This is a genomic window from Streptomyces sp. NPDC051662, from assembly GCF_040681655.1.
Lineage (GTDB): Bacteria > Actinomycetota > Actinomycetes > Streptomycetales > Streptomycetaceae > Streptomyces.
In genome coordinates, this window is sequence record NZ_JBFAZD010000031.1 from 1 (window position 1) to 57,671 (window position 57,671).

Here is a 57,671-nt window from a genome sequence, read left to right on the forward strand (position 1 = left end):
CACAAAAACAAAAACTCCTACCGGGGGGGGTGCTTGCCGCGGCCCCCCCCCACCCCCGCCCCCGCGGGCCCCTCCAACCCCCCCCCCCGCGGCTCCGTCGTGGAAATACGCTCTGATGTCCCGGAAGTCTCAGACCGTCCCGGGAAGTGCTCAGACCGTCTCGGGCAGCTCGTCGAGCCCTTCGGCGACCAGCTTCGCCAGCCGGTCCAGGGCGACGTCGGCGCCCTCCGCCTCGGACGCGAGCACGACCTCCTCGCCACCCTGCGCGCCCAGGCCGAGCACCGCGAGCATCGACGCGGCGTTGACGGGGTTGCCGTCGGCCTTCGCGATCGTCACCGGGACGCCGGCGGCCGTGGCGGCGCGGACGAAGATGGAGGCGGGACGGGCGTGCAGGCCCTCGGCCCAGCCGACATTGACGCGGCGCTCAGCCATGGTGTTGCCCTTCAAGTCTCAAAAACGATGTCTAGACCAGCGTCTCATGTGCCACGAATTGCTCCGGTGCCGACCCCGGACGGACCTCGGATACGCCCCGGTCACCGCCCCCGGACCCCGGGCCGTGGAGCCGTACGCGCCGTAGGCTTTGCCCATGGAGACGCCGTCGGACCATGCGTACCCCGATCACTGGGAAGCGGACGTGGTGCTGCGCGACGGAGGCACCGCGCGGATCAGGCCCATCACCACCGCCGACGCGGAACGGCTGGTCAGCTTCTACGAACAGGTCTCCGACGAGTCGAAGTACTACCGGTTCTTCGCCCCCTACCCACGCCTCTCCGACCGGGACGTGCACCGCTTCACCCACCACGACTACGTGGACCGGGTGGGGCTCGCCGTGACGGTGGGCGGCGAGTTCATCGCGACCGTACGGTACGACCGCATCGACGAGCGGGGACTCCCGGCGACCGCGCCCGCCGACGAGGCCGAGGTCGCCTTCCTGGTCCAGGACGCGCACCAGGGACGTGGTGTCGCCTCGGCCCTGCTGGAACACATCGCGGCGGTCGCCCGCGAACGAGGCATCCGGCGCTTCGCCGCTGAGGTGCTGCCCGCCAACAACAAGATGATCAAGGTGTTCCGGGACGCCGGCTACACACAGAAGCGCAGTTTCGAGGACGGCTCCGTACGCCTCACCCTGGACCTCGAACCTACCGCCGAATCCCTCGCCGTGCAGCGTGGCCGCGAGCAGCGCGCAGAGGCGCGCTCGGTGCAGCGCCTGCTCACGCCGGGCTCGGTCGCCGTCGTCGGCACCGGACGCGTACCCGGCGGTGTCGGCCGCACCGTACTGCGCAATCTCCTCGAAGCGGGCTTCACCGGACGCGTGTACGCGGTGAACCACGCCTTCGCCGAGGACCTGGACGAGCTGGACGGCGTCCCCGCCTTCCGGTCGGTCGCGGCGATCGGTGACCCGGTCGACCTCGCGGTCCTCGCCGTACCGGCGGAGCGGGTGCCGGAAGCGGTCGCGGACTGCGGCCGGCACGGCGTCCGTGGCCTGGTCGTCCTCTCCGCCGGTTATGCCGAGAGCGGCGCCGAGGGCCTGGAGCGCCAGCGCGAACTGGTGCGGCACGCCCGCTCGTACGGGATGCGCATCATCGGCCCCAACGCGTTCGGGATCATCAACACCGCCGGGGCGGTCCGGCTGAACGCCTCGCTCGCGCCCGAGCCGCCCGAGCGGGGCCGTATCGGACTGTTCACCCAGTCGGGAGCCATCGGTATCGCCCTGCTCTCCGGGCTCCATCGGCGCGGCGCGGGCCTGTCGTCCTTCATCTCCGCGGGCAACCGCGCGGACGTCTCCGGCAACGACATCCTCCAGTACTGGTACGAGGACCCGGACACCGATGTCGCCCTCCTCTACCTCGAATCGATCGGCAACCCGCGGAAGTTCACCCGGCTCGCCCGGCGTACGGCGGCGCTGAAGCCGGTCGTGGTCGTCAAGGGCGCGCGCCACAGCGGCAGCGCGCCGCCCGGCCACGCGGTCCCGGTCACCCGTATCCCGGACACGACCGTCTCGGCGCTGCTGCGGCAGGCCGGGGTGATCCGGGTCGACACGGTCACCGAACTGGTCGACGCCGGGCTCCTGCTGGCCTCCCAGCCCCTGCCCGCCGGACCGCGCGTCGCGATCCTCGGCAACTCCGAATCCCTCGGTCTGCTCACCTACGACGCCTGTCTGACGGAGGGCCTGCGCCCCTCGCCGCCACGCGATCTCACCACCGCCGCGACCCCGGAGGACTTCCGCGCCGCCCTCACGACGGCCCTGTCCGACCCGGCCTTCGACGCGGTCGTGGTGACCGCGATCCCGCACGTGGGGGAGACCGGCACGGCGGACCCCGCCAACGGCGGCGCCGTGGGCACCGCGCTGCGCGAGGCCGTGGCGAGCGCCCCGGGGAAGCCGGTCGCGGTGGTCCATGTGGAGATCGGCGGTCTGGCCGAGGCGCTGGCGGCGGTGGAGGGCAGCGCGCGGGGCCCGGCCGCGGACGCTCCCGGGACCACGGCCCCGCCCCCGCGACCGGCCGGCGAGGCCGCCACCCTCGCCGGCCCGCCCGCCCCCGCGCCGGCCGCCTCCGGCCGGATCCCCGCCTACCCCGCCGCGGAACGCGCCGTCCGCGCGCTCGCCGAAGCCGTCCGCTACGCGCAGTGGCGACGGCAGAGCGCCGAGCCCGGCAAGGTGCCCGAATCCCTCGACGACACCATCGACCAGAGCGCCGCCGCCCTGCTCATCGAGCGGCTGCTCGGTGAGACCCCCGACCGCCACGGCGTATCGCTCGACGCCGCCGGCACACGGGAACTCCTCGGGCTGTACGGCATCCCCGTACGCCCCACCCTCCCCGCGCCCGGCCCCGATGACGCCGTCGCCGCGGCGAACAGGCTCGGCTACCCCGTCGCGCTGAAGACCACCGCACCCCATCTGCGCCACCGCTCCGACCTCGGGGGCGTACGACTCGACCTCGCCGACGAGGCACAACTGCGCCTCGCCCACCGCGAGCTGACCGAGACGCTCGGCGGCCCCGCCGAGCTGCGGCCCGTCGTCCAGGCCATGGCCCCGCGCGGTGTGGACACCGTCGTACGGGCCGCCATCGACGCCGCCGCCGGAGCCGTGCTCTCCTTCGGGCTCGCCGGAGCGCCCTCCGAACTGCTCGGCGATCTCGCCCACCGGCTCGTACCTGCCACCGACCGCGATGTCGCCGAGCAGATCAGATCCATCCGTTCGGCGCCCCTCCTGTTCGGCTGGCGCGGCTCCACACCGGTCGACACCCCCGCCCTGGAGGAACTGCTCCTGAGGGTCTCCCGGCTGGTCGACGACCACCCCGAGATCGTCTCCGTCACCCTGGAGCCCGTGGTGGTCGCCACCCGGGGACTCACCGTCCTCGGCGCGAACGTCCGGCTCGCACCGCCGCCCGCCCGTGACGACCTCGGCCCGCGCCGGCTTCCCAGCTACTGATCGGCCGCCGGTCGAAACCTGGCGGTTCCGGCCGGATGAGGCCCGTACGGAGCGTCTCCGGCAGCCATCCGGCCACCGTAGGATGGAGCCCATGGCGAAGACCGGTACGACGACCCAGGGGCTGCGCACGGCGATCGAGCGCAGCGGCTACTACCCGGCTCTCGTGGCCGAGGCGGTGGAGGCCGCCGTCGGTGGCGAGCCGATCGCGTCGTACGTGGTGCATCAGGAGACCACCTTCGACGCCAATGAGGTACGCAGGCATGTCACCGTCCTCGTGCTGACGGCCCACCGCTTCATCGTGAGCCACACCGACGAGCAGACCGCCGACGCCAGCTCCCCGACCCCGTACGCCACCACCTCCACCGAGTCGGTCAAGCTCGACCGCATCTCGTCGGTCGTGGTCAGCCGTGTCGTCGCCAACCCGGAGTCGTACACCCCCGGCACCCCGCCGCGTGAAGTGGTCCTCACCATCGGCTGGGGCGCCGTCTCCCGGATCGATCTGGAGCCCGCCGCCTGCGGCGACCCCAACTGCGAGGCGGACCACGGCTACACCGGCAGCTCCACCGCCGACGATCTGAGCCTGCGGGTCAGCGAGGCCGGTGACGGCCCCGACACCGTCCGCCAGACGCTCGCGTTCGCCCAGGCCCTCTCCGAAGCCACCGCCGCCGGCACGGCGCCCGGCCGCTGATGGCCGCCGAAGCCCTCTGGCAGGACCCCGTTCCGCTCGCGCTCGACTCCGCGCCGCTGCCCGAGTACGGCAGCGGCTCGCTCGCCGATCTGCTGCCCACGCTCGCGGCTGGCCAGGGCGTACCGAACCTGACCGCGGCCCTCGCCGAACTGACCCCCGCCGACCGGAACTGCGTCTTTCTGATCGATGGCCTCGGCTGGGAACAGATCACGGCACACCCGGACGAAGCGCCCTATCTGACCTCGCTGCTCGGCAGCTCACGCGGCAACACGGGACGCCCGCTCACCGCGGGCTTCCCGGCCACCACCGCGACCTCACTCGCCTCCGTCGGTACGGGGCTGCCGCCCGCCGTCCACGGCCTGCCCGGCTACACGGTCCGCGACCCCGCGACCGGCGCGCTGATGAACCAGCTCCGCTGGAAGCCCTGGACCGATCCGCACGTCTGGCAGCCGTACCCCACCGTCTTCCAGCTCGCCGACGCCGCGGGTGTCCACACCGCCCAGGTCTCGTCGCCGACGTTCGCCCACACCCCGCTCACCAAGGTCGCGCTCAGCGGTGGGACCTTCCTCGGCCGGCTCTCCGGCGAGGAGCGGATGGATCTGGCCGCCGAGCAACTCGGCGCGGGGGACCGGTCGCTGGTCTACACGTACTACAGCGAGGTCGACGGCAAGGGGCATCGCTTCGGCGTCGACTCCGACGCCTGGCGCGGTCAGTTGATGTATGTCGACCGGCTCGTCCAGCGCCTCGCCGAGCAACTGCCGCCCCGGGCCGCCCTCTATGTGACCGCCGACCACGGCATGATCGACATCCCCTTCGACGAGGAGTCGCGCATCGACTTCGACGAGGACTGGGAGCTGCGCGCCGGAGTGGCGCTGCTCGGCGGCGAGGGCCGGGCCCGCCATGTCTACGCCGTACCGGGCGCCGAGTCCGATGTGCTCACCGTCTGGCGCGAGGTGCTCGGCGAGCGCTTCTGGGTGGCGAGCCGGGACGAGGCGATCGCGGCGGGCTGGTTCGGACCGCCCGGCGCGATGGACGAGCGGGTGTACGGCCGGATCGGCGATGTCGTCGCGGCGGCCCACGACGATGTGGTGATCACCGCCTCCGTACAGGAGCCGCACGAGTCGGCGATGGTCGGGATGCATGGTTCGATGACCCCCGTCGAACAGCTGGTCCCGCTTCTCGAAGTACGCTCTTAGGGCCTGTCCCGCGAAGATCCGCCGACAGGCCCCAGCGCCTGAAGGACCGCTCCTCGCGGCTTCCAGGCACTCCTCCTGTCACCGAAAGGCCGTCACCCCCTCATGCCAGAGCTGGTGTTCTTCTCCGGAACGATGGACTGCGGAAAGAGCACCCTCGCTCTTCAGATCGAGCACAACCGTTCCGCGCGCGGGCTCCAGGGCATGATCTTCACCCGCGACGACCGCGCGGGCGAGGGCAAGCTCTCCTCCCGGCTGGGCCTGGTGACCGATGCCGTCGAGGCCGCCGAGGGCTTCGACTTCTACGCGTATCTGGTGGACCGGCTCTCCAGGGGCGGCCGGTGCGACTATGTCATCGCCGACGAGGCCCAGTTCCTCGCCCCCGAGCAGGTCGACCAGCTCGCGCGGGTGGTGGACGATCTGGAACTGGACGTCTTCGCCTTCGGTATCACCACCGACTTCCGCTCCAAGCTCTTCCCCGGATCGCAGCGGCTGGTGGAGCTGGCCGACCGGGTCGAGGTCCTTCAGGTCGAGGCGCTCTGCTGGTGCGGCGCGCGGGCCACGCACAACGCGCGGACGGTCGGCGGCGTCATGGTCGTCGAGGGAGCGCAGGTCGTGGTCGGGGATGTTCACCAGAACGGGAACGAGGTCGGGTACGAGGTGCTGTGCCGGCGCCATCACCGCCGCCGGATGACCGCGGCCGGCGCGCGGGCCGCCACCCTCTCCCCGGACGTACTCCCGGTCTGACCTCGGACGTCCCGGGTCCGAGCCGCCGCTTCCGTGCCCGGCCGCTCACGCCATTGGGAGCCGCCGGTTGCCACGGGTCAGTGCGTGGCCGACCGTACGATCGTGAAGACCGCGCCCTCCGGGTCCGCGACGGTCGCGAGCCGCCCGTACGCGCCCTCGCTCGGTGGCGTGATCACCCGCCCGCCCAGTTCGGTCACCAGCGCCGCCGCGGCGTCCGTGTCGTCCACCTCGAAGTACGTCATCCAGTGCGAGCCCAGATCGCGGCTGAGCGACCGGCCGACGCCGTGCAGCGAGGCGACGGGCCGGCCCTCCAGACGCAGCGTCAGGAAGTCGAAGTCGGCGGAGACGACCGACTCCACGTCATAAGCGAAGAGCGCTTCGTAGAACTTTCCGACCGTGGATGTCTCACGCGTGATCAGTTCGTTCCAGATCGGTGTGCCATGGGCCCCGGCCACGGCCGTGCCGATATGCGCCGCCGCCTGCCAGATCCCGAAAACCGCCCCCGACGGGTCCGAGGCTATGGCCATCCGGCCGGCCTCGGCCGCGTCCAGTGGTCCGACACCGACGGTGCCGCCGCAGCTCCTGATCGACTCGGCCGTCAGATCCGCGTCGTCCGTGGCCAGATAGGTCATCCAGGCGATGGGAAGCTGCCGGTCCGGCGGAAGCTGGCCGATGCCCGCGATCTCCTTGCCGTCGAGCAGTCCGCGGACATACGGTCCCAGCTGCTGCGGCCCCGGCTGGAACTCCCAGCCGAACAGCGCTCCGTAGAACTCCTCGGTCGCGGCAAGGCCGTGCACCATCAGACTCACCCAGCAGGGCGTGCCGGGTGTGCGCCGGATCGCTGCCTCGGTCATCGTCACTCTCTCCTCGGACCTTCGTGGTGGCGGCCCCGTGCCGAACGCGAGCCGCCGTGTCATGGCCGTACGGCCGTGGAGATGCTGTCACCCACCCGCATCCCGCGCCGGATGGCCGCGCCGCATTTGGCGGGATCTCGATTCGCTGTTTACCCCCCGTTTCTTCACCGTTACGAGCGGCTCGGATCGTGCGGGAGGATGGCGCCCATGACAGCCATCATCACCGCAGCAGAACTCGCCTGCGAGTCGGCCGGGCCGCGCCCGCCCGTCCTGCTCGACACCCGCTGGCAGCTCGGCGGTCCGCCCGGACGCGGGCAGTACGAGGCCGGGCATCTGCCGGGCGCCGTCCATATCGACCTCGACCAGGAGCTGGCCGGCCCGCCGGGTCCGGCCGGCCGGCACCCGCTGCCCGAGGTCGCGGCCTTCGGCGCGGCGATGCGCCGGGCCGGAGTCTCGCAGGACAGGCCGGTCGTGGTGTACGACGGCGGGCAGTCCTGGGCGGCGGCCCGCGCCTGGTGGCTGCTGCGCTGGGCGGGCCATCCGGACGTCCGTGTCCTGGACGGCGGACTGGCCGGCTGGACCGGCCCCGTGACCACCGAGATCCCCGCACCGGAGGAGGGCGACTTCACCCCGGCGCCCGGCGCGCTCGGGCTGCTGGACGCGGACGCCGCGGCGGCCCTGGCCCGTGAGGGGCTGCTGCTGGACGCGCGGGCGGCCGAGCGCTACCGCGGTGACGTCGAGCCGATCGACCGCGTCGGCGGCCATATCCCCGGCGCGCTGTCGGCGCCGACCACAGAGAATGTGGCTGAAAGCGGTGGGTTCCTCCCGGCTCAGGACCTCGCCGCACGCTTCGCGGCGCTGGGGGTCACCGGTGATTCGAAGGTCGGCGTCTACTGCGGCTCGGGTGTTTCGGCCGCCCATGAGGTGCTGGCCCTGGAGATCGCGGGTATCCCGGCGGCGCTGTACGCGGGTTCGTGGTCCGAGTGGTCCGCCGACACGTCACGCCCGGTCGCCAAGGGGCCGGATCCCCAGTGAGCGGGATCCCCGGTGGACCGCGGTAGCTCCCGAGCGCGCCGAAGGGGCCGGTGCTCACCACCGCTGGTGAGCACCGGCCCCTTCCGCTCCCGCTGTACGTACGTGCTAATCCTGCTTCTTGCGGCGGGTACCGAACACGATCTCGTCCCAGCTCGGCACCGCGGCCCGCCGGCCCGGACGTACGCCGTCCGCCTCCGCCTGGCGGTCCGTCGTACCTGTGAGCCGGTCCCGGTGACCGGCCACCGAACGCGGCATCAGCACATCCGCGTACGCCGATCCGGCACCGGCGGAGGCGGCGGGCGCCACCGGCTCCTCGGCGTCCGGCTCCTCCTCCTGGTCCGCGGCCGGGCCCACGGGCTGCTCGGGCACCACCATGTCGCCGCGGAAGCTCGGCACCGCCTCCAGCAGGCTGGTCAGCGAGTCGCGCTCACTCGTGTCCTCCGGCTCGGGCGCGACCGGCCGCTCCAGCTGCCGGTCGAGGGAACGATCCAGCGGCCGGTCGCGCGGCAGCCGCGCGATCCGGGGCACGAACGGGAAGCTCGGCTCCTTCGCGGCGACCGTGTCGTCGGTGTCACCGATCAGCGCGCGCGCCTCGTCGTCCACGGCCTGTACGAGCCGCCGGGGCGGGTCGTACGTCCAGCTCGCGGAGTGCGGTTCGCCCGCGACCAGATAGACCAGCAGGACTTCCCAGGTGCCGTCGTCGCGGCGCCAGGAGTCCCACTGCACGGTCTCCTTGTCGGCGCCGCGCAGCGTCAACCGCTCCTGCACGGCCTCACCGAGCTGGGGCCCGGTGTTCTCGCCGGGCCGGCGCACGGCCGTCTTCCTGGCCCGCTCCGCCATGAAGGCGCGCTCGGCGAGCACCGGTCCCTCGAAGCGGCGGACCCGGTCCACCGGGATTCCGGCGTGCTGCGCGACCTCCTCGGCGGAGGCACCTGCTCGTATCCGCGCCTGGATGTCACGCGGTCTGAGGTGGCTCTCCACCTCGATCTCGATCTGGCCGAGACGGGCGCGGTCATTGCGCACGGCGGCGCGCAGCCGCTCATCAATCGGAAGCGTGTATTCCGTGCTGTCGGCAGCTTTGAGCACCAGTCGTGTGCCGTCGTTGGAGACGGCCACGACACGCAGTTCGGGCATGGGGACCTCCCGGGTGGTGCCTGCCGACGTCACGTGCGTCGCTGCTTCCGCTAGTCGAGTGTGGCCTGCCCGGGTGCAGCCTGCCACAACCTTTCCGTGCTGCTGCCCGGCGTGTCGGGCATGGGTCCTGGATCGCCGATGGCACGGTTACCTGTTTGCGACGCAGAGTGACGTACTGGGTCACTCTCTGCAGCAGGTGCCCGTACGGTGCCACGGCTCCGCCGGATCGAGTGCCACGTTCGGCCCCCTTCCCGTAGGTCCCGGACGCCCATGAGGGAGTCCGGCCCCAGGGCTCGCCACAGTACTCCATTCGGGCCACGGGGGTGGACCGGCGCGCCGCCCAAGTTCTCCCAGGGTAGGGGAGTTGGGTCTCGGTGACGATCCCGAACGGGTGTCCTGCTTCACAGAATCCCCAAAATCGGAACTATCCGTTTCGCCCAGTTGTCCTTTCCTGGTGCAAGGTGGGACAGATGGGCGATCAGGGACGGTAGATGGATCAGCGGTCGGGCAGCGGTACGCGACAGGACGAGAGCGAGGTATCCGGTAACGGGCGGGAACAGCGGCTCGATCTGAGCGTCGCGCAGGTCGCCGGGAGCACGCTCGCGACGGTCGCGGCGGCCGTGCTCGCCTCCCGGCTGGGTGTGTACGGGACGATCGCCGGCGCCGGTGTGGTCAGTCTGATCGCCACCTGCGGAGGCCCGGTCTTCCAGCATCTGTTCCGGCGCACCGGCGAGCAGCTGCGCGAGGTCACCGTCCAGGCGAAACCGGGAGGCCGGCAGGTGCCGGTACGGGACGATCCCGGCGATCCGCCGGTGCCGGACGGGGAGTTCGGGGAGGCCACGACCCATGGCACCCGGGTACGGGGCTGGAAGCGACCGCTCCGCGCGGCCGTTGTCGTCTTCGTGGTGGCCATGGTCGGCATCACCGGGTTCGAACTGGCCGCCGGGCGGGATCTGAACGGAGGCGAGGGGACGACCGTCGGATATGTCGTACGCGGCGGTGGCGGCGATTCCACCCCGTCGAAGGACCCCGCCAACTCCCCCGGCCCCGGCGGGGATCCGAGCGGGACACCGGACGAACGGTCGTCGGGCGGCACCGGAGGTACGGACCCGAGCGGCTCGCCCGGCACCGGACCGAGCGCGGATACGGGTTCGGGTACGGGCACGGGACAGGGCGGCAGTACGGATCCGTCACCCACCCCGACCACCACGCCCTCCACCGCTCCCTCCGGTTCCGGCACCTTCAGTCCGGCGCCGACCCCCTCCCACGGCACCGGCGGTACCGGAACGAGTGACCCCGGAACGGGCGACCCCGGCACGCCCTAACCCCCGAGGACCCGCCGCAGATGGTCGTTCCCGAACAGCCGGTCCGGATCCAGCCGGTCCCGTACCGCCGAGAACTCACCGAAGCGCGGATATACCCCGGACAGATAGGCCGCGTCCCTGGTGTGGATCTTCCCCCAGTGCGGCCGGCCGCCATGCGCGGTCATGATCCGTTCCACCGCCGTGAAGTAGGAGCGGTACGGCGTGCCCCGGTACAGATGCACCGCTATGTACGCGCTCTCCCGGCCCGACGCCGTCGAGAGCGCGATGTCGTCCGCCGGAGCCGTCCGTATCTCCACCGGGAAACTCACCCGCAGCGGCGAACGCTCGATCATCGCCTTGACCTCGCGCAGCGCCCCGATCGCGGCCTCGCGCGGCAGCGCGTATTCCATCTCCACGAAGCGCACCCGGCGCGGGGAAGTGAAGACCTTGTAAGGGATGTCCGTGTACGAACGGGCGGAGAGGGCGCGGCTGGAGATCTTGGCGAGGGCGGGGATGGTCGCGGGAACGGCCCGGCCGAGCGAACAGGCCACCTGGAAGGCCCCGTTGGAGAGGAGTTCGTCGTCGATCCAGCCGCTGAGCCGACCGGGCGGCGCCGCGTGACCCGCGCTCCGGTTGTTGCGCTTGGTGTTGCAGTTGCCGGTGTGCGGGAACCAATAGAACTCGAAGTGCTCGTTCTCCGCGACATGCTGGTCGAACTCGGCCGTGACCCGGTCGAAGGTCATCGGCTCCTCACGGGCCGTCAGCAGGAAGACCGGCTCCACCGCCAGGGTGACCGCGGTGACCACTCCCAGCGCGCCGAGCCCGATCCGGGCGGCGGCGAAGACCTCCGGGTTCTCGTCGGCCGAGCAGCGCAGCAGCGAGCCGTCGGCCGTGACGAGTTCCAGCGCCCGGATCTGGGTGGCTATGGAGGCCGAGTCGCGGCCGGTGCCGTGGGTGCCGGTGGAGGTGGCGCCCGCGACGGTCTGCTCCATGATGTCGCCCATATTGGTGAGCGACAGTCCCTCCCTGGCCAGCGCCGTGTTGAGCCGTTTCAGCGGGGTGCCGGCCGCCACGGTGACGGTGCCTGCCGTCCGGTCGATCTCCCGGATGCCGGTGAGCAGATCGGGGCGGATCAGCACCCCGTCGGTGGCGGCGACCGCGGTGAAGGAGTGGCCCGTACCGACGGCCTTGACCCTGAGCCCCTCCGCCGCCGCCCGGCGTACGATCCCGGTCACCTCCTCGACGGAGGCCGGGGACACCACGCGGGCCGGACGGGCCGTAACGGTCCCCGCCCAGTTACGCCACACTCTTGTGGCCGTCGTACGGTTCCTGGTCATCCGCCCCGTGCCCTCCCCGACTCGGTACCGGCCCGCGCAGCCGGCGATACCCCAGGAACGCCACCACGGCCGCGGCCGCGCCCGCCGCGACGGGCACCCCGTACCCCGCCTCGGCCCCGGCCGCGTCGACCACCCAGCCGGCGGCCGACGAGCCGAGCGCCACGCCGACCGCGAGCCCGGTACTGGTCCAGGTCATGCCCTCGGTCAGTTTGGTGCGCGGTACGTGCGCTTCGACGAGGGCCATGGTCGTCACCATCGTCGGTGCGACGGAGAGGCCCGCGACAAAGAGCGCCACGGCCAGAAACGGCAGGTTCCCGGCCAGTTGGAGGGGGATCATACTCAAGGCCATCGCGCAGATACCCACCAGCCACCGACGGGCCGGGGGCCCGGTGAGATGCAGCAGCCCGAACACCACTCCGGCGAGACAGGATCCGAGCGCGTACACGGCCAGCACCAGACTCGCGGCCGTCTTGTGCCCCTGTTCCTCCGCGAAGGCGACCGTCACCACATCGACCGCGCCGAAGATCGTCCCGGTCGCGACGAAGGTCGCCACCAGGACGCGCAGCCCGGGGGAGCGGAGCGCCGACCCCCCGGTGTGCTGCTCGCGTGGCCCCGGTACGGGCTCGGTGGCGCGCTGCGCGGTCAGCCAGCTGACACCGATGACCAGGAAGACGGCCGCGAGCAGCGGACCCGCCTCCGGGAACCAGGCGGTCGAGAGCCCGATCGAGACGATCGGTCCGACGATGAAGCAGACCTCGTCGATGATCGACTCCCACGCGTACGCGGTGTGCAGCTCGCGCGGTGAGCCACGGTAGAGCGCGGCCCAGCGCGCCCGCACCATCGCCCCGAGGCTCGGCACACAGCCCGCGCCCGCGGCGAAGACGAACAGGGTCCAGTCGGGGGCGGACTGCTGGGCGCAGACGAGCAGCCCCGCCACGGATGTCACCGCGACCAGTGTCGCGGGGCGCAGGATCCGCCCCTGGCCGTGCCGGTCGACGAGCCGGGAGATCTGCGGACCGAGCAGCGCGGCGGACATCGCCAGCGTCGCGGAGAGCGCCCCCGCCAGCCCGTAATGCCCGGTGAGCTGGGAGACCATCGTCACGATGCCGATGCCCATCATGGCCAGCGGCAATCTGCCGATCAGACCGGCCGCACTGAATCCCTTGGTACCGGGAGCGGCGAATATCGCATGGTAGGAACTGGGCAACGGACGCTCCGGTAAGCAATGAATCTGGCGATACAGCTTACGGTCGCGGGCCCGTCGTACGCGCCCCGATTTTCGGACCGGCGATACGGGGCGACATCGGCCGACGCCGGGCGGGGCGCGGTTGCCGGGCGCGGAGAGCCGGGTGGGAGGATCGGACACATGCCAGAACAGCTCGCGACTTCCCCCTACGACGCTCTCCTGCTGCTGTCCTTCGGCGGTCCCGAGGGCCCGGACGATGTGGTTCCGTTCCTGGCGAACGTGACCCGGGGCCGTGGCATCCCCGAGGAACGGCTGAAGGAAGTGGGCAAGCATTACTTCCTGTTCGGCGGGGTCAGCCCGATCAATGAACAGAACCGTGCCCTGCTGGACGCCCTGCGCAAGGACTTCGCCGAGCACGGCGTGAACGTGCCGGTCTACTGGGGCAACCGCAACTGGGCGCCGTATCTGACCGACACCCTGCGCGAGATGGCCGCGGACGGCCGGCGCCGTATCGCCGTCCTCGCCACCAGCGCGTATGCCTCGTACTCGGGCTGCCGCCAGTACCGCGAGAACCTCGCGGACGCGCTCGCCACCCTGGCCGACGAGGGGCTCGCGGTGCCCCGGGTGGACAAACTGCGCCATTACTTCAACCATCCCGGCTTCGTACGCCCCATGGTCGACGGCGTGCTCGCCTCGCTCGCGGACCTGCCCGAGGACGTACGCGCGGGCGCGCACCTCGCCTTCACCACCCACTCCATCCCCGACGCCGCCGCCGACACCTCGGGGCCCGTCGAGGCCCATGGCGAGGGCGGTGCATATGTGGCGGAGCATCTCGACGTCGCCCGGCTGATCGCGGACGCGGTCCGCGAGGAGACCGGCGTCGAGCACCCCTGGCGGCTCGTCTACCAGTCGCGCAGCGGCGCCCCGCACATCCCGTGGCTGGAGCCGGACATCTGCGACCACCTGGAGACCCTGCACGGCGAGGGCGTCCCCGCTGTCGTGATGGCCCCCATCGGCTTCGTCTCCGACCACATGGAGGTCCTGTACGACCTCGACACCGAGGCCACCGCCAAGGCCGCCGAGCTGGGGCTGCCCGTACGCCGCTCGGCGACGGTCGGGGCGGATCCGCGCTTCGCCGCGGCCGTACGCGATCTCCTCCTGGAACGCGCGGCCACCGAGCGGGGACGCGCGGTGGAACGCTGCTCCCTGGGCGCGCTCGGCCCGAGCCATGACCTCTGCCCGGTCGGCTGCTGCCCCGCCCGTGCCCCCAGGCCCGCCGCGGCGGGCGCCGACAGCCCTTACGCCTGAAGGAGCCCGCTGTGACCGACGCCCCGAACGAGGACGCACTGAGCGGGGAACTGCTCGCACTCGCCCTGGAGGCGGCGAGCCGGGCCGGCGCGCTGCTGCGTGACGGCCGCCCCGATGATCTGGCCGTCGCCGCCACCAAGTCCAGCCCCATCGACGTGGTCACCGAGATGGACATCGCGGCCGAGAAACTGATCACCGGGTATCTCTCCGAACACCGCCCCGACGACGGCTTCCTCGGCGAGGAGGGCGCCAGCTCGGCGGGCAGCAGCGGGGTCCGCTGGGTCATCGACCCGCTGGACGGCACGGTCAACTACCTTTACGGGCTGCCCACCTGGGCCGTCTCCATCGCCGCCGAACGCGACGGCGAGACGCTGGCCGGAGTCGTCGCGATCCCGTTGCGCCGCGAGATCTTCCGCGCCGTACGCGGCGGCGGGGCGTTCCTCAATGACCGCCCGATCGGCTGCCGTCCCGCTCCGCCGTTGGAGCGTGCCCTGGTGTCGACCGGCTTCAACTACGTCACCGCCGTCCGCGCCCATCAGGCGGAGATCGCCCAGCGGCTGATCCCCCAGTTGCGCGACATCCGCCGCGGCGGCTCGGCGGCGTCCGACCTCTGCGATGTCGCGGCGGGGCGGCTCGACGGCTACTACGAGCGCGGACTGCACCCCTGGGACCTGGCGGCCGGCGATCTCATCGCCCGCGAGGCGGGCGCGCACACGGGCGGCCGTCCCGGCACCCGGCCGGGCTACGACCTGACGGTGGCCGCCGCCCCCGGTGTCTTCGAGCCCCTTCAGGCGCTGCTCGACGAGTACGGAGCCTGGCACGACTAGGACAGGCCCCAGACCCGCCCGGGCCTGGATGGACGGGCACACGGAAGGGCCCCGGCACCGTTCCCCTCGGCGCCGGGGCCCTTCTCTGTAGGTATCTACGGCTCTGTAAGTGTCGTGAATCTGTATGTCTGTACGGCTATGGCTGTACGACCGGTGTCTGTGCGACCGCGGTGCAGGTCAGACGCCACTGGGAGCGCCGACCTCCACATCCACGCCGTGCTCGGCGGCAAGCCGGCGAAGGTCATCCAGCTCTTCCTGTTCGACATCCGCGAGGAAGTCGTCGCCCGTTTCACGGGCATGGGTGAGATCCGTTTCCGTGGCCTTTATACGCTGCAGAAGCCCGGCGGTGAACGCGTCCATTGCGCCCCCTCGTCGTGGGTCAGTGGCACGGGGGTGTGCCGACGTCGTGGTCGGTGGCACGGGGGTGTGCCGACGGCGGGAAGATCACGCACCCACTGCCTCTGGATGACAGATAAGGGTGTGGCATGCCACAAACAGGGCGTGATCTCGGGTGTGAAATCGTCTTCCCCACGGTCCGCCGCCGAGAAACCTCAACGCATCAACGAATCCCGTCCATTCCCGGATGTGCCAGGTCATCCGGCATCGCCTTACCGCCGGTTTATGGCCGTTAAGGGCAGGATGGGCCCGCACAGCCAGTGATACAACCTGCCCTGATCACGGGTGACGGGCCCAGAGGAAGGAACAGCGACGTGCGCGTACTCGTCGTCGAGGACGAGCAGCTGCTCGCCGATGCGGTGGCCACCGGGCTGCGCCGGGAGGCCATGGCCGTCGACGTCGTGTACGACGGAGCGGCGGCCCTGGAGCGCATCGGGGTGAACGACTACGACGTGGTGGTGCTCGACCGTGACCTGCCCGTCGTACACGGCGACGACGTCTGCCGGAAGATCGTCGAGCTGGGGATGCCCACCCGGGTCCTGATGCTCACGGCCTCGGGCGATGTCAGCGACCGGGTCGAGGGGCTGGAGCTGGGCGCGGACGACTATCTGCCCAAGCCCTTCGCCTTCAGCGAGCTGACCGCGCGGGTACGGGCGCTCGGCCGCCGTACGACCGTACCGCTGCCTCCCGTGCTGGAGCGCTCCGGGATCAAGCTCGACCCCAACCGCCGCGAGGTCTTCCGCGACGGCAGGGAGATCCAGCTCGCCCCCAAGGAGTTCGCGGTGCTCGAAGTCCTCATGCGCAGCGAGGGCGCGGTCGTCTCGGCCGAACAACTGCTGGAGAAGGCGTGGGACGAGAACACCGACCCGTTCACCAACGTCGTGCGCGTGACCGTCATGACGCTGCGCCGCAAGCTCGGTGAGCCACCCGTGATCGTCACGGTGCCCGGCTCCGGTTACCGGATCTGATGTCCGTGACGAGCACACCCGCGCCCTCCGCGCCGCCCCCGGCGCCCCCGAAACCGACCTGGGACCCCAGACGCCCGGACCAGTCGCTCCCCTGGGTGCGCCCGACCATCCGGATACGGCTCACGCTGCTCTACGGCGGAATGTTCCTGATCGCCGGCATCCTGCTGCTCTCGATCATCTATCTGCTGGCCGCACAGGCCCTGCATGTGGGCAGCGAGCTGCCGTTCAAGATCGTGTCGGGCAAGGTGAGCAGCGATGTCTGCAACTTCCCCGACCAGGCGCCCCCGGAAGAGTTCAACGCGGCGATGAACAGCTGCGTCAACCACCAGCGCCAGCAGGCGCTCGACGATCTGCTCAGCCGCTCGCTCTTCGCGCTGGTCGGCCTCAGCGTGATCGCGTTCGCCTTCGGATACGCGATGGCCGGCCGGGTCCTCTCGCCGCTGGGCCGGATCACCCGTACCGCGCGTCGTGTGGTGGGCTCCGACCTGTCGCGGCGTATCGAGCTGGACGGTCCGGACGACGAGCTCAAGGAGCTGGCGGACACCTTCGACGAGATGCTGGACCGGCTGGAGCGGGCGTTCAGCGCGCAGCAGCGGTTCGTCGCGAACGCCTCGCACGAGCTGCGGACACCGCTCGCGATCAACCGCACCCTGCTGGAGGTCCATCTCTCCGATCCGGGGGCGCCCGTGGAGCTCCAACAGCTCGGCAGGACCCTGCTGGCCACCAACGAGCGCAGTGAGCAATTGGTGGAGGGGCTGTTGCTGCTCGCCCGCAGCGACAACGAGATCGTGGAGCGAAAACCGGTCGATCTCGGTGAGGTCGCGGCCCGTGCGGTGGACCAGACGCTCTCCGAGGCCGAGACGAAGGGGGTGGAGATCCGTGGTGAACGTGTGCCCGCCGTCGTGCAGGGGAATGGCGTCCTGCTGGAAAGGATCGCGCTGAATCTGGTGCAGAACGCGGTCCGGTACAACATCCCGCAGGGTGGCTGGGTAGAGGTCACCACCGCGATCGAGCAGGGCCAGGCGGTCCTCGTGGTATCGAACACCGGTCCCGTGGTTCCCGCGTACGAGATCGACAATCTCTTCGAACCGTTCCGGCGGCTGCGGACGGAGCGCACCGGCAGTGACAAGGGCGTTGGCCTCGGTCTTTCCATCGCGAGATCCGTCGCGCGCGCCCATGGCGGACGAATTCACGCCGAACCGCGCGAAGGCGGTGGACTCGTGATGCGTGTCACTCTCCCGGTCTGAGAGACTGCGCGGAGTGTTCAGGCGGAAGATTGCTTTGTTCGCTTTGCGCGGAATTCTCGACGTCAGTTTTTGGCGGGCCCATGTGTGATCGATCACAGGGGCGAATTCCCGCCTATCCACTCTGTGTGATCAAGCCTTCAACGGAAAGCCGGTAAAGTCCGGGTTTCCAGGGGCCGGGATCACGGGAAGTACACGGGGTGGCGCCCGTGAAGTACGACATTGGGACCGTGTACGGTCCCCTTCGCACCCGAAGCCGATCACTCCACGTGAGTCCGGTTGGGTGTCGATTGAGTAACAGACCTTGATGTGAGGCAAAATCTCCGCCTCAGGTCGGGCACAAGTCCGGCCTCTCACGCGTTACCCGCGCTGAGACACCACAGACACCCAGAGGGGGAGAGCGACATGGCAACGGATTACGACACCCCACGCAAGACCGATGACGACGTCGATCAGGACAGCCTTGAAGAGCTGAAGGCCCGTCGGAACGACAAGTCCACGTCAGCGGTCGACGTCGACGAGTTCGAGCAGGCCGAGGGCCTGGAACTGCCCGGCGCGGATCTCTCCAACGAGGAGCTGTCCGTCCGGGTGCTGCCCAGGCAGGCGGATGAGTTCACCTGCATGAGCTGCTTCCTGGTGCACCACCGCTCCCAGCTCGCCAGGGAGAAGAACGGCCAGCCCATCTGCCGCGACTGCGACTGAGGTCAGGCCGGCCGTGGCAGGCGACACACCGTTCCGGAAACGGCGCTTCCGGCGTAAGGGTTCACCGGAGGTGTACGAGGGCGGCACAGGCCCGGCAGAAGGCGTTCAGCCCGCTGCCGAGCACTCCGCCCTGTCGCCCCGTTCCGTCACGGGTGACGACGAGCGAGGCCGGCCGGCCTCGCTCGAAGCGGACCGGGAAGACCACGGCGGCCCCAAGACCAGGGGCCGGCGCCTGGACACCGTCAAACGGGGTGTACGCAGGGGCGGCGACAGCGCCAAGGCGGCGCTGGCCCATCTCGCCGACCGGATCATCGAGAACGCTCCTCGGGTCCCGGTCCGCGATCTCGCCACCCTCCGCAAGCAGTTCCCGGGCCTGGGTCCGGAGGAGCTGGCGGACAAGCTGGTCGCGGGCGCGGCGAACAGCAGCTCAACGGTCGGCGCGGGTATCGGCGCGGCCGCGATGTTGCCCGTACCGCCCGCGATGCCGGCCGAGCTGGCAGCCGAGATCACCGCCGTCGCCGCGATCGAGCTGAAGCTCATCGCGGAGCTGCACGAGGTCTACGGACTGCGCCCGCCCGGCACGCTCAGGGAGCGCAGCGCCGCCTATCTGACGTCCTGGACGGAGGAGCGCGGGGTCGACATCACCAAACCGTCGACCTTCAACGGCGCGCTGAGCGGCCGGATGAAGCGTGAGCTGCGGCAGCAGATCATGAAGCGCACGGTCCGCAGCCTGCCGAATCTCGTTCCGTTCATGATCGGAGCGGCCGTCGGCGCGATGATGAACCGGCGGGACACCAAGAAGGTCGCCGAGCGCATCCGCAAGGACCTGCGGGCCCGCCAGATCGCCTGGGACGCGCTGCCCGCGCTGCCCCCGCTGGAGCGGCCCGCCGAGCTTCCCGTCGAGCTGCCCAAGGAACTGGGCCACTGAGGCACCCGGGCCCCGGTACGCCCCCGGTACGGGCTCTCAGGCGGCCCGTACCGCGTTCAGCGCCGCCGCCAGTGCCTTCGGGTCCCGTGTCGACACATAGACGTACGGCGTCGGGTCCTCCGGGTCCGTGATCTCCACGCGCAGCGCCGTCGGCACATAGCTGCGCAGCAGCATGAAGGCGCGCGGGTCGGCCTTGTGCAGCCGCCAGGCCCGCGCCTCCTCGGCGTCCAGCACCTGCGCGTCACCGAGCGCCGCGACCGGGATCCTCGCCTCGCCCGCGACCAGCGAGTCCGCCACCACCCGGATCCGCGCCGAGCCGTACGAACTCACCCCCGCCGCCGCCAGCGCGCCCGCGCCGATCACGCCGCCGAGCATCGGCAGCACCCCCATCGGCAGCGTGATCAGACCGCCCGCGACGGCGATCAGGGCGGTGATCCCCCACCAGGACGGGGGGGCGGTCAGGCGTTCGTCGTAGCGCGCTGCGGAAGGCTCCATGGAGCCAAGCTTGGCACGGTGCGGCTCCCGGGCGACCGCGCGGGTAAGGTCTGCGCCTGTGAGTAACGTGCCATCCCGGGGAACGCCCCCCGGATCCCCCCCGGGGCCGGGGCCCCTGACACCGCCGGCCGACGCCGTGCCGCCGGTACGGCACCCCGACGCCCCCGCTCCCGGTGAGCCGCTGGGGGCGCACTACGAACACTGTTTCGGCTGCGGTGAGGCACAGCCCCACGGGCTCCAGTTGCTGGCACGTGCCGGTGAGGGCGTCCGCATCATCGCCGAGTTCACGGTAAAGCCCGCCCACCAGGGCGCCCCCGGGCTCGCGCACGGCGGTGTGCTGGCCACCGCGCTGGACGAGACGCTCGGCTCGCTGAACTGGCTGCTGCGGGTGGTCGCCGTGACCGGCCGGCTCCAGACCGAGTTCCTGCGGCCCGTACCGGTGGGCACCTCGCTGTATCTGGAGGCCGAGGCCACGGCCGTCCACGGGCGGAAGATCTACTGCACCGCCACCGGCAGGCTCGACGGCCCCGAGGGACCCGTCGCCGTCCGTGCGGACGCCCTGTTCATCGAGGTCAAGATCGATCACTTCATCGACAACGGCCGCCAGGAGGAGATCCGGGCGGCCATGGCCGATCCCGACCAGATCAAGCGCGTCCGCGCCTTCGAGGTGAACCCATGAGCCCTGCCCCTGCCGGCCCCCTTGACGTGCTGATCCGCCGCATCGATCCGGAGGCTCCGCTTCCGTCGTATGCGCACCCCGGTGACGCGGGAGTCGATCTGGTCACCACCGAGGCCGCCGAGCTCGCCCCCGGTGAGCGGACGGTCCTGCCGACGGGGGTGGCCATCGCCCTGCCCGACGGCTACGCGGCCTTCGTGCACCCCCGCTCCGGGCTCGCCGCCCGCTGCGGTGTCGCTCTGGTGAATGCCCCCGGGACGGTGGATGCCGGGTACCGTGGAGAGATCAAGGTGATCGTGGTCAATCTGGACCCGCGCGAGAGCGTTCGGTTCGAGCGGTTCGACCGGATTGCCCAACTGATCGTCCAGCGGGTCGAGAAGGTGCGCTTCCACGAGGTGGCGGAACTTCCCGGCTCCGCGCGGGCCGAGGGGGGCTTCGGCTCCACCGGTGGTCATTCCGCTGTGGGCGGGGTACAGGGTGGGAATCGATACGCTTCGGTCGTATCCGACCGGGAAGGACAGTGACGTGTTCGGACGTCGCAAGAAGAGTGGTTCCGCAGAGGGCACGGCGGACGCAGCGGGCGAGGCCGGGCAGTTCACCGACGGCGCCGACGTGGACGCCGATGACAGTGAGACGGCGGACGCACCCCGCCGGGCGAACCTTCCGCCGGCGCCCAGGCCCGACGGCCCCTGGGACATCTCCGAGGTCTCCAAGCCCGAAGAGGGCCGGGTGGATCTGGGAGGCGTCTATGTCCCCGCGGTCGACGGCATGGAGCTGCGGGTAGAGGTCGCCGGTGACGCGATCGTCGCCGCCACCGTCGTCGTGCGCGACAGCGCCGTACAGCTCCAGGCCTTCGCGGCGCCCAAGAAGGAAGGTATCTGGGGCGAGGTCCGCGAGGAGATCGCCTCCGGCATCACCCAGCAGGGCGGCATCATCGACGAGGTCGAGGGCCCGCTGGGCTGGGAGCTGCGCGCCCAGGTCCCCGTACAGCTGCCGGACGGCACCGGAGGCGTGCAGCTGGTGCGCTTCATCGGGGTCGACGGACCGCGCTGGTTCCTGCGCGGTGTGATCTCCGGGCAGGGCGCGGTGCAGCCCGAGGCCGCGGGGCTGCTTGAGCAGATCTTCCGGGACACCGTCGTGGTACGCGGCGAGGGACCGATGGCGCCCCGCGACCCCATCGTCCTCAAGCTGCCGGACGACGCGCAGATGGTGGCCGAGGGCGTCCAGCAGGAGGAGCAGGAGGGATCCCGCTTCTCCGGTGGCATGGGACAGCTCCAGCGTGGTCCGGAGATCACCGAAGTGCGCTGACACCTGATCGGAAATAGCGTGGGCCGCACCCCTGTGGGGGTGCGGCCCATTGTTGTTTCCACCAGCCTTTGCACAGGTCACGGGCGTGACCGTAGGAAGTTCGTCAAGCGGGGGCCCTCATCCGTATGAGACCCGTCAACGGCGGCGGAGTGCGCCGGATCAGCGGGTTTCCTCAGGGGGTCAGATCTTCCGCACTCATTCAGGAGCACCCGATGGCCGACCTGGCCTTCGTCGTCACCACGATCGCGGTCTTCGCGCTGGTGGCCCTCATCGCCAAGGGGGTGACAAAGCTATGACCGCGGAGAACATCGTCGGCCTGGTCGTGGCCGTCGCCCTGCTGGGCTATCTCGTCCTCGCCCTCCTCTTCCCGGAGAGGTTCTGAGTGATGAGCCCCGTCCTCGCCGGTGTGCTCCAGCTGCTCGCCCTGATGGTGGCGCTCGCTCTGGCGTACCGCCCGCTCGGTGACTACATGGCCCGTGTCTACTCCTCGCCCAAGCATCTGAGGGCCGAGAAGTGGATCTACCGCGCCATAGGTGCCAACCCCGCCACCGAAATGCGCTGGCCCGCCTATCTGCGCGGCGTCCTCGCCTTCTCCGCGGTCGGTGTCCTGTTCCTGTATCTGCTCCAGCGGGTCCAGGGCGGTCTGCCGGGCTCGCTCGGCTTCACGTCGATCGACCCCGACCAGGCGTTCAACACCGCCGCGTCCTTCGTCTCCAACACCAACTGGCAGTCGTACTACGGCGAACAGGCCATGGGCCATGTCGTACAGACCGGCGGACTGGCGGTGCAGAACTTCCTCTCGGCCGCCGTCGGCATGGCCGTCGCGGTGGCGCTGGTACGCGGTTTCGCCCGCTCCCGTACCGGTGAGCTGGGCAACTTCTGGTCGGACCTGGTGCGCGGCACCGTCCGGATCCTGCTGCCGATCTCCGTCATCGGCGCGCTCGTCCTGGTCGCCTGCGGCGCCATCCAGAACTTCGCGGGTATCCACGAGGTCGGCCAGTTCATGGGCGGCTCGCAGCAGTGGAACGGCGGCGCCGTCGCCTCCCAGGAGGTCATCAAGGAGCTGGGCACCAACGGTGGCGGTTACTTCAACGCCAACTCCGCCCACCCCTTCGAGAACCCCAACCCGATCTCGAACCTCTTCGAGATCTTCCTGATCCTGCTCATCCCGTTCGCGATGACCCGCACCTTCGGCCGGATGGTGGGCAGCCTCCGGCAGGGGTACGCGATCCTCGTCGCGATGCTGGTGATCTGGCTCGGCTTCACCACGCTGATGATGTGGACCGAGTTCCACCACGGCGGCCCGGCGTTCGAGATCGCCGGCGGCGCCCTGGAGGGCAAGGAGACCCGCTTCGGGGTCGGCGGCTCGTCGATCTTCGCGGTGGCCACCACCCTCACCTCGACGGGTGCGGTCAACTCCTTCCTCTCCTCGTTCACCGGGTTCGGCGGCGGTATCGCGATGCTGGGCATGCAGCTCGGTGAGATCGCGCCAGGCGGGGTCGGCTCCGGTCTCTACGGCATGCTGATCATGGCCGTCATCGCGGTGTTCATCGCGGGTCTGATGGTCGGACGTACGCCCGAGTATCTGGGCAAGAAGATCGGCACCCGCCAGATCAAGTTCGCCGCCTGCTACATCCTGATCACCCCGGCGCTGGTGCTCTGCTTCACCGCCGCGGCCATGGCGCTGCCCACTCCGACCAACTCCCTGACCAACTCGGGGCCGCACGGCTTCTCCGAGATCCTGTACGCCTACACCTCGGGTGCCAACAACAACGGTTCGGCCTTCGCCGGGCTCAACGCGGACACCCAGTGGTTCAACACCACCATCGGGCTGGCGATGCTGCTCGGCCGCTTCGTGCCCATGGTGTTCGTTCTCGCACTGGCGGGATCGCTTGCCGAGCAGAGCCCCGTGCCCAAGACCGCGGGCACGCTCCGCACGGAGAAACCGCTGTTCAGCGGGGTGCTCGTGGGCACGATCCTGATCGTCGCCGGGCTCACCTACTTCCCGGCGCTGGCGCTGGGGCCGCTGGCCGAGGGGCTGGCGTCATGAACACTCTTTCGAAGCAAGAGGACGAGATGTCCAGTACCACTCCGACCCGTGCGCCGCACAGCGACGTCCCCACCGGTCACAAACCCGATGACGGACGCGTCGGCGGGGGCCTGTTCGACCCCAAGCAGTTGCTGCGTTCCTTCCCTGACGCACTCAGGAAGCTCGACCCTCGGTCGATGGTGAAGTCGCCCGTGATGTTCGTGGTGCTCATCGGCTCCGTCATGAGTACGGTCTTCGCCGCGCTGAGCCCGGGCGACTGGTTCGGCTGGGCCGTGGCCGCCTGGCTCTGGCTGACCACCGTCTTCGCCAATCTGGCCGAGGCGGTCGCCGAGGGGCGCGGCAAGGCGCAGGCGGACACCCTGCGCAGGGCCAAGACCGACACCGTCGCCCGCCGGGTCATCGGCGTCCATGAGGAGCGGGTGCCCGGTACGGAGCTGCACGTCGGCGATCTGGTCGTCTGCGAGGCGGGCGACATCATCCCCGGCGACGGCGATGTGGTCGAAGGCGTCGCCTCCGTCGACGAGTCGGCCATCACCGGTGAATCGGCGCCTGTCATCCGGGAGTCGGGCGGCGACCGCTCGGCCGTCACCGGCGGTACGAAGGTCCTCTCCGACCGTATCGTCATCAAGATCACCACCAAGCCCGGCGAGACCTTCATCGACCGGATGATCGCGCTGGTGGAGGGCGCGGCCCGGCAGAAGACCCCCAATGAGATCGCGCTGAACATCCTGCTGGCCTCGTTGACGATCGTCTTCCTGCTCGCGGTCGTCACGCTCCAGCCGTTCGCCGTCTACGCGGGTCAGCGCCAGCCGGTGATCGTGCTGATCGCGCTGCTGGTCTGTCTGATCCCGACCACCATCGGCGCGCTGCTCTCCGCGATCGGTATCGCGGGCATGGACCGGCTCGTACAGCGGAATGTGCTCGCCATGTCGGGGCGCGCGGTCGAGGCCGCGGGCGATGTCTCGACTCTGCTGCTCGACAAGACCGGCACGATCACCCTCGGCAACCGGCAGGCCGCCGAGTTCGTACCGGTCAGGGGCGTGACGGAGGCCGAGCTCGCCGACGCGGCGCAGCTCTCCTCGCTGGCCGACGAGACCCCCGAGGGCCGCTCCATCGTGGTGCTCGCCAAGGAGAAGTACGGACTGCGCGAGCGTCACCAGGGCGAGCTGGCCGGCGCCGAGTGGGCCGCCTTCACCGCCCAGACCCGGATGTCCGGGGTCGACCTCGATGAGAACGGCTCCCGGCGCAAGGTCCGCAAGGGAGCGGCCGGTTCGGTCATCGCCTGGGTCCGGGAGCGCGGCGGCCCGGTGGCCGAGGACACCCGGGAACTCACCGAGGCGATCTCGGAGGCCGGTGGTACGCCACTGCTGGTCGCCCTGGAGGACGCCAACGGGGCTCGGGTGCTCGGTGTCATCCACCTCAAGGACGTGGTCAAGGAGGGGATGCGGGAGCGGTTCGACGAGCTGCGCCGCATGGGCATCAAGACCATCATGATCACCGGTGACAACCCGCTGACCGCACGGGCGATCGCGGAGGAGGCGGGCGTGGACGACTTCCTCGCCGAGGCCACCCCCGAGGACAAGATGGCCCTGATCCGCGGTGAGCAGGCGGGCGGCAAGCTCGTCGCGATGACCGGAGACGGCACGAACGACGCCCCGGCGCTGGCGCAGGCGGATGTCGGCGTGGCCATGAACACCGGTACGTCGGCCGCCAAGGAGGCCGGGAACATGGTGGACCTGGACTCCAACCCGACCAAGCTCATCGAGATCGTCGGCATCGGCAAGCAGCTGCTCATCACCCGTGGCGCGCTGACGACCTTCTCCATCGCCAACGACGTCGCGAAGTACTTCGCGATCATCCCCGCGATGTTCGCGGTCGTCTATCCGAGCCTGGACAAGCTCAACATCATGCGGCTGTCCTCGCCGGAGTCCGCGATCCTCTCCGCGGTCATCTTCAACGCGCTGATCATCGTCGCGCTCGTACCGCTCGCGCTCAGGGGCGTGCGGTACCGGCCGATGAGCGCGGACCGGATGCTCCGCAGGAATCTGGGGATCTACGGTCTCGGCGGACTGATCGCCCCCTTCATCGGCATCAAGATCATCGATCTGCTCCTCTCCCTCATCCCCGGCATCGGGTGAACGGCATGACTTCCATGAACAGCTCGGCACGCAACACCGCACGGCTCCTCGGGGCCGGAGCGCGCGCTCTCCTCGTCCTCACCGTCCTGTGCGGGGTGCTCTACCCGCTCGCCGTCACCGGCGTCGCCCAGGGCCTCTTCTCCCACCAGGCGAACGGGTCCGAGGTCAAGGAGGCCGGCAAGGTCGTCGGCTCCTCGCTCATCGGCCAGCGCTACGACCTGCCGCTGAAGAAGGGCCAGGAGACCCCGGAGCCCGACCTGAAGTGGTTCCAGCCGCGCCCGTCCAACGGTCTGGGCAGCAACAGCGTCAACACCCAGTACAAGCTGATCCTCTCCGGCGCGACCAACCGGGCAGGCGACAACGAAGAGCTGATCAAGTGGGTCAAGGACGCCAAGGCCGCGGTCATCAAGGACAACTCGACCCCCGGTTACCGGGTCCCGGCCGCCGCCGTGCCGCCGGACGCCGTCACCTCCTCGGGCTCCGGTCTCGACCCGGACATCTCACCGGCGTACGCGCGGCTCCAGGTCCACCGGGTGGCCGAGCGGAACCAGCTCTCCGTACAGCGAGTGGAGAAGCTGGTCGAGGAACACACCCAGCAGCGCGTTCTCGGCTTCGTCGGGGAACCCCGGGTGAATGTCCTCGCGCTGAACGTCGCGCTGCGGGAGTTGATCGGCTGACCATCAGAATCGTGTCAAGACCGACTCACGAGACCGGTGCCGCCCCTTTTGTCCGCATCCCTGGCTGTAGTTTCGACTCGGCCGGCGCGTCGGGCGCGGTGGCTCTTCTGGAAGACAATGGGGCCATGGGACGCGGCAAGCTTCGTATCTATCTGGGCGCGGCACCGGGCGTCGGCAAGACATACGCGATGCTCTCCGAGGCGCATCGCAGGGTGGAGCGCGGCACGGACTGTGTCGTGGCGTTCGTCGAGCATCATGACCGGCCGCGTACGGAAGTGATGCTGCACGGGCTCGAAGCGGTACGGCGGCGCGAGCTGGAGTACCGCGGGACGGTCTTCACGGAGATGGACATCGACGCGGTGCTGGAGCGCCGTCCTGCCGTCGCCCTGGTCGACGAACTGGCACACACCAATGTGCCGGGCTCCCGCAACGCCAAGCGCTGGCAGGACGTCGAGGAGCTGCTCAAGGCCGGGATCGAGGTCGTGTCCACGGTCAATATCCAGCACCTGGAGTCACTCGGCGATGTCGTCGAGTCGATAACGGGCGTACGGCAGCAGGAGACCGTCCCCGACGAGATGGTGCGGCGCGCCGACCAGATCGAGCTGGTCGACATGTCGCCCCAGGCGCTGCGGCGGCGCATGGCGCACGGCAATGTCTACAAGCCCGACAAGGTCGACGCGGCGCTCTCGCACTACTTCCGCCCCGGCAACCTCACCGCGCTGCGCGAGCTGGCACTGCTCTGGGTCGCCGACCGCGTGGACGAGTACCTCCAGCAGTACCGCGGCGAGCACAACATCCGCTCCACCTGGCAGGCCAGGGAGCGCATCGTCGTCGGCCTCACCGGCGGACCGGAGGGGCGTACGCTCATCCGCCGCGCCGCCCGGATGGCCGCGAAGGGGTCGGGCAGCGAGATCCTGGCCGTCTACATAGCCAGGAGCGACGGCCTGACCGCCGCCTCGCCCAAGGAACTGACGGTCCAGCGCACCCTGGTGGAGGATCTGGGCGGCACCTTCCACCATGTCATCGGCGACGACATCCCCTCCGCGCTGCTCGAATTCGCGCGCGGGGTCAACGCCACCCAGATCGTGCTGGGCTCCAGCCGGCGCAAGACCTGGCAGTACATCTTCGGGCCCGGTGTCGGCGCCACCGTCGCCCGGGAGTCAGGACCCGATCTGGACGTCCATATCGTCACGCACGAGGAGGCCGCCAAGGGGCGCGGGCTGCCGGTGGCGCGCGGGGCCAGGCTCGGCCGCTCCCGGATCGTCTGGGGCTGGCTGGCCGGGGTCGCCGCCCCCGTACTGCTCTCGCTGCTGCTGACGGCGCTGAACAACACGCCGGGGCTCGCCAACGATGTCCTGCTGTTCCTCTTCCTGACCGTGCTGGCGGCGCTGCTCGGCGGGTTGCGGCCCGCCCTCGCGTCGGCCGCCGTGGGCTCGCTGCTGCTCAACTTCTACTTCACGCCGCCCACCCACACGCTGACCGTGTCGGACCCCAAGAACCTGGTCGCCATCGTGATCTTCTTCGCGGTGGCCGTGTCGGTGGCGTCCGTGGTGGATCTGGCGGCCCGCCGTACCCATCAGGCGTCCCGATTGCGCGCGGAGTCGGAGATCCTCTCCTTCCTGGCAGGCAGCGTGCTGCGCGGGGAGACCACACTGGACGCGCTGCTCGAACGGGTACGGGAGACCTTCGCCATGGAATCCGTGGCGCTGCTCGAACGTACGAGCGATGTCGAGCCCTGGACCCGGGCGGGCAGCGTAGGACCGCACCCCGTCGACCGCCCCGAGTCCGCCGATGTGGACATGCCGGTCGGCGACCATATGGCGCTGGCGCTCTCCGGGCGTGTGCTGCCCGCCGAGGACCGCCGGGTGCTCGCCGCCTTCGCCGCCCAGGCCGCCGTCGTACTCGACCGGCAGCGCCTGGTGGGCGAGGCGGAGCAGGCCCGCGCGCTCGCCGAGGGCAACCGCATCCGTACGGCGCTGCTCGCGGCCGTCAGCCACGATCTGCGGACCCCGCTGGCCAGCATCAAGGCCTCGGTCACCTCACTGCGCTCCGACGATGTCGAGTGGTCCGAGGAGGACCAGGCCGAACTGCTGGAGGGCATCGAACAGGGCGCCGACCGGCTGGATCATCTGGTCGGAAATCTGCTCGACATGTCCCGGCTCCAGACAGGCACCGTCACCCCGCTGATGCGTGAGATCGATCTCGATGAGGTGGTCCCATGGGCGCTCGGCGGCGTACCGGAGAACAGCGTGGAGCTGGACATACCCGAATCGCTGCCCATGGTGGCCGTGGATCCCGGTCTGCTGGAGCGCGCGGTCGCCAATATCGTCGAGAACGCCGTCAAGTACAGCCCCGAGGGACGGCTCGTCACCGTCGCGGCCAGCGCGCTGGGCGCGCGAGTCGAGGTACGGGTCGTGGACCGGGGCCCCGGCGTCCCCGACGATGCCAAGGACCGGATCTTCGAACCCTTCCAGCGCCACGGCGACGCGCCCCGCGGGGCCGGAGTCGGCCTCGGACTCGCGGTCGCCCGGGGCTTCGTGGACGCGATGGGTGGCACGCTGGCCGCCGAGGACACCCCCGGCGGCGGGCTGACCATGGTCCTCACCCTCTCAGCGGCGTCCGGACGAGAGCCGGTACGTCCCGAACCACCCGCCCGGTTCCTCACATGACCGGGACAGCAGAAAGGCAGGCCCCTATGACCCGGGTGCTCGTGGTCGACGACGAGCCGCAGATCGTACGCGCGCTGGTGATCAATCTGAGAGCGCGCAAGTACGAGGTGGACGCGGCGTCCGACGGTGCGAGCGCGCTGGAACTGGCCGCGGCCCGCCATCCGGATGTCGTGGTGCTCGACCTCGGCCTCCCGGACATGGACGGCGTCGAGGTGATCAAGGGCCTGCGCGGCTGGACCCGTGTACCGATCCTGGTGCTCTCCGCGCGCCACACCTCCGACGAGAAGGTCGAGGCGCTGGACGCGGGCGCCGACGACTATGTCACCAAGCCCTTCGGCATGGACGAACTGCTGGCCAGGCTGCGCGCCGCGGTCCGGCGGGCCGAGCCGGTCGGCGGCGACGACGAGACCGTCTCGGTCGTGGAGACCGAGGGGTTCACCGTCGATCTGGCCGCCAAGAAGGTCCACCGCGAGGGCAGGGACGTACGGCTCACCCCGACCGAGTGGCATCTGCTGGAGGTGCTCGTGCGGAACACCGGCCGGCTGGTCAGCCAGAAGCAGCTCCTCCAGGAGGTCTGGGGCCCGTCGTACGGCACCGAGACCAACTATCTGCGGGTCTATATGGCCCAGCTGCGCCGCAAGCTGGAGGCGGATCCTTCGCACCCCAGGCACTTCGTCACCGAACCGGGCATGGGCTATCGGTTCGAGCGTTGATCCGAGGCGTCCATACCCCGGTACGCTTTCTCCATGAGTGCTGAGAAGCCGACCGGCCGCTTCCGCCGGATGCTCGACCGGCTCTCCAGCTCCCAGGAGGATCTGGAGTCCGAGGAACTGCAGGAGGACGCGCAGGCTTCGGGCTGTACGCGGATCTCCGACTGCAACGACCGCCAGATCGTACGGGTGACTGGTACGTTGCGGACGGTCACCTTGCGTCCACGGGCCGGAGTGCCCGCGCTGGAGGCGGAGCTGTTCGACGGCACCGCGCCGCTGGACGTGGTGTGGCTGGGCCGGCGCTCGATCGTGGGCATAGAGCCGGGCCGCAAGCTGATCGCCTCCGGCCGTATCTCCCTGAGCCACGGCCGGCGGGTGCTGTTCAATCCCAAATACGAACTCCGACCACTCGGACAGGAGTAGCCGGTGACGTCACCCGACAAGCCCGCCGCCTCGCACCCTTCCTCCACCGCTTCCTCTCCCTCGTCGGCCTCGTCCGACACCTCGGCCGCTTCGGACGGCGATGCGAAAGCCGTCACCGAGGCGGCTCTTTTCGAGGCCTTCGGCGGCCTGCGCGGCATGGTGGAGACGGTCCTCCCCGGCCTGCTCTTCGTCACGATCTTCACGGTCAACAAGGACCTGCACGCGTCGGCGATCGCCGCGCTGGCCGTCTCGCTGCTGCTCGTCGTGGTCCGGCTGATCCGCCGGGACACCGTCAAGCACGCCTTCAGCGGGGTCTTCGGTGTCGCGTTCGGTGTCGTCTTCGCGATGATGACCGGTGACGCCAAGGACTTCTATCTGCCCGGCATGATCTACACGCTGGGGCTGGCGGTCGCGTACATCGTCACGACGCTCGCGGGCGTACCGCTGATCGGGCTGATCCTCGGCCCGATCTTCAAGGAGAACCTCTCCTGGCGCACCCGTAACCCGGGCCGCAAGAAGGCGTACGCCAAGGCCAGCTGGGCCTGGGGGCTGATCCTGCTCGCCAAGTGCGCGATCCTCTTCCCCCTCTACTGGTGGGCGGACACCACCCAGCTCGGCTGGGTTCTGATCGCGCTCAAGATCCCGCCGTTCCTGCTGGCGGTCTATCTGACCTGGGTCTTCCTGGCGAAGGCGCCGCCGCCCATCGATGTGTTCGCCGAGATGGAGGCGGAGGAGCGGGCCGAGAAGGAGCGCGCGGCTGCCGTCGCCGCGACGGCCGGGGACGGATCGGGTCCGCGGCACCGTCGGTAGGCGATCGTCACCGGGCTGACCGTCTCGGAGCGTTGGACCGTTCCTGGGCGGGGCGTTGGACCGTTCTGGACGCCGGACGGGCCGTACGGGGGTTCCCGTACGGCCCGTCCGGCGTCAGGTCGTCAGGGCGTTAGCCAGCCGCGTCCTCGCGGCGTACCGACAGCAGATCCTCCAGCTGCTCCTCGCGGGCCTGGGCCGCCACGAACAGCAGTTCGTCGCCCGCCTCCAGCGTCTCCTCCGGGTTCGGGGTGAGGACGCGCGTCCCGCGGATGATCGTGACCAGCGAGGTGTCCTCGGGCCAGCTCACATCACCGACCTGCGTGCCGGTCACGGCCGACTCCGGCGGCAGCGTCAGCTCGACCAGGTTCGCGTCGCCATGGCTGAAGCGCAGCAGCCGTACGAGATCGCCGACGCTCACCGCCTCCTCGACCAGCGCCGACATCAGACGTGGCGTCGAGACCGCGACATCCACCCCCCAGGACTCGTTGAAGAGCCATTCGTTCTTGGGGTTGTTGACCCGGGCCACCACCCGCGGGACGCCGTACTCGGTCTTGGCGAGCAGCGAGACGACCAGATTGACCTTGTCGTCACCCGTCGCGGCGATCACGACATGGCAGCGCTGGAGCGCCGCCTCGTCCAGCGAGGTGATCTCACAGGCGTCGGCCAGCAGCCATTCCGCCAGCGGCACCCGCTCCACCGAGATGGCGGACGGGGCCTTGTCGATCAGCAGGACCTCGTGTCCGTTCTCCAGCAGCTCACCCGCGATGGAACGGCCCACCGCGCCTGCCCCGGCAATCGCGACACGCATCAGTGACCGCCTCCGTCCGGGCCCTCGGCGAATGCCGCCTCGACCTTCTCGATGTCGTCCGTACGCATCATCACGTGGACGAGATCGCCCTCCTGCAACACCGTCTGGGACGTCGGCAGCATCGCCTCGCCCAGCCGGGTCAGAAACGCGACGCGGACGCCCGTCTCCTCCTGGAGCGTGCTGATCTTGTGGCCGATCCAGCTCTCCGCGGTGTGCACCTCGGCGAGCTGTACGCCGCCGCTCGGATCGCGCCACAGCGGCTCCGCGCCGGACGGCAGCAGCCGGCGCATCATCTGGTCGGCGGTCCAGCGGACCGTGGCGACGGTCGGGATGCCCAGCCGCTGGTAGACCTCGGCGCGCTTCGGGTCGTAGATACGGGCGGCCACGTTCTCGATGCCGAACATCTCGCGGGCCACCCGGGCCGCGATGATGTTGGAGTTGTCGCCGCTGCTCACCGCGGCGAACGCGCCGGCGTCCTCGATCCCCGCGTCCCGCAGGGTGTCCTGGTCGAACCCGACGCCGCTGACGCGACGGCCGCCGAAACTGGAGCCGAGCCGCCGGAACGCGGTGGGGTCCTGGTCGATGACGGCGACGGTGTGCCCCTGCTGCTCCAGGTTCTGCGCGAGTGCGGCACCCACCCGGCCACAGCCCATGATGACAATATGCACGGCCCTACCCCGCACTCCTCATACCCCACCTGAACTGCGTATACATCCTGCTCATGTCTCTTCTCTCGGCTTGCCGGGCAACACGTTGCGGGCACTTGGCGGCCCGCGGGGCACCATGCGCCGACCGGCGGCCGGTCATGGGCCCGAGCGGTGCCGGGGATGTCGCCCTCGTCCGCGCTCAGGCCCACCGTATCGGCAACCAGGAACGGGAGATCAGGCGTGTGCCCCGTCGGTTGTCCCATGGCGCGCGGTCCGTGGCCGGACGGACGGGAACCGCGTGGATTCACCCGGCCGTGTGGTCGGCGACGCTGTGCGAGTGGCGCGGCGGCCTCGCGCGGTTCCGGCCGTACCGGCGCTTCTTCGCCCCCGAGCGCCTACCGGTTGCCGGCGGGGGTACGGATCATCGGCGCCGACGGTGATCCGTACCGTGGCGGGGGACACCTCATCACTTCCAGGCACGTTGGGACGCGGAGCATGGACCAGGATCAGGATCAGAACCGGGATCAGGATCAGGATCAGGACCGGGATCAGGATCAGAACCGGGATCAGGACCGTACGTACGACCCGCGCGTCGCGGAGCTGCTGGCCCGGATGACGGACGCGGAGAAGCTGGGCCAGCTCCAGCAGCTGGCCTGGACCGGGGACACCGGCCCCGGCGGCGGGCAGAACCATCTCATCGAGACAGCGGCCCGCGAGGGGGTGCTCGGCTCCGTACTCAATCTGCACGGCGCCGCGCACACCAACACCCTCCAGCGCATCGCCGTCGAGGAGTCACGGCTCGGCATCCCGCTGCTCTTCGGCTTCGATGTGATCCACGGATTCTGGACCACCTTCCCCATCCCGCTCGCGCAGGCGGCGAGCTTCGATCCGGCGGTCGCCGAGCGGGACGGCGAGGTGGCGGCCCGCGAGACCCGGTCCAACGGGGTGCACTGGACGTTCGCGCCGATGATGGACGTCACCCGGGATCCGCGCTGGGGACGGATCGCGGAGAGCTGCGGCGAGGACCCGTATCTGACGGCCGCGTTCGCGGCGGCCAAGGTCCGCGGCCACCAGGGCGGCGACCTCCGCGATCCGCACCGGATCGCCGCCTGCGCCAAGCACTTCGCCGCGTACGGAGGAGCCGAGGGCGGCCGGGACTACAACACCGTCGACGTCTCCGAGCAGCGGCTGCGCAACCTCTATCTGCCGCCGTTCAAGGCCGCCGTGGAAGCGGGCGCGGCGACGGTGATGGCCGCCTTCAACACCGTCAGCGGTGTCCCCGCCCACGCCCACCCGCATCTGCTCTCCGACATCCTCAAGGGGGAGTGGGGATTCGACGGCGTCGTGGTGAGCGACTGGAACGGGGTCCATGAGCTGCTGGCGCACGGCTTCGCCGAGGACGCCGGGACCGCCGCCGGGCTGGCGTTCGCGGCGGGCCTCGACATGGAGATGGTCAGCACGGATCTCGCCGACCACGGACGGGAGTTGCTGAGCGGCGGGGCGCTCTCGGCCGGGCGCCTCGACGACGCCGTGGCGCGGGTGCTGCGGCTGAAGTTCCGCCTCGGCCTGTTCGAGCGGCCGTACGTGGACGAGGGCGCCGCGCTGACCGGGCCGACCGAGGAGAGCCGGGCGGCGGCCCGGGAGACCGCGGGCCGGTGCGTGGTGCTGCTCAGGAACGAGGGGGACACGCTGCCGCTGAGCCGGGGTCTCTCCTCGGTCGCCGTGGTCGGCCCGTTCGCGGACTCCACCGATCTGCACGGCACCTGGTCGGGTCCTGGCGCGGCCCGCTTCCCCGCGGCCACCGTCCTCGACGGCGTACGGGCGGCCCTCCCGGACACCGCCGTCGTCCGGCACGCGCGGGACCGTGAGGCGGCCGTGGCGGCGGCGCGTTCCGCCGAGCTGACCGTGGTGGTGGCCGGTGAGCCCACGGAGCTGAGCGGAGAGGCGGCGTCACGCAGCGATATCTCGCTCCCCGCCGGCCAGGAGGAGCTGATCCGGGCCATCGCGGCGACGGGCCGGCCGTTCGTCGTCGTACTCGTCGGCGGGCGTCCGCTGACCGTCGACGGCTGGATCGAGTTGGCGCCCGCCGTGCTGGCGTCCTGGCATCTGGGCATCGAGGCCGGTCACGCCCTCGCCGATGTGCTGTTCGGCGAGGTCAACCCGGGAGCCAAGCTGCCGGTGAGCTTTCCGCGCTCGGTGGGGCAGATCCCCGTCTACCACAACCACGAGAACACCGGCCGCCCGTCCGAGCCGGACGGCCCGGGAGCGCCGTTCACCTCGTCGTATCTGGATGTCGGGCGCGGACCGCGGTTCCCGTTCGGGTTCGGCCTCAGCTATACCGACTTCGAGATCGGTGAGCCGGAGCCGAGCCGCGATGCCGTCGGCGTCGCGGAGCTGTCGCGCGGCGCCGAGGTGGAGGTGGCGGTCGCCGTACGGAACACCGGGCGGCGCGCGGGTGACGAGGTCGTACAGCTCTATGTGCGCGACCGGGCGGCATCGGTCGTCCAGCCCGTGCGGCGCCTTCGCGGCTTCCGGCGCGTCACGCTCGGCGCGGGGGAGAGCACGGTGGTGCGGTTCCGGCTCGGCGCCGATGACCTCGGGTTCTGGACGAACGACCCGGCGGGCCGCTTCCTCGTGGAGCCAGGACGTATCGACCTGTACGCGGGGAACAGCTCGGGGGCGACCGCGCGGCGCACCCTCACCCTCACCCCGTGACGGCACCCGCCTGCGGCCCGTCGATATACCGGGCCGCAGGTGGGGGGTGGTGCCCGCACACCATCTTGTTCGAACGCATACGATCCCTTCGTGTCCAAACTGACCGACGTGCCCAAACGCATCCTGATCGGGCGGGCGCTGCGTAGCGACAGGCTCGGGGAGACCCTCCTCCCCAAGCGCATCGCCCTGCCCGTCTTCGCCTCCGACCCGCTGTCCTCGGTGGCGTACGCGCCGGGAGAAGTCCTCCTTGTCCTGTCCATCGCGGGTGTGTCGGCCTACCAGTTCAGCCCGTGGATCGCGCTGGCCGTCGTGGTCCTGATGTTCACGGTCGTCGCGTCGTACCGGCAGAACGTGCACGCCTACCCGAGCGGCGGCGGCGACTACGAGGTGGCCACCACCAACCTCGGCCCCAAGGCCGGCCTCACCGTCGCCAGCGCGCTGCTCGTCGACTACGTACTGACCGTGGCGGTGTCGATCTCCTCCGGTGTGGAGAACCTCGGGTCCGCGTTCCCCTTCGTGGTGGAGAACAAGGTCCTCTGCGCCATCGGGATAATCGTGCTGCTCACGCTGATGAATCTGCGCGGCGTACGGGAGTCAGGGAAGCTCTTCGCGATCCCGACGTATGTCTTCGTCGGCGGGGTCTTCCTGATGATCGTCTGGGGCGCGTTCCGGGGACTCGTACTCAACGAGACCATGCGCGCCCCGACGTCCGACTTCGAGATCAAGCCCGAGCATCAGGGCCTGGCCGGCTTCGCGCTGGTCTTCTTGCTGCTGCGGGCCTTCTCCTCCGGCTGCGCCGCGCTGACCGGTGTCGAGGCGATCAGCAACGGCGTCCCGGCCTTCCGCAAGCCGAAGAGCAGGAACGCGGCGACGACCCTCGCCCTGATGGGCGGCCTCGCCGTCACGATGTTCTGCGGCATCATCGGCCTCGCCATGGCCACCGATGTGAAGATGGCGGAGTCGCCGGGCACGGACCTGCTCCGCGACGGCGTCCCGGTCGGCTCGGGCTATGTCCAGAACCCGGTCATCTCACAGGTCGCCGCCGCCGTCTTCGGCAGCGGCACGTTCCTGTTCATCCTGCTCGCCGCGGCCACCGCGCTGGTCCTCTTCCTGGCCGCCAACACCGCGTACAACGGCTTCCCGGTGCTCGGCTCGATCCTCGCCCAGGACCGTTACCTCCCGCGCCAGTTGCACACCCGCGGCGACCGGCTGGCCTTCTCCAACGGCATCGTGGTGCTGGCCGGGGCCGCCGCGCTCCTCGTCGGTCTCTACGGCGCGGACTCCACCCGGCTGATCCAGCTCTATATCGTCGGTGTCTTCGTCTCCTTCACCCTCAGCCAGACCGGCATGGTCCGGCACTGGAACCGCCATCTGCGGACCGAGCGTGACCCGGCCAAGCGCCGCCATATGATCCGGTCCCGCGCGATCAACACCTTCGGCGCCTTCTTCACCGGTCTGGTGCTGGTGGTCGTACTGGCGACCAAGTTCACCCATGGCGCCTGGGTCGCGCTGCTCGGCATGGTGATCTTCTACGGGACGATGACCGCGATCCGTAAGCACTACGACCGGGTCTCGGCGGAGATCGCCGCCGCCGAGGGACCGTCCGACGACAGCGTCCGGCCGTCCCGGGTGCACTCGATCGTGCTGGTCTCCAAGGTCCACAAGCCCACACTGCGCGCCCTCGGGTACGCCAAGCTGATGCGCTCGGACACCCTGGAGGCGCTCAGCATCAATGTCGACCCGGCGGAGACGAAGCAGCTCAGGGAGGAATGGGAGCGGCGCGGCATCAACGTACCGCTGAAGATCCTCGACTCCCCGTACCGCGAGATCACCCGGCCGGTGATCGAGTACGTAAGGGGTCTGCGCTCGGAGAATCCGCGTGACGCGGTGAGCGTCTATATCCCGGAGTATGTGGTCGGCCGCTGGTACGAGCATCTGCTGCACAACCAGAGCGCGCTGCGGCTCAAGGGGCGGCTGCTCTTCACTCCGGGGGTGATGGTGACCTCGGTGCCGTACCAGCTGGAGTCCTCGGAGCTGGCGAAGAAGCGGGCGAAGAGGCGCGCGGCGTATGTGGCGCCGGGCGCGGTCAGGCGCGGTCCGGTGGACTCGCGGACGAAGGAGCCGGACGGGAAGGGCACGTAGACTGGTGGGCTGTTGTCGCCGCGCCCCGCTTACCTGCCGCTTCCCTCTTTCCCTCCTTGCCCCCTTCCCTCCTTTCCCCCTGTACCGCTGATACCTCTGATCTTTTGGAGCCACCTCCCATGTCAACAGAACCGAAGGCTTCGCTGATCGGGGAGGAGTACGAGGTCGAGGTGGGCCCCGTCGCCCATGGCGGCCACTGCATCGCCCGTACCACCGAGGGCCGGGTGCTCTTCGTACGGCACGCCCTGCCCGGCGAGAAGATCGTCGCGCGTGTGACGGAGGGCGAGGAGGACTCCCGCTATCTCCGCGCCGACGCGGTGAAGATCATCGAGCCGTCGAAGGACCGGGTCGAGGCGCCGTGCCCGTACGCGGGCCCCGGCCGGTGCGGCGGCTGCGACTGGCAGCACGCCAAGCCGGGCGCGCAGCGGCGTTTCAAGGGCGAGGTCATCGCCGAACAGCTCCAGCGGCTCGCGGGCCTCACCCCGGAGGAGGCGGGCTGGGACGGTACGGTCATGCCCGCCCCCGGCGACAAGCTGCCCGCGGGCGAGGTGCCGGCCTGGCGTTCGCGCGTGCAGTACGCGATCGACAAGGATGGTCGCGCGGGGCTGCGCAAGCACCGGTCGCACGAGGTCGAGCCGGTCGAGCACTGCATGATCGCCACGGAAGGCGTCAGCGAACTGGGCGTGGAGCGGCGTGAGTGGCCACAGATCGCCACGGTCGAGGCGATCGCGGCGTCGGGCTCCGGCGACCGGCAGGTGATCCTCACCCCGCGCGAGGGCGGCCGACTGCCACTGGTGGAGCTGGACAAGCCGGTGTCCGTCCTGCGGGTGGACGAGCGCGACGGGGGAGTGCACCGGGTCCACGGCCGAGCCTTCGTCCGCGAGCGCGCCGACGGCCGTACATACCGCGTCGGCATGGGCGGCTTCTGGCAGGTCCATCCGCAGGCGCCGCAGCTGCTGGTGGAGGCCGTGATGCAGGGCCTGATGCCGAGGAAGGGCGAGACGGCGCTCGATCTGTACTGCGGAGTGGGCCTGTTCGCCGGGGCGATCGCGGAGCGCGTCGGGGAGACCGGCGCGGTACTCGGCATCGAATCCGGCAAACGCGCGGTCGAGGACGCCAGGCACAACCTCCAGGACCTGCCCCGGGTCCGCATCGAACAGGGCAAGGTCGACCAGGTCCTGCCGCGCACCCGAATCACCGAAACGGACCTCATCGTCCTGGACCCACCCCGCGCGGGCGCGGGCAAGCAGACGGTCAGGCACCTCTCCGACCTGGGCGCCCGCCGCATCGCCTACGTGGCCTGCGACCCGGCGGCCCTCGCCCGCGACCTGGCGTACTTCCGAGAGGGCGGCTACCGCCCGCGCACGCTGCGGGCTTTCGACTTCTTTCCGATGACGCACCATGTGGAGTGCGTGGCGATCCTGGAGCCTGTCGGGAAGGGCCACTGACCTGCATTTACTTCGAAGTCGACACATTGTTCGACCTGTTTCCAGATCGCCATAAGGTGTAGCGCGCTGAGCTCCCCTGCATGCTGTGCGATGTTGCTGACCTGCGGCTTTGTTGAGGGGCAACGCGAAGCGCGTGTCTGGCTGTCTCGCGGCTGCGTGAGTACCTGGTGATTCGTGACGCTCGTTCGACGCTTCTTCTAACGGAACGTCAGGTGGACCGGTGCCGGCACGGGTGCTGGTCCGCTCATCCAAGCAGTGTGAGTTCGGTCCGAACTCGACACGCGTCGTGTTCGCTGTGAGCCACTGCCCGTCATCGCAATGTGACGAAAGTGCTTCCGGAATGTTCCGGGTCGGCATACCCTGCGGGAATTACCGCACGTCAGACCACACCGGTCCGAAGCGCGGCGGAGGTGTCATGGGTGGGGACCCGTATGTACCAGCAACGGTTGACGAACGTGGGCGGCCGGAGGCGTCATCGACGCCTGGTGGCGCGGCGCAGGTGTCTGATCCGTACGGCGACAGGGCCCTGCTGACCTCTGCCATGACGAAAGGCTATGAAGCCGTACCCGACGAAGAGCGGGATCGGTTGCAGCGCTATCTCGAGGCTGTTGTCGCGGGCCGTCCGGTGCCCGTGCACACCACCGTGGCCTTCAATGCCGTGTACTTCGGGTACGACCTCGGCGGAGACGGCTACGGCGGCAGCCCGCTCTGCCTCGACGATTTCCCTGTGATCGCCTTCGGCGAGTGCGCTCCCGTGCTCCCGGTCGGTGCAATGGTGTGTGTCGCCACCGGGTCGGAACCGTTGTATGCCGAGATCGTCTATCGGGAGGGTGCTCGCCAAGAGGTGGGCACCCTCGGTGACGTGCCGGCCTGGGTGTCGGGGGCACCTGCAGGCGCCGAGGGCCCCGGGAGGCCGGGGGACAGCCCCACGCCACGGCGAAGGGAGCTCCTCGTCCCGGATCTCCATGCCTTCGGCCCGGCGCTGAGCCTGTCATCGGCTCAGCTCCACCGCTTACGTACGCGTCGGCGCTGGATCAACGAGGACGGGCATGTCGTCGTCGACGTCTGCTATTCGTCCCCGGATGCGGCCCGGCGCGACGACCTGACGGCCTATGCAGACCATCTTCTGACGACGGCACGGGAGCAGTTGCTCAGCCCCTTTGTCCCCGTGTCCCTTGCTGCACTGGTGGGTGGCACGCACGACGACGACCTGCGGGCGGGGCTGCTCGGCCTCCTTGACACAGTGCGGGGCGTGCTCAACTCCAGTGCCGCCCTGCGTACATGGGGTCACTACGCCATGACCCGAACTTCCCTCGCGGACTGCTGGCGGGACACCGGGCCGCTGGGCGGCGATGACCTCAGGTCACTCGCGGCAGCGGTGGAACGGGGGGCCACCCCGGCGAGGCGGCGCTACGGTCTCACCGCTGCGGTCACCGTGTACACAGCGGTCGGACCGAGGCTTCGCGGGTTCCCGGGGGTCACGGAACTGCTCAAGGGAGTAGGGTACGCCGCGGCGGTGTGCAGGGCGAACGTGGCGATTGCCGATGTCGTCCAAAACGACAGCGACCAGGGCCTGTTCGAGAACGGCTCCCGGATCACGCTCGACGACGCCTTCGAGGGCGGCGGCGTGTGGCGCTCCCATCATCCCGGTGCTGCGGAAGCACCCGGAGATCCCCTGGTCCCGGCCGGACGCGGGTGGACATCCACGTTGCCCACGCCATCGGAGCCGGAAGATGAAGTGGACCCGGTCGATCTGCCCCTCGCCGACGACGCATCCCTCGGCACCGGCGAACTCCTGCGGAACGACGCGAAGGAGCCTGTCTGGCGAGCGCCTCTGCGACTGTCCCACCTCATCGATGGCTGGTTCCCCTTGCCTCGGTACATAGCAAAGGAACTCCGCCAGTCCTACGGACTACGCCCCACTGTTCGCCTCGAACTCAAACACGCTGGCGAGGTGTTGGATGAGCGGGAGGCAGTGCAGGACGTCACCGCCGAGCTCGGCGACGTTTCGGGTCGGTTGACCGGAATCACCTGGCCCCGCGACTTCTTCCCTGGTCTGATGCTTGGGCTGTGTCGGCCCCGCGGGAGCACGACGATTCAACTGGCCACCACGCGGCTTAAGGAACCGGTGCAAGTCGGCGACCGTGAGACCGGGCACCATTACGACCCTCGTGTGCTCACCAGGGAGGATGTCCCGGGCAGTGACCGCCATGGCGACAGTGCGGTCGGGCTCGGCCCCCGTCAGCTTGTGATGCGCACCGTGCGCCGTTGCGGTCTGCTCACCCTGGACGGCCATGCCCTGATGGACCGTTCGCTCCTGCCGAGCGCGGTCTACGGGCGTCGGCCCGCCCGGTCACAGGCCGCCGCCTTGGAAGCAGCGGTCGCGGAACTGCTCGCGGAGCAGCTCTTGGAGCCGGCCCTCGGCAGTCGAGACGGCTGGGGCCAACCGCACTTCCCACCGCGCGACGGGCAGCGGACCATCCCCCTCATCGGCTATCGCCCCGCTGGGCCCCGGCTTATACGTCCGTGGGACGGTGGCGAACCGGTCGGCGAGGGACTGCGCAGCGTCCACTTCGTCCCCGGCCATTTGCGACGTCTGCGGCCGGGGTGTTCGCCCAGCGGAGTTCAGCGAGCTGCTTTTCGGGAGCACTGCCGCCGACTCGGCAAGGCGGACGGCTGGGAATTGCCGTACGGCTACACGTTCGTGACCGGGCATACTCGCGGCCGCTGACCCTTCGCGGCTTTAGCAAACCCAAGGCTCCGGCCACGCTCCCTTCTTCTTGTCGCCCACGGAAATCCTTGCCCATAGAAACGGAGTACGTGTACATGCAGGATCGCTACCACGTCGTCACGGGGCCGCCGTGGTCCCCGCCGAGCGTCTCGGCCGAGGACCTCGAAGGCTTGGCCGCCGCGCTCAACGCCTTGGAGTCCCCGGCCGTCGCCGCCCTGAACGACTTCACAGCCGACATGGTGGAACTCGCCTTCAACTCCCTGCGGCCCAGAGACCGGCAGGAGTTGCTCGGCAGCCTAGGCATCCGCATGGCGGCCCCTCGACGGGTGAGCAGTGCCCTGTGCCGGGACGTTCTCGCCAGGCTGCAACGCGAGTCGCGGCAGCACACCTGCAACTGCCGGATCAAGAAACTCACGGTCACCGTGATGAATCAGGTGGGCAATTTCGTCTTCGCACAGGACGGTGAGTCAGTTCCTGACCCCGTTGCCCGGTGGGGCGCGACGCTGGTCCGGGCCACTGTGTTCGCGTGGTGCAATGCCTCCGTCACCGACGCCCACATCCTTGCCTGGGCGGCGGACCAGGATTGGTTCGGGGCGAAGGCCGACGACAAGGAGATGGCTCAGCTCGTCGCTGTCGGTGCCGCGGCGCGGTCCCTCGTAGAGGCCAACCCGGACTTCGTCCACGGAGCAACGGAAGACGACGAGCCACCGCACGCGGGCGGCGGAAAGTCTGGGCACGCTGCCACCGCCGACCGACCAGGCATGAATGAACCCGCGCCGGAAACCGCTGTATCGGGTCTCCGTATTTTACCCGAGGTGATCGCTACGGCGTCCGAAAGTGTCCGGGTTGAGCAGGGAACGGATCCGGAGGCGGCCTGTCGGCAGCTGGAGTCAGCTCTCGCGAGGGCTCGGCAAGCAGCGCAGAGGGTGACCGTTGCGGTCGTGGACGGCCGCCCTCCGCAGGTCGAGGACCTGGCACCGCTGGCCGCGCTGGGCGCCGTCTTCGAAGACGTGGACGCCGAACTCCGCGCGGCCGGGATTGAGGGGGTGCCTCGCCGACTGGAGGACATGACGCGTGCCGCACGCGCGCACCGGGCGGCTCACGAGCGTGACCTGCAGGCTCGGGAGCCGCTGCGGGAGCTGCTCGATGTCGCCTGCCGCCCGGACAGCTCCCCCACTGCCGCTGCGGCCGCCGAGGCAGTGCGCGGGGCGGCACGCGGCCTGCTGGAGACTCCGGCGTGGGAAGAACCGCAACGGGACGAAAGTTCCGCGCTCGCCTCCTTGGCCCGGATCATCAGGCTGGGGCGACAGGAGGATGCCGCAGCAGAGATCCTGGCGCTGCAGGGGCAGATCGTGCGGGTGCTGCCCGCGTGTGCCATGGCGGTGCTCGTCGCCCCTGAACTGACCTTGGACCAGCTGGAGGACGTCTGCCGCGAACCTGCCGGGATCGAGACGACCGTGAAGGACACGGCCGTACAGCCGGCCGAGGAGACCGCTGGCCACGCCACCGAGGAGGCCGCGCCCCAGCACGCCTCTGAGCCGGAACCCGCAAAGGCGTCCGAGCCGGTCCACGCCTCCGACCCACAGACCGTGCCCCTCGCCGGTAGCGACCCGGCATCCCTCACGCAATCGGATGCGCACGTCCCGGCGCCCACCGCACCCGCGGTCTGTCCCACCGAGGAGGCGCCCCTCCGCGAATCGGCCCCGGCCGTGGGTGAAGACTCCGACGAGACTGTGACCGAACGGGCCTTGGCGCGGCTGGTCGTGGAGCGGCGCTTCGGACTCGCCCACCATCTGGCGAGGGCCGTCGGCCACCCCGGGCCCCAGGTGGCGGCGCTCCGCCTGGCCGGTGCCGCCGCGCTGCTCACGTCCGGCGACAGTCAGGGCGCGCGGCTGACGGCGGACCTGCTCCAGGAGTACGGCGGATACGCGGGCCAGGACACCGAGGGCAGCGAACTCCTCCTGTTGCCGGCCCTGCTGCGTACCGCACTGATCACGGGCGACCACTCGGCAGGCGCTCAGCTCAAGGCGCTGGTGCCCCGACTCCCGGACCGGCTCGCGGAGGCGGCGGCCGCCGTCGCCGACCGTGCTCTCAGCGGCGCCCTGATGATCGCTTCCCCGCTGGTCGCCGACGTCTCCGAGGCGGAGGTTCGTCTGCGGGAGCTGCGCGAGCAGAGCCGTGACCTTCTCGCGCCGCAGAGGCTGCGGTTCGCGCGGGCGACGGAGATCGCCAAGCGCTGGCTGGCCCCCGACGACGGGATGCTCGGATCGCTGCTCATGACCGTCGCCAACGACAGCCGTAACGCGATACACCAGGTGCGGGAGCAGGCCGAGCGGCTGTCGAAACTGGCCGAAGTCAACAATGAGATCGACCGAATGGACCGCAAACACCGTTCGTCGAGCGGCAAGCCGCTCCAGGGCTCCGGGCGACAGGATCTGGTGCATCTCGTGGAGCGAGCCGCCGGCTTGGTCAAGGAGTGGTCCCTGGCGGTTGACAGTACCCGTCGCGGCGACCGTTCCGACGGCAACCGCGCGGCTAAGGAGATCTCCTCCCTGCGCCAGTCCTTGCTGGACAGCAGGGATGCGGCGCTGGGTGAGTTGGAGCAGCAGGCGCGACGCTCGGACGCCCTCGCCGCAGCGACGGCCTGGGCGGCGCGCGCCTCGATGGAGGAGCTGTTCGCGATGCTGGCTGGTGACAACGTGACCAGGGGCACCGGAGGTTCGAGCGACCCAGAACTCGTGCTGGACGCGGAGCTGCTGAAGGTACGCGACTCCCGTGACGAGCGGCCGACGCTCGATGAGCTGCTGACCGCTGTCGACCGTGGCTGGCAGGACGCCCTCGACGAGCGGCTCTCTCACGATGCCTTCAGCGCGGCCCGTGACATCGTCGACCTGGCCGGACGAGGACTGCTGCCTGCAGCACAGGCCGGGGAGTTCACCCCGCCCGCGGACACCGAGATCGACGACCGGGAAGCTCTCCGGCGCACGGAGCTGCGGACGGCACACCGCGAACTCGTCGCCGAGCTGCACCGCGCGCAGGCCGACGGGGCCGTGACGGAGGACCAGGACCTGGGCCTTCAGGAGCTGTTGGCGGACGCCCATCGTCACCTCGAAGACGCCGACCGGCATGACCTGTTGGACATGCGGCGGGCGCTCGATACGGTACAGAACGACCTGCCCGCCTTCCGGCAGCAGGCGGCCGACCGGATCCGGGCCCGGCTCGACGCCCTGGACCTCACCGCAGAGGAGCGTGCGCAGGTGCTTCGGCGCCTGGAGACGAACGACCTGGCGACCGCTGCCGACCTCGTCTACTTCCTGGAGATCGGCGAGGACGTCCCGGAGATCGAGGGAGGAGAGTCCCACTTGGCGGACTTCTTCCCGGCCGTGCCCGACGGTCTGCCGGCAGGCATTGACCACGACCTCGTCGACCTGGTCCGGTCCTGCGGCAAGCATCCGACGCTACCCCTCCTGGACTATGGTGGCCTCTCCACCGACGAGGCGGCACTCACGGCCGACACCCTCGACGAGTGGCGCGCGCTGGCCGCCGCCGAGCCGAAGGATCGGCTCCAGGTGGCTCCGACGCGACAGGTGCCGCCGCTCCTCAAGCTCCTCGGTTACGACGCGAAGAGCGCCAGGCCACTCGACGACCGGTCCCAGCACCGGCGGGAATACCGTCTCTTCGAAGCGATCGGAGTGGAGATCAACGGCAGGGCCAAGGCGCCCGCGTTCGGCTCGCAGGTCAGAGAGCAGGGCGGCAACCTGCGGGTGATGATGGTCTGGGGCAGGCCGCCCGCCAAGGTCGTCATGAGTTGGGCGGAGCGCGACACCAGCGGAGCGAGCCTCCTTGTAGTCTACTTCGGCACGCTGAGCCGTGAGGCCCGCGTCGAACTCGCCGTCGGTTCGGGCCGGTTGCAGCCGCTGCTGGTGGTGGACGACGCGGCCCTCGCATATCTCGCGGCCCACGGCGACCGCCAGGTGAGCACCGCTACGCAGACACTGCTGCCCTTCTCCGGCGTCAACCCGTATATCCGGGAGAAGCGCGGCCGGATCGGCGGCGAGATGTTCTACGGCCGTGACGCCGAGCGCAAGAGCATCCTCGACCCGCGCGGCACCCAGGTCATCTACGGCGGACGGGGACTCGGCAAGTCGGCACTGCTCGCCGACGCTGGGGAACGGTTCTCGGAGCAACGCCCCGGCTACCACCAGGCGGTGTACGTCAACCTCGACCAGGAGAACATCGGTAAGGGCAGCTCGCTCGGGCCGGAAACGCTGTGGAGCGTCCTGGAGCGGGAGTTGACTGAGGCGCAGGTACTCGACGACCGGCCGCAGGGGCGCAGGAAACGGCAGGAGATCTCCGAGCGGGTACGGGTCGGCATCCGGACCTGGCTGGACGAGGAGTCGCGCCGCCGTCTGCTGATCCTGCTCGATGAGTGCGACCAGTTCTTCGAGGCGGACGCCCCGCGTTTCGATCAGACCAAGAAGCTCAAGGGCCTCGGGTCCGACACCAAAGACCGCGCCAAGGTCGTTTTCGCCGGATTGCACTCCGTGCAGCGCTTCTCCAAGCTCGCGAGCAACGGCCCCTTCGGTCACCTCGCGCAGACCCCGAAGGTGATCGGCCCGCTGGCTCCGCAGTCCGCAGCCGAGCTCCTGGTCGAGCCGATGCGGGCGCTCGGGTTCGAATTCCAGGACCTGGACCTTGTCAACCGGGTGCTCGGCTACTGCTCCTACCAACCATTCCTGCTCCAGATGTTCGGGCACCGGCTGGTCGAGCTGATGCACCGCAAGCGGGCGCGGCGCGGCGCCGAGGGGCCCCCTTACAAGGTGGAGGTGACCGACATCGAGGTCGTGGAGTCGGACGCCGCGCTCCGGGATGGCATCTCGGCAGCCTTCAAGGACACGCTGAGCCTCGACCATCGCTACGACGTGATCGCCAACGTGCTGGCGTATCACGCCCGCCACCGCGGTCTGGAAGTGCGACTGAGCGACACCGAACTGCGCGAGGAATGCGAGACGTACTGGCGCAGGGGGTTCGAACAGCTCGACACCGAGGGTTTTCGTGCCTACTTCTCCGAGATGGTCGGCCTCGGCATCCTCGCCCCCAACCACGACGGCCTCGGTTGGCACCTGCGCGGCCCCAATGCCCTGCGCATGATCGGTACCTCCCACGAGGTGGAGGCCCGCTTGCTCAGGGCCGAACACGACTGTGAACTCCAGGAGAGCATCGTGCAGGAGGGCCGCCCCGAGCTGCCCGACGGCCGGCCGGCTCCGCTGACCAACACCCAGCTCGATGACCTTCTGGGCGAGCGGTCCAACCGGACCAGAGTCGTCCTCGGCACGCCCGCCACCGGAGTCAAGGACGTCGCCCGCACCTTGCGTACGGTCGCCGGACCGATCGACGGCTGGACGCTGCCGCCCGTCGGCAGGCCCAGCGTCTACAAGCAGGAGCTCGTCGGCGGACGGCCCCGCGAACGACGTGTCGTCATCGGTGACTTCGTCAACTACCGAGACTCGGTGCGGCCGGAGGCCTGCCGGGACGCGGTCGACCAGGCTGAGACGCTGCTGCCAGCCACCCCGGGGGTCACCCGCGCGGTCGTCCTGGTCACCGACCCCACCCAGCTAGCCCTGTGGCACACCCTGCTGACCGGAGCCGAACCCACGTCGGCCGCCCCGGTGGTGCTGCGCCGCCATGACCGCCGCAGCCTGCGCGGCTGGGCCCAGCGCGTCAACATGTTCCACACGGAGGACCGCCTGGACCGTCTCCAGGACCTCACGGGCGGCTGGCCGCTCCTGGTCGACCGGGCCCACCATCTGCACGGCGAACTGGGCGACCCGGACGAGGTGTTGCGCCGCCTGGCAGGCCTACGCACGGACCGGGCCGAGGCTCGCGCCTTCGCCGAGGCGACCGGCGTGTACGCGGACCCGTTGCTTGCCGCTGGATACCGGGCCCTTGACGACGAGTTCAAGGAAGGCCCGTTCGATCTGGAGGGCGCCGTGACCGCTGTGGCACTCAAGATCGAGGACGAGAACGAGGACGAGGCGCGATGGATTGTCAACTGCCTCGACGCTCTTCAGGTTCTCGACCGCGGCAACACCCAATTGCGCCTGGAACCGCTGCTGCACCAGTGCGTGATGCTAAGCCTGTGACTGTGGGTGACACCAGTCCGGCCGCCCGTATGCTCGGGCGGCCGGCCGCCTTTCAAACGGTCACCTTCCCGATAACCGCCCATCCATGGCGAGTTGCATGCTGGGCCAGACGGTCTTGAGGGCAGGCGGATACGGCTCTGCGCTGGGGTAGTCCTGTGACGGGCCGCTTCCGGCTGACCGCCGTCCGGGCGTACGTATCGGGCGCGCGCTGCCCTGTTCATGCAAACTTCCCTCCCGCCGAGGCCCTGGAGGCTGGATTCGTAGGGACGCGCGAGGAATGACCTCAGTTGATCACCCGCACCGACGCGGCCGCTGCTTACCGGGTGTTATTGGTGCGACCAGCTCGCGACCGACTGCTTCCCACCTGCTTGTGATCGGTCTTCGCTTGAATCGTTTGAGTCTGCGATCCCGTCTGGACGTGATCAGTCGATGTGCGGATCATCGGACTCGTCGAGGAGGCGGGTCGCGAGGTCGTCGGCACAGCCCAAACGCGAAGCGCGCGGCGATGTGGCGTCATCGAGCCCGTAGGCGGCGAAGGCTTCGTCGTCGGTCCACTCGGCGCCCGTGAGGTTCGTCCGGAGATCCTCGCGCTCGAAGCGGCCACGCGCGTGACGGCGGCCGAACTCCTGAAGTTCGGCATTGGTCCAACGGCGGGAGGCTGCGAACACATCGATCAGGTCGCGGGGCGCTCCGCGGTCGGCGAGCGCGCGGACCTTGGTCCCGATCACGTCCTCCTCCGCGCGGACAGGCCCGTACGGGCTCTGGTTGACAGGCCGCCAGAAAATCCCCTCACGTGGCTGCCAGGGCGCGGGAGGTGAGCCGAGGGAAGGCGTCTTCCCATACGCTGCGTACGGTGCGACCGACGAGTCTGCGCAGCACCAGCCACAGCTGGAGGAGCAGATCCCGGTTGCGGTAGCGGGGCCCCGAACCAGGCCGTGCAACTCGTCCAGCGACTCCGGCAGACGCCGCCGAAACTTCTCCCGGTACAGCGCGAGGCCCTCGGCGGCCGGGCCCGAGAGGTTGCTCGGCGTAGGCGCGGCGTGCTGTGGGCTCAAGGACATGACTCCGTTATGGCGGTCTGAGAAGCGTTGCGGGGTCATGATGGGCAGCCTGCGTCCGGAGCGAGCGGGAACAGGCTCGTGCAGGTGACCTGGTCGTGGCAGCCGTTTCCGCCGGAAGAGGAGGGACGGACCGTTGGTCATGACGCTCGTTTGACGCTCTGGGCACCCGCACGCGGGACAGCGAGCCGATAATCTGGCTCTGATCTGGGATTTTCTGTGACTCGTCCAAGCCGACCTCTTCCCGATGACGCACCATGTGGAGTGCGTGGCGATCCTGGAGCCCGCCTCAAAGGGCGTCTGATCCGCGGAAGTCGACGTGTCCGGCCCCGTCGCGGCCATCGCCGGCCTTCCGGCCCGGACATCGTCGACTTCTGCCCCTTTATCCATCTGTACCTGCACCTGCCTCCCCTTGGGCAGGGGCTGGACGCGCGGTACGACCTAGCGGGCTTCGCGCTCTTCGGCGGCGTCGCTGGGCGTCGTAGCGCAGCGCGCACATCGGGTCGGGCCTGATCGGGCCGCTGACTCCGCTTCGTATGCCCCCACTTCGCGCCAGGGGCCGTTGGTCAATTCGTCGGTGCATACCCATTGACCCGTCGGCGTCTGCATATCTAGTCTCCGTCTCTATACGTAGACGTCGTCTTTATATGGAGACCTCGTTCGTCGGGTCGGACGCATGGGGGCCAAGTGAGGGCGCGGGAGACAGCGGACGTCGTGGGCGCTGAGCGTGGTGGCGGCGTTGTCCGACGGTCGGCGCGCAGTCGAGAGCACAGTTCAAAGGGGAACTGATTCATGCCACTTGTCGTAGTCGGCATCAGCGTATTGGTCCTGCTCCTCCTCATGACGAGGCTCAGACTGAACGGCTTCGCCGCCCTTCTCCTCGTGGCCGTCTGCGTCGCGGTGGTGCGGGGGATTCCCGTGGCGGAGATCCCGGATGTCCTCTCGGAGGGCATTGGCGGGCAGATCGGCGACACGATGCTCACCATCGGGCTCGGTGCCATGGTCGGCCGGGTGATGGGGGACTCCGGTGCCGCCCAGCGCATCGCGGCCAGGCTGCTCGCCGTCTGCGGGCCGCGGGGGGTGCAGGTGGCCATGGTGCTGACGGCCATGCTCATCGGCGTCACGATGTTCTACGAGGTCGCCTTCGTCATCATCGTGCCCGTCGCCTTCACGCTGGTGCGGGTCACCCGGTCGAATCTGCTGTGGGTCGGGCTGCCGATGTCCATCGCCCTCTCCACGATGCACAGCTTCCTGCCGCCGCATCCGGGCCCGACGGCGGTGGCCTCGGCCTTCCATGCTTCCGTCGGGCTGACCCTGTTCTACGGCCTGTTCATCGCGGTCCCCATCGGCGTGCTCATCGCGCTGGTGTGGCCGAGGCTGCCGTTCGTCCGGGCGATGAACCCCTCCGTGCCCAAGGGGCTGGTGAGCGAGCGCGTCTTCGAGGACGAGGAGATGCCGGGGACGGCCTGGTCGCTGGCGGTCGCCCTGCTGCCCGTGGTGCTGATCGCGGGGGCCGCCGTGACCGACATGGTCACCTCGGCGAGGACTCCCGTCGTGCACGTCGTCGAGTTCGTCGGTTCCGCGCCGGTCGCGCTGCTGCTGACACTGCTCGTCGCGATCTGGGCCTTCGGACCGCGGATGGGCCGGAGCCTGGACGAGGTCGCCGCCTCCTGCCGTGGGGCCGCGCAGGCGATGGCGATGATCTTGCTGGTGATCGGGGCCGGTGGCGCCTTCAAGCAGGTTCTCGTCGACGGCGGGATCTCGGACTACATCAAGGATGTGACCGAGGGCTGGTCCATCTCGCCGATCATCCTCGCCTGGCTCGTCGCCGTGATCCTCAGGGTGGCCCTGGGATCGGCGACGGTCGCCGTCGTCACGGCCTCCGGCGTCGTACTGCCGCTGGTCGCGGGCAGTGGGATCGCTCCCGAGATCATGGTGCTCGCCGTCTCCTGCGGCTCGATCGCCTTCTCACACGTCAACGACCCGGGCTTCTGGATGTTCAAGGAGTACTTCAATCTGTCGGTCATCGAGGCGATCAAGGTACGTACCTCCTATACGACCGTGCTCGCCGTCCTCGGCCTCGGGGGCGTCCTGCTCCTGGAACGCGCCCTGAACGCCCTCAACCTCTGAGCACGCACCTCCCGAACCGCGAGACAACACCCCCGGCCAACGAAGGATTCCCGTCATGAGTCAACCCGTCGTCACTCGCTTCTCCGTGTATCCGGTGGCAGGCCGTGACTCCATGCTGCTCAACCTCTCCGGCGCGCACGCCCCGTACTTCACCCGGAACATCCTGGTGATCGAGGACTCCCAGGGCCGGACAGGGCTGGGCGAGGTGCCGGGAGGTGAGGAGATCACCCGCACGCTGCGCGAAGCGGAATCCCTCGTCGTCGGTGCGCGGGTGGGCGACTACAAGCGTGTCCTGCGTGCGATGGGGGAGCGGTTCGGTGGCCGTGACGACCGGGGGCGAGGCGAGCAGACCTTCGACCTGCGGACCGCCGTGCACGCCGTCACGGCCGTCGAGTCCGGACTGCTCGATCTGCTGGGCCAGCACCTGGACGTACCCGTCGCGGCCCTGCTCGGCGATGGCAAGCAGCGCGATTCCGTGCGGGTCCTCGGCTATCTGTTCTACGTGGGCGACCCCGGTCGGACCGACCTGGAGTACGTACGCGAACCCGACTCCGCCGTGGAGTGGTACCGGATCCGCCGCGAGGAGGCGCTGACCCCCGAAGCGATCGTCCGCCAGGCGGAGGCCACGTACGCGCGCTACGGCTTCCGCGACTTCAAGCTCAAGGGCGGTGTGCTGGCGGGTGCGGAGGAGGTCAAGGCGGTACGGGCGCTCAAGGAGCGCTTCCCCGAGGCGCGGATCACCCTCGATCCCAACGGAGCCTGGTCGCTGCGGGAAGCCGTCGAGCTGTGCCGGCCCCTGATCGGCACGCTCGCCTACGCCGAGGACCCGTGCGGGGCCGAGAGCGGCTACTCGGGCCGGGAGATCCTCGCGGAGTTCCGCCGCGCCACCGCGCTGCCCACCGCGACCAACATGATCGCGACCGACTGGCGCCAGCTCAGCCACGCGCTGGCGCTGCGGTCCGTCGACATCCCGCTCGCGGACCCGCACTTCTGGACCATGCAGGGGTCGGTCCGGGTGGCCCAGCTCTGCGACGCGACCGGTCTGACGTGGGGGTGCCACTCCAACAACCACTTCGACATCTCCCTCGCCATGATGGCCCACTGCGGAGCCGCGGCCCCGGGTGACTACAACGCGCTGGACACACACTGGATCTGGCAGGAGGGCCTGGAACGTCTGACCGTCGAAGCCCCGCGGATCGTCGACGGCGCGGTGACGGTCGACGACACCCCGGGACTCGGTGTCAGCCTCGACATGGACCGGCTGCTCGCGGCCCATGAGCTCTACCTGGCGAAGGGGCTCTCGGGGCGTGACGACGCCGTCGGGATGCGCTATCTGGTCAGCGACTGGACCTTCGACAGCAAGCGCCCCTGCCTGGCGCGGTGAGCCGAGCCCGTGGGGCGGCGGACGTGAGGCGCCGGACGAGGGACCGGGGACGTGAGGCGCCGGACGAGGGACCGGGGACGTGAGGCGCCGGACGTGATACGGCGAACGTGAGACGGCGGGCCCGAAGCGGCGTACGCGGGGGCGATCACCCGCCGCCCGCGCCTACTCGGGCCTCGCGTTCCCGCCCTCCGGGCGCTCGCCCGTCTCCACCAGCCGGGCGAGATTCGCCAAGGCCATACGGGTGCCCAGCTCATTGTCGGCGGCGGGCACATCGTCGGGAATTCCCTCGTGCACGATCAGGACATCCGTCGCGCCGTCCGCGCCCGCGTCGGTGAGTGTGGTCGTCATCGTCATCGTGCCGCCGAGGCCGGGCTCCGCCGTCTCGAACGCGAACACCTCGGTCACCTGCTCGTCGGGCACGAGCCGCGCGAAGTGGCCGTGGTACGTGTCGGTGTGCGCGCCCGTTTTGCCGCTCCCCGTGGGCTCGTCGTACGTGAGTGACACACGGAACGTGCCGCCCTCGCGGGGATCGAACGCGTGTACGTGGCTGGTCATGCCGTCAGGCACCCGCCATCGCGCGATCGCGTCCGCGTCGAGAAGCGCTCGGTAGACGGCCGCGCGGGGCGCGTTCACACGTCGGGAGACTCGCGTCGAGTACATGGCCCCAACGTATCGCCGGCGGCCTCCGCGGTGCGGCCCCTGGTCCGGTGGTCAGGCCAGGCCCTGGTCAGGTGGTCCGGCCGGGCCGATACGGGATGGATATATCAATCATTTTGATTTATCGTCTGTCGCAGCACTCCCACAGCACCCACTGCCTGCCGTACCGGGACGGAAGGAACCACCATGTCGGGCGACATCTTGGTCAGCGCCCTCGCGAACGCCCCCGCGACCCCGCTGCCGCACTTCTGGAGCCGCGTCGTCGGCGCGGGACGCGCCAATGAGGGGCTCCGCGCCGACTGGCAGCGCCAGCTCCGCGAGGCCCACGACGCGTGCGGCTTCGAGTACATCCGCTTCCACGGGCTCTTCCACGACGACATGTTCGTGTACACGGAGCGTGCGGACGGCACCCCCGTACACAACTTCCAGTACGTCGACGCGCTCTTCGACTTCCTCCTCGACCTCGGGGTCCGGCCGTTCGTGGAGTTCGGCTTCAGCCCGCGTGCCCTCGCCCGGGAGACCAACACCGTCTTCTGGTGGGGAGCGCACGGCGCCCCGCCCGTGGACCTCGACAAGTGGGCCGCGCTGATCGACGGCATCACCCGCCACTGGATCACCCGGTACGGGATCGAGGAGGTGCGCCGCTGGTACTTCGAGGTATGGAACGAGGCCAACCTCTGGGGCTTCTTCCACGGCACCCGCTCCGAGTACTTCGAGCTGTACAAGGTCACCGCGGGCGCGGTGAAGAACGTCGACCAGCGGCTGCGCGTCGGCGGCCCCGCCACCTCCAACTTCGTACCCGACGAGCGCTTCGGCGGGGAGTCAGAGGATGTCTCCCGGCGCATCGTCGCCGGCCGCGACCACATCGACGACCTGGAATGGCGCCCGGTGTGGATGGAAGCCTTCCTGGACTACTGCGCCGCGGAAGGGCTGCCCGTCGACTTCGTCTCCACCCACCCGTACCCCACGGACTGGGCGCTGGACGAGCACGGTCAGGGCGAGAAGCTCACCCGCGGCAAGGACGCCACCCCGGTCGACCTGGCCCTGCTGCGCGAGCTGATCGACAGGAGCCCGTATCCGGACGCCGAGATCCATCTCACCGAGTGGTCCTCGTCCTCCTCGCCGCGCGACCACACCCATGACACGCTGCCGGCCGCCACCTACGTCACGCGCTCGATCCTGCACTCGCTCGGTACGGTCGACTCGCTCGCGTACTGGACGTTCACGGACGTCTTCGAGGAGGGCGGGGCCGGCGACGAACTGTTCCACGGCGGCTTCGGAATGATCACACTGCCCGGTATCCCGAAGCCGACGTTCCACGCGTACCGCATGCTGCACGCCCTCGGCGACGAGCTGATCGCGCGAGGTGAGGACCATGTCGTGACCCGCTCGGCCGCCACCGGCCGGATCACCGCTCTCGTCCACCACTACCCGGAGGAGGAGCCCAGGTCCGTACCGGCCTCCTTCGACGACCGGGCCATGGCCGAGGCCACCCAGGCCAAGGGCCGGCCACGGCGGCTGAAGCTGGAGATCGGCGGGCTCGCGGCCGGCGCGCCCTTCCGCGTCGAGGTGCTGGACTCCGCGCACGGCGATGCCATCGGGGCCTGGCGGGCCCTCGGCTCACCGGCCGCGCCCACCCGCGAACAGCTCGCCCATCTCGACCGGCTGGCCCGTGCCACCGAGATACGGACCGCCACCGCCGGTGAGGACGGGGTGCTGCGGCTCGACACGGCCGTCAGTCCCTGGTCGATCGTCCTCGTCGAGCAGTTGGGCTGACCCCGGCACCAGCGGGCTTCGCGGACACGGCATACGCCCCAGCCGGTACGATTCCATCGATTTGACGCACCCAGGGAACGGCGGCATCTGGCCGCCGTCCCTTTCCGGGGCCGGGAGACGGATTTTGACGAGCAAGAAGGCGAACGCCAGGAAGGCGTCGATCAGACGCGGCACCAACCTGCCTCGCATGGGTGACTTCAACGAATCCGTCGTCCTGGACGCGATCCGGCGCCACTCCGCGGGCCTGAGCCGGGTCGAACTCGCTCAGGCCACCGGGCTGTCGGCGCAGACCGTCTCCAACATCACCCGCAGGCTGCTCGACCAGGGCGTGGCCCGTGAGTCCGGGAAGCAGAGCACCGGCAGCGGCAAACCCCGGACGCTCCTGCGGATCGCTCCGGGGGCCCGGTACGCCGTGGGCGTGCATCTCGACCCGGCCGTCATCACGTACGTACTGCTCGATCTGCTCGGTACGGTCGTCGCCCAGCGCAGCGAACGGACCCCGCGCGGCGGCGACACCGACCAGGTCGTGGCGGGCATCGCCGCCTCGGTGACCGCGCTGGTGGCCGAGTCGGGGGTGGACAGGGACCGCGTACTGGGTCTGGGGATCGCCGCGCCGGGGCCGATCGACGCGGCGGCGGGGCTGGTCGTGGACCCGCCGGAACTGCCCGGCTGGGGCAGCGTTCCGCTGCGTGACCAGCTCAGCGAGGCGACCGGCTATCCGGCGCTGCTGGACAAGGACGTGATCGCCGCCGTCGTCGCGGAGCGCTGGTCAGGGGCCGCCACCGAGAGCCGTAACTTCCTCTTCTTCTATCTCGGCACCGGCTCCGGCATGGGGCTGGTCGTCGACGACACCGTGCTGCGCGGTGTCTCGGGCAACGTCGGCGAGGTCGGCGGTCTCGGCGCGGCCTGCTCGACCCGGGTCCTGGTCGACGAGGCCATCGCGCTCGGCGTGCTCGGCGGGGAGTTCACCCCCATGGATCCCGGGGACGCCCAGCGCGGCCTTGAGCAGCTGGCGGCCCTCGCCGCGCGGGGAGAGGACCGGGCCGGCAGCATCATCGACCGCTGGGGCATCCGGATCGGCCGGGGTGTCTGCGCGGCGGCGACGCTCCTGGACGTGGACACCATCGTCTTCGGCGGCCCGATATGGCACCTTCTCGCCGACCGGCTCCTCGCCCTCATCGAGCCGATGGTCGCGCAGTCCCCGTTCGTCAAGCCGATCCATCCCACGCTGGTCATCACGACCGCCGTCGGCGAGAACGTCGCGGCCGTGGGAGCGGCGTCGCTGGTCCTGGACCGGACGCTCTCCGCGCAGCCGAAATCACTGTTGCTGGGGTGAGCCGCGAGTAGGGAGTGAGCCGTGGATACGGGTGAGGCCCCGCCGGTCGGCGGGGCCTCACGTGTGCCCGGCAAGGGCCAGGGCCGGGTACGGCGACGGTCAGGGCCGCTGCACACTCCCGTCCGTGTTGCGCAGCAGCGCCCAGCGGTCGTGCTCCAGCGGCTCGGTCACCGGATACCTGCGTACGGCCGACTCGTCGAAGTCGACTCCCAGGCCCGGCTGTTCGGAGGGGTACAGGCGCCCCTCGCGCGGCACGGGCGCCCCGGGGAAGACCTCCAGGGTGGCTTCCTTGAAGGCGGCGGCCTCCTGGACACCGAACGCGGGCGAGCTGATGTCCAGGGCGATGTTGGCGGCCATGCCGACGGGGCTGACATCGCCGGGGCCGTGCGGCGCCGTCCGTACGCCGAACAGTTCGCAGGCCGCGACGAGTTTGCGGGTGGGCGTCAGGCCGCCCAGGGTGGGGATACGGATCCGGGCGAAGTCGATGACCCGCTGTTCGAGCAGCGGCAGATACATCGTGATGTCGTGGTAGAGCTCGCCCACCGCGAGCGGCACCGAACCGGCCTGCCGTAGCTGACCGAAGTGGGCCGCGTCCTCGGGGGCGAGGGCGTCCTCCAGGAAGAACAGCCGCGCGTCCTCCACCTCGTGCACCAGCTCACGGGCCTGCGAGGGCGTGAGCCGCTCGTGCGCGTCGTGCAGCAGCTCCACGCCCGTGCCGACCCGTTCACGGATCTCGCGCAGCACCGGCGGGACATGACGCAGATAGCTCAGGGAGTCCCAGCTCCCCGCGCGCAGCCGGCGCCGGCGGGCTTCGGCCTCGTCGCGCGGGGCCGTGCCGTAGGTGTCCGTGCCGGGGACCGCGACCTGGACGCGGACATGGCGGTAGCCGCGCTCGGCGGCGGCGAGCACCCGCTCGGCGATCTCGCCCGCCTCATGGCCGTCCACATGCGTGTACGCCTCGGCGGCCTCCCGGGCCCGGCCGCCCAGCAGCTGGTACACCGGCAGCCCCGCCGCCTTGCCCTTGATGTCCCAGAGCGCCACATCGACGCCCGCCAGGGCGTTCTGCGCGATCGAACCGCCCCGCCAGTAGCCGCTGTTGAGCAGCAGCCGGTGCAGGTCCTCGATGTCGTGGGGGTCGCGGCCCAGCAGCATCGGACCGAAATAGTCGTCGACGACCGAACGGATCGCGAGGGTGCGCTGCGGATCGCTGGCGCAGCCGAGCCCGTAGAGGCCGGGCTGATTCGTCTCCACGCGCACGATCACGTACGGGCAGCCCTGCGGGGCGCACAGGAAGGTACGGACCGCCGTCACCCGCAGGGAGTCGGAGCCCCGCGAGGAGTCGGAGTCGGAGTCGGAGCCGGAGCCGGATCGGGTCCAGGGAGCCGGGGCCAGCACCTCCGCCGTCCGCGTCGTCTCCGTACTCTCCGCCGGCTCCGTACTCTCCGTCGTACCCCGTGTC

Annotated in this window: 44 protein-coding genes and 1 pseudogene (1 of these 45 running past the window's edge); 33 read left to right on the forward strand and 12 right to left on the reverse strand. The window is 70.0% G+C overall.

What is annotated here, in order from left to right:
- Window positions 1–150: 150 nt before the first annotated feature.
- Window positions 151–432, reverse strand: a complete 282-nt coding sequence (locus AB0M67_RS34675) for an HPr family phosphocarrier protein (protein WP_365751551.1) — start codon at window positions 430–432, stop codon at window positions 151–153.
- Window positions 433–586: 154 nt separating this feature from the next.
- On the opposite strand from AB0M67_RS34675, the gene AB0M67_RS34680 reads away from it, so the two are divergent.
- The 4 genes from AB0M67_RS34680 (at window position 587) to AB0M67_RS34695 (ending at window position 6,058) form a co-directional block, all read left to right on the forward strand.
- Window positions 587–3,430 (forward strand): GNAT family N-acetyltransferase, encoded by a 2,844-nt coding sequence (locus tag AB0M67_RS34680; RefSeq protein ID WP_365751552.1) that lies wholly within the window; start codon window positions 587–589, stop codon window positions 3,428–3,430.
- A 91-nt stretch (window positions 3,431–3,521) separates the two neighbouring features.
- Window positions 3,522–4,118, forward strand: coding sequence for a DUF5998 family protein (locus AB0M67_RS34685; protein ID WP_365751553.1), 597 nt, complete (start codon window positions 3,522–3,524; stop codon window positions 4,116–4,118).
- The gene (locus AB0M67_RS34690) at window positions 4,118–5,314 is read left to right on the forward strand and encodes a nucleotide pyrophosphatase/phosphodiesterase family protein (protein WP_365751554.1); all 1,197 of its coding nucleotides are present in this window, start codon (window positions 4,118–4,120) and stop codon (window positions 5,312–5,314) included. The genes AB0M67_RS34685 and AB0M67_RS34690 overlap by 1 nt, the downstream gene beginning before the upstream one ends.
- A gap of 102 nt (window positions 5,315–5,416) precedes the next feature.
- On the forward strand, window positions 5,417–6,058 hold the full coding sequence (locus AB0M67_RS34695) for a thymidine kinase (protein WP_365751555.1): 642 nt from the start codon (window positions 5,417–5,419) through the stop codon (window positions 6,056–6,058).
- 77 nt (window positions 6,059–6,135) lie between these two features.
- Here AB0M67_RS34695 and AB0M67_RS34700 read toward each other — a convergent pair whose 3' ends face one another.
- Window positions 6,136–6,912 (reverse strand): VOC family protein, encoded by a 777-nt coding sequence (locus AB0M67_RS34700; protein ID WP_365751556.1) that lies wholly within the window; start codon window positions 6,910–6,912, stop codon window positions 6,136–6,138.
- 207 nt (window positions 6,913–7,119) lie between these two features.
- Here AB0M67_RS34700 and AB0M67_RS34705 point away from each other — a divergent pair, with 207 nt between their 5' ends.
- A complete protein-coding gene (locus AB0M67_RS34705) occupies window positions 7,120–7,947 on the forward strand; it encodes a sulfurtransferase (protein WP_365751557.1) in 828 nt (275 codons plus the stop codon).
- A gap of 105 nt (window positions 7,948–8,052) precedes the next feature.
- Here the strand turns inward: AB0M67_RS34705 and sepH are convergent, their stop codons facing one another.
- Window positions 8,053–9,114 (reverse strand): septation protein SepH, encoded by a 1,062-nt coding sequence (sepH, locus tag AB0M67_RS34710; protein ID WP_365751558.1) that lies wholly within the window; start codon window positions 9,112–9,114, stop codon window positions 8,053–8,055.
- Between the two features lie 458 nt (window positions 9,115–9,572).
- Here sepH and AB0M67_RS34715 point away from each other — a divergent pair, with 458 nt between their 5' ends.
- A complete protein-coding gene (locus AB0M67_RS34715; protein WP_365751559.1) occupies window positions 9,573–10,406 on the forward strand; it encodes a hypothetical protein in 834 nt (277 codons plus the stop codon).
- Here the strand turns inward: AB0M67_RS34715 and AB0M67_RS34720 are convergent.
- Together AB0M67_RS34720 and AB0M67_RS34725 are read right to left on the reverse strand one after the other, a co-directional pair.
- The gene (locus AB0M67_RS34720; RefSeq protein WP_365751560.1) at window positions 10,403–11,722 is read right to left on the reverse strand and encodes a D-arabinono-1,4-lactone oxidase; all 1,320 of its coding nucleotides are present in this window, start codon (window positions 11,720–11,722) and stop codon (window positions 10,403–10,405) included. The two genes, AB0M67_RS34715 and AB0M67_RS34720, sit on opposite strands and share 4 nt — an antisense overlap.
- Window positions 11,682–12,929: an MFS transporter gene (locus tag AB0M67_RS34725; protein ID WP_365751561.1), complete on the reverse strand. Its 1,248-nt coding sequence runs from the start codon at window positions 12,927–12,929 to the stop codon at window positions 11,682–11,684. Before AB0M67_RS34725 ends, AB0M67_RS34720 begins: the two co-directional genes overlap by 41 nt.
- A gap of 159 nt (window positions 12,930–13,088) precedes the next feature.
- On the opposite strand from AB0M67_RS34725, the gene AB0M67_RS34730 reads away from it, so the two are divergent.
- Together AB0M67_RS34730 and AB0M67_RS34735 are read left to right on the forward strand one after the other, a co-directional pair.
- On the forward strand, window positions 13,089–14,216 hold the full coding sequence (locus AB0M67_RS34730; RefSeq protein ID WP_365751562.1) for a ferrochelatase: 1,128 nt from the start codon (window positions 13,089–13,091) through the stop codon (window positions 14,214–14,216).
- Window positions 14,217–14,227: 11 nt separating this feature from the next.
- The gene (locus AB0M67_RS34735) at window positions 14,228–15,043 is read left to right on the forward strand and encodes an inositol monophosphatase family protein (RefSeq protein WP_365751563.1); all 816 of its coding nucleotides are present in this window, start codon (window positions 14,228–14,230) and stop codon (window positions 15,041–15,043) included.
- A gap of 177 nt (window positions 15,044–15,220) precedes the next feature.
- Here the strand turns inward: AB0M67_RS34735 and AB0M67_RS34740 are convergent, their stop codons facing one another.
- Window positions 15,221–15,403, reverse strand: coding sequence for a hypothetical protein (locus tag AB0M67_RS34740; protein ID WP_351390653.1), 183 nt, complete (start codon window positions 15,401–15,403; stop codon window positions 15,221–15,223).
- Window positions 15,404–15,753: 350 nt separating this feature from the next.
- On the opposite strand from AB0M67_RS34740, the gene AB0M67_RS34745 reads away from it, so the two are divergent.
- From AB0M67_RS34745 to AB0M67_RS34760, 4 genes are all read left to right on the forward strand, one after another.
- Window positions 15,754–16,407, forward strand: coding sequence for a response regulator transcription factor (locus tag AB0M67_RS34745; protein ID WP_030350181.1), 654 nt, complete (start codon window positions 15,754–15,756; stop codon window positions 16,405–16,407).
- A complete protein-coding gene (locus tag AB0M67_RS34750; protein WP_365751564.1) occupies window positions 16,407–17,654 on the forward strand; it encodes a HAMP domain-containing sensor histidine kinase in 1,248 nt (415 codons plus the stop codon). The genes AB0M67_RS34745 and AB0M67_RS34750 overlap by 1 nt, the downstream gene beginning before the upstream one ends.
- Before the next feature lie 402 nt (window positions 17,655–18,056).
- On the forward strand, window positions 18,057–18,353 hold the full coding sequence (locus AB0M67_RS34755) for a DUF4193 domain-containing protein (RefSeq protein WP_030350183.1): 297 nt from the start codon (window positions 18,057–18,059) through the stop codon (window positions 18,351–18,353).
- A 13-nt stretch (window positions 18,354–18,366) separates the two neighbouring features.
- The gene (locus tag AB0M67_RS34760) at window positions 18,367–19,281 is read left to right on the forward strand and encodes a hypothetical protein (protein WP_365751565.1); all 915 of its coding nucleotides are present in this window, start codon (window positions 18,367–18,369) and stop codon (window positions 19,279–19,281) included.
- A 36-nt stretch (window positions 19,282–19,317) separates the two neighbouring features.
- Here the strand turns inward: AB0M67_RS34760 and AB0M67_RS34765 are convergent, their stop codons facing one another.
- The gene (locus AB0M67_RS34765; protein WP_365751566.1) at window positions 19,318–19,776 is read right to left on the reverse strand and encodes a DUF3093 domain-containing protein; all 459 of its coding nucleotides are present in this window, start codon (window positions 19,774–19,776) and stop codon (window positions 19,318–19,320) included.
- Between the two features lie 115 nt (window positions 19,777–19,891).
- Here AB0M67_RS34765 and AB0M67_RS34770 point away from each other — a divergent pair, with 115 nt between their 5' ends.
- From AB0M67_RS34770 to AB0M67_RS34825, 12 genes are all read left to right on the forward strand, one after another.
- A complete protein-coding gene (locus AB0M67_RS34770) occupies window positions 19,892–20,455 on the forward strand; it encodes a PaaI family thioesterase (protein ID WP_365751622.1) in 564 nt (187 codons plus the stop codon).
- Window positions 20,452–20,976 carry a dUTP diphosphatase gene (dut, locus tag AB0M67_RS34775; RefSeq protein WP_365751567.1) on the forward strand — a complete coding sequence of 175 codons (525 nt, stop codon included), beginning with the start codon at window positions 20,452–20,454 and terminating at the stop codon, window positions 20,974–20,976. The genes AB0M67_RS34770 and dut overlap by 4 nt, the downstream gene beginning before the upstream one ends.
- A gap of 1 nt (window position 20,977) precedes the next feature.
- On the forward strand, window positions 20,978–21,760 hold the full coding sequence (locus tag AB0M67_RS34780; protein ID WP_365751568.1) for a DUF3710 domain-containing protein: 783 nt from the start codon (window positions 20,978–20,980) through the stop codon (window positions 21,758–21,760).
- Between the two features lie 125 nt (window positions 21,761–21,885).
- Window positions 21,886–22,056, forward strand: coding sequence for a hypothetical protein (locus tag AB0M67_RS34785; RefSeq protein WP_365751570.1), 171 nt, complete (start codon window positions 21,886–21,888; stop codon window positions 22,054–22,056).
- Entirely contained in the window at window positions 22,053–22,142 is a 90-nt protein-coding gene (kdpF, locus tag AB0M67_RS34790; protein ID WP_037727062.1) for a K(+)-transporting ATPase subunit F, read from the forward strand. The genes AB0M67_RS34785 and kdpF overlap by 4 nt, the downstream gene beginning before the upstream one ends.
- A gap of 3 nt (window positions 22,143–22,145) precedes the next feature.
- Window positions 22,146–23,810: a potassium-transporting ATPase subunit KdpA gene (gene kdpA, locus AB0M67_RS34795; protein WP_365751571.1), complete on the forward strand. Its 1,665-nt coding sequence runs from the start codon at window positions 22,146–22,148 to the stop codon at window positions 23,808–23,810.
- Between the two features lie 26 nt (window positions 23,811–23,836).
- Entirely contained in the window at window positions 23,837–25,948 is a 2,112-nt protein-coding gene (gene kdpB, locus AB0M67_RS34800; RefSeq protein WP_365751573.1) for a potassium-transporting ATPase subunit KdpB, read from the forward strand.
- A gap of 14 nt (window positions 25,949–25,962) precedes the next feature.
- Window positions 25,963–26,625: a potassium-transporting ATPase subunit C gene (locus AB0M67_RS34805; protein WP_365751623.1), complete on the forward strand. Its 663-nt coding sequence runs from the start codon at window positions 25,963–25,965 to the stop codon at window positions 26,623–26,625.
- Window positions 26,626–26,750: 125 nt separating this feature from the next.
- The gene (locus tag AB0M67_RS34810) at window positions 26,751–29,294 is read left to right on the forward strand and encodes a sensor histidine kinase KdpD (protein WP_365751574.1); all 2,544 of its coding nucleotides are present in this window, start codon (window positions 26,751–26,753) and stop codon (window positions 29,292–29,294) included.
- Between the two features lie 26 nt (window positions 29,295–29,320).
- Window positions 29,321–30,007: a response regulator gene (locus tag AB0M67_RS34815; RefSeq protein WP_365751575.1), complete on the forward strand. Its 687-nt coding sequence runs from the start codon at window positions 29,321–29,323 to the stop codon at window positions 30,005–30,007.
- A gap of 33 nt (window positions 30,008–30,040) precedes the next feature.
- Window positions 30,041–30,427 (forward strand): OB-fold nucleic acid binding domain-containing protein, encoded by a 387-nt coding sequence (locus tag AB0M67_RS34820; protein ID WP_165372066.1) that lies wholly within the window; start codon window positions 30,041–30,043, stop codon window positions 30,425–30,427.
- Between the two features lie 3 nt (window positions 30,428–30,430).
- Complete coding sequence (locus tag AB0M67_RS34825) at window positions 30,431–31,237, forward strand: DUF3159 domain-containing protein (RefSeq protein ID WP_365751576.1); 807 nt, start codon at window positions 30,431–30,433, stop codon at window positions 31,235–31,237.
- Between the two features lie 130 nt (window positions 31,238–31,367).
- On the opposite strand, the gene AB0M67_RS34830 is transcribed toward AB0M67_RS34825, so the two are convergent.
- Together AB0M67_RS34830 and AB0M67_RS34835 are read right to left on the reverse strand one after the other, a co-directional pair.
- Window positions 31,368–32,045, reverse strand: coding sequence for a TrkA family potassium uptake protein (locus AB0M67_RS34830; protein WP_249953002.1), 678 nt, complete (start codon window positions 32,043–32,045; stop codon window positions 31,368–31,370).
- Window positions 32,045–32,713, reverse strand: a complete 669-nt coding sequence (locus AB0M67_RS34835) for a TrkA family potassium uptake protein (RefSeq protein ID WP_351390614.1) — start codon at window positions 32,711–32,713, stop codon at window positions 32,045–32,047. The genes AB0M67_RS34830 and AB0M67_RS34835 overlap by 1 nt, the downstream gene beginning before the upstream one ends.
- A 591-nt stretch (window positions 32,714–33,304) precedes the next feature.
- Here AB0M67_RS34835 and AB0M67_RS34840 point away from each other — a divergent pair.
- The 5 genes from AB0M67_RS34840 to AB0M67_RS34860 all read left to right on the forward strand — a co-directional run bounded on the left by AB0M67_RS34840 (window position 33,305) and on the right by AB0M67_RS34860 (window position 47,871).
- The gene (locus AB0M67_RS34840; protein WP_365751624.1) at window positions 33,305–35,407 is read left to right on the forward strand and encodes a glycoside hydrolase family 3 N-terminal domain-containing protein; all 2,103 of its coding nucleotides are present in this window, start codon (window positions 33,305–33,307) and stop codon (window positions 35,405–35,407) included.
- 90 nt (window positions 35,408–35,497) lie between these two features.
- Window positions 35,498–37,549 (forward strand): APC family permease, encoded by a 2,052-nt coding sequence (locus tag AB0M67_RS34845; protein ID WP_365751577.1) that lies wholly within the window; start codon window positions 35,498–35,500, stop codon window positions 37,547–37,549.
- Window positions 37,550–37,668: 119 nt separating this feature from the next.
- Window positions 37,669–38,997, forward strand: coding sequence for a TRAM domain-containing protein (locus AB0M67_RS34850; RefSeq protein WP_365751578.1), 1,329 nt, complete (start codon window positions 37,669–37,671; stop codon window positions 38,995–38,997).
- Window positions 38,998–39,496: 499 nt separating this feature from the next.
- On the forward strand, window positions 39,497–41,728 hold the full coding sequence (locus AB0M67_RS34855; protein ID WP_365751579.1) for a hypothetical protein: 2,232 nt from the start codon (window positions 39,497–39,499) through the stop codon (window positions 41,726–41,728).
- A gap of 95 nt (window positions 41,729–41,823) precedes the next feature.
- Window positions 41,824–47,871, forward strand: coding sequence for a hypothetical protein (locus AB0M67_RS34860; protein WP_365751580.1), 6,048 nt, complete (start codon window positions 41,824–41,826; stop codon window positions 47,869–47,871).
- Between the two features lie 422 nt (window positions 47,872–48,293).
- Here AB0M67_RS34860 and AB0M67_RS34865 read toward each other — a convergent pair.
- A pseudogene (locus AB0M67_RS34865) lies at window positions 48,294–48,656 on the reverse strand (nucleotidyl transferase AbiEii/AbiGii toxin family protein); the annotation flags it as partial.
- A gap of 1,065 nt (window positions 48,657–49,721) precedes the next feature.
- Here AB0M67_RS34865 and AB0M67_RS34870 point away from each other — a divergent pair.
- Together AB0M67_RS34870 and AB0M67_RS34875 are read left to right on the forward strand one after the other, a co-directional pair.
- The gene (locus AB0M67_RS34870; protein ID WP_365751581.1) at window positions 49,722–51,059 is read left to right on the forward strand and encodes a gluconate:H+ symporter; all 1,338 of its coding nucleotides are present in this window, start codon (window positions 49,722–49,724) and stop codon (window positions 51,057–51,059) included.
- A 55-nt stretch (window positions 51,060–51,114) separates the two neighbouring features.
- Window positions 51,115–52,443 carry an enolase C-terminal domain-like protein gene (locus AB0M67_RS34875; RefSeq protein WP_365751582.1) on the forward strand — a complete coding sequence of 443 codons (1,329 nt, stop codon included), beginning with the start codon at window positions 51,115–51,117 and terminating at the stop codon, window positions 52,441–52,443.
- A gap of 162 nt (window positions 52,444–52,605) precedes the next feature.
- Here the strand turns inward: AB0M67_RS34875 and AB0M67_RS34880 are convergent, their stop codons facing one another.
- The gene (locus AB0M67_RS34880) at window positions 52,606–53,103 is read right to left on the reverse strand and encodes an SRPBCC domain-containing protein (protein ID WP_365751583.1); all 498 of its coding nucleotides are present in this window, start codon (window positions 53,101–53,103) and stop codon (window positions 52,606–52,608) included.
- 183 nt (window positions 53,104–53,286) lie between these two features.
- Between AB0M67_RS34880 and AB0M67_RS34885 the strand changes: the two genes are divergently transcribed.
- Together AB0M67_RS34885 and AB0M67_RS34890 are read left to right on the forward strand one after the other, a co-directional pair.
- Window positions 53,287–54,876 carry a beta-xylosidase gene (locus tag AB0M67_RS34885; RefSeq protein WP_365751584.1) on the forward strand — a complete coding sequence of 530 codons (1,590 nt, stop codon included), beginning with the start codon at window positions 53,287–53,289 and terminating at the stop codon, window positions 54,874–54,876.
- 124 nt (window positions 54,877–55,000) lie between these two features.
- Window positions 55,001–56,212: an ROK family protein gene (locus AB0M67_RS34890; RefSeq protein WP_365751585.1), complete on the forward strand. Its 1,212-nt coding sequence runs from the start codon at window positions 55,001–55,003 to the stop codon at window positions 56,210–56,212.
- A 99-nt stretch (window positions 56,213–56,311) separates the two neighbouring features.
- Here AB0M67_RS34890 and AB0M67_RS34895 read toward each other — a convergent pair whose 3' ends face one another.
- Window positions 56,312–57,671, reverse strand: partial view of an enolase C-terminal domain-like protein gene (locus AB0M67_RS34895; protein WP_365751586.1) — the 3' portion only. Its footprint extends 14 nt past the window's final position; the window shows 1,360 of its 1,374 coding nt (coding positions 15–1,374); the start codon falls outside the window, past its right edge; the stop codon is at window positions 56,312–56,314.

Excerpts from the sequence above, each read along its gene's own strand:
- AB0M67_RS34675 (WP_365751551.1), bottom strand. The coding sequence starts at position 432 with ATGGCTGAGCGCCGCGTCAATGTCGGCTGGGCCGAGGGCCTGCACGCC.
- AB0M67_RS34680 (WP_365751552.1), top strand. The coding sequence starts at position 587 with ATGGAGACGCCGTCGGACCATGCGTACCCCGATCACTGGGAAGCGGAC.
- AB0M67_RS34685 (WP_365751553.1), top strand. The coding sequence starts at position 3,522 with ATGGCGAAGACCGGTACGACGACCCAGGGGCTGCGCACGGCGATCGAG.
- AB0M67_RS34690 (WP_365751554.1), top strand. The coding sequence starts at position 4,118 with ATGGCCGCCGAAGCCCTCTGGCAGGACCCCGTTCCGCTCGCGCTCGAC.
- AB0M67_RS34695 (WP_365751555.1), top strand. The coding sequence starts at position 5,417 with ATGCCAGAGCTGGTGTTCTTCTCCGGAACGATGGACTGCGGAAAGAGC.
- AB0M67_RS34700 (WP_365751556.1), bottom strand. The coding sequence starts at position 6,912 with ATGACCGAGGCAGCGATCCGGCGCACACCCGGCACGCCCTGCTGGGTG.
- AB0M67_RS34705 (WP_365751557.1), top strand. The coding sequence starts at position 7,120 with ATGACAGCCATCATCACCGCAGCAGAACTCGCCTGCGAGTCGGCCGGG.
- AB0M67_RS34715 (WP_365751559.1), top strand. The coding sequence starts at position 9,573 with ATGGATCAGCGGTCGGGCAGCGGTACGCGACAGGACGAGAGCGAGGTA.
- AB0M67_RS34720 (WP_365751560.1), bottom strand. The coding sequence starts at position 11,722 with ATGACCAGGAACCGTACGACGGCCACAAGAGTGTGGCGTAACTGGGCG.
- AB0M67_RS34730 (WP_365751562.1), top strand. The coding sequence starts at position 13,089 with ATGCCAGAACAGCTCGCGACTTCCCCCTACGACGCTCTCCTGCTGCTG.
- AB0M67_RS34740 (WP_351390653.1), bottom strand. The coding sequence starts at position 15,403 with ATGGACGCGTTCACCGCCGGGCTTCTGCAGCGTATAAAGGCCACGGAA.
- AB0M67_RS34750 (WP_365751564.1), top strand. The coding sequence starts at position 16,407 with ATGTCCGTGACGAGCACACCCGCGCCCTCCGCGCCGCCCCCGGCGCCC.
- AB0M67_RS34755 (WP_030350183.1), top strand. The coding sequence starts at position 18,057 with ATGGCAACGGATTACGACACCCCACGCAAGACCGATGACGACGTCGAT.
- AB0M67_RS34765 (WP_365751566.1), bottom strand. The coding sequence starts at position 19,776 with ATGGAGCCTTCCGCAGCGCGCTACGACGAACGCCTGACCGCCCCCCCG.
- dut (WP_365751567.1), top strand. The coding sequence starts at position 20,452 with ATGAGCCCTGCCCCTGCCGGCCCCCTTGACGTGCTGATCCGCCGCATC.
- AB0M67_RS34785 (WP_365751570.1), top strand. The coding sequence starts at position 21,886 with ATGAGACCCGTCAACGGCGGCGGAGTGCGCCGGATCAGCGGGTTTCCT.
- kdpF (WP_037727062.1), top strand. The coding sequence starts at position 22,053 with ATGACCGCGGAGAACATCGTCGGCCTGGTCGTGGCCGTCGCCCTGCTG.
- kdpA (WP_365751571.1), top strand. The coding sequence starts at position 22,146 with ATGAGCCCCGTCCTCGCCGGTGTGCTCCAGCTGCTCGCCCTGATGGTG.
- kdpB (WP_365751573.1), top strand. The coding sequence starts at position 23,837 with ATGTCCAGTACCACTCCGACCCGTGCGCCGCACAGCGACGTCCCCACC.
- AB0M67_RS34805 (WP_365751623.1), top strand. The coding sequence starts at position 25,963 with ATGAACAGCTCGGCACGCAACACCGCACGGCTCCTCGGGGCCGGAGCG.
- AB0M67_RS34810 (WP_365751574.1), top strand. The coding sequence starts at position 26,751 with ATGGGACGCGGCAAGCTTCGTATCTATCTGGGCGCGGCACCGGGCGTC.
- AB0M67_RS34815 (WP_365751575.1), top strand. The coding sequence starts at position 29,321 with ATGACCCGGGTGCTCGTGGTCGACGACGAGCCGCAGATCGTACGCGCG.
- AB0M67_RS34820 (WP_165372066.1), top strand. The coding sequence starts at position 30,041 with ATGAGTGCTGAGAAGCCGACCGGCCGCTTCCGCCGGATGCTCGACCGG.
- AB0M67_RS34830 (WP_249953002.1), bottom strand. The coding sequence starts at position 32,045 with ATGCGTGTCGCGATTGCCGGGGCAGGCGCGGTGGGCCGTTCCATCGCG.
- AB0M67_RS34840 (WP_365751624.1), top strand. The coding sequence starts at position 33,305 with ATGACGGACGCGGAGAAGCTGGGCCAGCTCCAGCAGCTGGCCTGGACC.
- AB0M67_RS34850 (WP_365751578.1), top strand. The coding sequence starts at position 37,669 with ATGTCAACAGAACCGAAGGCTTCGCTGATCGGGGAGGAGTACGAGGTC.
- AB0M67_RS34860 (WP_365751580.1), top strand. The coding sequence starts at position 41,824 with ATGCAGGATCGCTACCACGTCGTCACGGGGCCGCCGTGGTCCCCGCCG.
- AB0M67_RS34870 (WP_365751581.1), top strand. The coding sequence starts at position 49,722 with ATGCCACTTGTCGTAGTCGGCATCAGCGTATTGGTCCTGCTCCTCCTC.
- AB0M67_RS34875 (WP_365751582.1), top strand. The coding sequence starts at position 51,115 with ATGAGTCAACCCGTCGTCACTCGCTTCTCCGTGTATCCGGTGGCAGGC.
- AB0M67_RS34880 (WP_365751583.1), bottom strand. The coding sequence starts at position 53,103 with ATGTACTCGACGCGAGTCTCCCGACGTGTGAACGCGCCCCGCGCGGCC.
- AB0M67_RS34885 (WP_365751584.1), top strand. The coding sequence starts at position 53,287 with ATGTCGGGCGACATCTTGGTCAGCGCCCTCGCGAACGCCCCCGCGACC.